Annotated in this window: 50 protein-coding genes and 1 pseudogene (1 of these 51 running past the window's edge); 19 read left to right on the forward strand and 32 right to left on the reverse strand. The window is 61.6% G+C overall.

Features of this window, described 5'->3' with window-relative positions; all coding sequences use genetic code 11:
- Positions 1–693: the 5' portion of a translation elongation factor EF-1 subunit alpha gene (gene tuf, locus NKF25_RS20025; protein WP_253228405.1), read on the reverse strand. Its footprint begins 573 nt before the window's first position; the window shows 693 of its 1,266 coding nt (coding positions 1–693); the start codon lies at positions 691–693; its stop codon lies beyond the left edge, outside the window.
- 170 nt (positions 694–863) lie between these two features.
- Between tuf and NKF25_RS20030 the strand changes: the two genes are divergently transcribed.
- Positions 864–1,301 (forward strand): hypothetical protein, encoded by a 438-nt coding sequence (locus tag NKF25_RS20030; RefSeq protein ID WP_253228406.1) that lies wholly within the window; start codon positions 864–866, stop codon positions 1,299–1,301.
- A gap of 68 nt (positions 1,302–1,369) precedes the next feature.
- Here NKF25_RS20030 and NKF25_RS20035 read toward each other — a convergent pair whose 3' ends face one another.
- Positions 1,370–2,404, reverse strand: a complete 1,035-nt coding sequence (locus NKF25_RS20035; protein WP_253228407.1) for a YihY/virulence factor BrkB family protein — start codon at positions 2,402–2,404, stop codon at positions 1,370–1,372.
- 145 nt (positions 2,405–2,549) lie between these two features.
- Here NKF25_RS20035 and NKF25_RS20040 point away from each other — a divergent pair, with 145 nt between their 5' ends.
- Together NKF25_RS20040 and NKF25_RS20045 are read left to right on the forward strand one after the other, a co-directional pair.
- Positions 2,550–3,605: a zinc-dependent alcohol dehydrogenase family protein gene (locus NKF25_RS20040; RefSeq protein ID WP_253228408.1), complete on the forward strand. Its 1,056-nt coding sequence runs from the start codon at positions 2,550–2,552 to the stop codon at positions 3,603–3,605.
- Positions 3,606–3,658: 53 nt separating this feature from the next.
- On the forward strand, positions 3,659–3,886 hold the full coding sequence (locus NKF25_RS20045; protein WP_253228409.1) for a hypothetical protein: 228 nt from the start codon (positions 3,659–3,661) through the stop codon (positions 3,884–3,886).
- A gap of 22 nt (positions 3,887–3,908) precedes the next feature.
- Here the strand turns inward: NKF25_RS20045 and NKF25_RS20050 are convergent, their stop codons facing one another.
- Positions 3,909–4,184: a helix-turn-helix domain-containing protein gene (locus NKF25_RS20050; RefSeq protein ID WP_066138817.1), complete on the reverse strand. Its 276-nt coding sequence runs from the start codon at positions 4,182–4,184 to the stop codon at positions 3,909–3,911.
- 119 nt (positions 4,185–4,303) lie between these two features.
- Here NKF25_RS20050 and NKF25_RS20055 point away from each other — a divergent pair, with 119 nt between their 5' ends.
- Both NKF25_RS20055 and NKF25_RS20060 read left to right on the forward strand, forming a co-directional pair.
- The gene (locus NKF25_RS20055) at positions 4,304–4,501 is read left to right on the forward strand and encodes an HVO_2901 family zinc finger protein (RefSeq protein WP_066138820.1); all 198 of its coding nucleotides are present in this window, start codon (positions 4,304–4,306) and stop codon (positions 4,499–4,501) included.
- A gap of 92 nt (positions 4,502–4,593) precedes the next feature.
- Positions 4,594–5,034, forward strand: coding sequence for a hypothetical protein (locus NKF25_RS20060; RefSeq protein WP_066138823.1), 441 nt, complete (start codon positions 4,594–4,596; stop codon positions 5,032–5,034).
- Positions 5,035–5,038: 4 nt separating this feature from the next.
- On the opposite strand, the gene NKF25_RS20065 is transcribed toward NKF25_RS20060, so the two are convergent.
- From NKF25_RS20065 to NKF25_RS20095, 7 genes are all read right to left on the reverse strand, one after another.
- Complete coding sequence (locus NKF25_RS20065; RefSeq protein ID WP_253228410.1) at positions 5,039–6,109, reverse strand: glutamate-cysteine ligase family protein; 1,071 nt, start codon at positions 6,107–6,109, stop codon at positions 5,039–5,041.
- A 114-nt stretch (positions 6,110–6,223) separates the two neighbouring features.
- A complete protein-coding gene (locus tag NKF25_RS20070) occupies positions 6,224–8,056 on the reverse strand; it encodes an SLC13 family permease (protein ID WP_253228411.1) in 1,833 nt (610 codons plus the stop codon).
- A 291-nt stretch (positions 8,057–8,347) separates the two neighbouring features.
- Positions 8,348–9,457 (reverse strand): cation diffusion facilitator family transporter, encoded by a 1,110-nt coding sequence (locus tag NKF25_RS20075; protein ID WP_253228412.1) that lies wholly within the window; start codon positions 9,455–9,457, stop codon positions 8,348–8,350.
- A gap of 140 nt (positions 9,458–9,597) precedes the next feature.
- Positions 9,598–11,970 carry an N-6 DNA methylase gene (locus NKF25_RS20080; RefSeq protein WP_253228413.1) on the reverse strand — a complete coding sequence of 791 codons (2,373 nt, stop codon included), beginning with the start codon at positions 11,968–11,970 and terminating at the stop codon, positions 9,598–9,600.
- 31 nt (positions 11,971–12,001) lie between these two features.
- Entirely contained in the window at positions 12,002–12,274 is a 273-nt protein-coding gene (locus NKF25_RS20085) for a hypothetical protein (protein WP_066138829.1), read from the reverse strand.
- Positions 12,271–12,642, reverse strand: a complete 372-nt coding sequence (locus NKF25_RS20090; RefSeq protein WP_066138832.1) for a helix-turn-helix domain-containing protein — start codon at positions 12,640–12,642, stop codon at positions 12,271–12,273. The genes NKF25_RS20085 and NKF25_RS20090 overlap by 4 nt, the downstream gene beginning before the upstream one ends.
- 120 nt (positions 12,643–12,762) lie before the next feature.
- Positions 12,763–15,381, reverse strand: a complete 2,619-nt coding sequence (locus tag NKF25_RS20095) for a heavy metal translocating P-type ATPase (protein ID WP_253228414.1) — start codon at positions 15,379–15,381, stop codon at positions 12,763–12,765.
- 206 nt (positions 15,382–15,587) lie between these two features.
- On the opposite strand from NKF25_RS20095, the gene NKF25_RS20100 reads away from it, so the two are divergent.
- Complete coding sequence (locus tag NKF25_RS20100) at positions 15,588–15,794, forward strand: hypothetical protein (RefSeq protein WP_253228415.1); 207 nt, start codon at positions 15,588–15,590, stop codon at positions 15,792–15,794.
- Here NKF25_RS20100 and NKF25_RS20105 read toward each other — a convergent pair.
- Entirely contained in the window at positions 15,791–16,177 is a 387-nt protein-coding gene (locus NKF25_RS20105; RefSeq protein WP_253228416.1) for a hypothetical protein, read from the reverse strand. The genes NKF25_RS20100 and NKF25_RS20105 overlap by 4 nt on opposite strands.
- A 113-nt stretch (positions 16,178–16,290) precedes the next feature.
- Here NKF25_RS20105 and NKF25_RS20110 point away from each other — a divergent pair, with 113 nt between their 5' ends.
- Positions 16,291–16,767, forward strand: a complete 477-nt coding sequence (locus NKF25_RS20110) for an acyl-CoA thioesterase (RefSeq protein WP_253228417.1) — start codon at positions 16,291–16,293, stop codon at positions 16,765–16,767.
- A gap of 9 nt (positions 16,768–16,776) precedes the next feature.
- Here NKF25_RS20110 and NKF25_RS20115 read toward each other — a convergent pair whose 3' ends face one another.
- The 5 genes from NKF25_RS20115 to NKF25_RS20135 form a co-directional block, all read right to left on the reverse strand.
- Positions 16,777–17,769: a ribonucleotide-diphosphate reductase subunit beta gene (locus tag NKF25_RS20115; RefSeq protein ID WP_253228418.1), complete on the reverse strand. Its 993-nt coding sequence runs from the start codon at positions 17,767–17,769 to the stop codon at positions 16,777–16,779.
- Between the two features lie 31 nt (positions 17,770–17,800).
- The gene (locus tag NKF25_RS20120; RefSeq protein ID WP_253228419.1) at positions 17,801–20,299 is read right to left on the reverse strand and encodes a ribonucleoside-diphosphate reductase subunit alpha; all 2,499 of its coding nucleotides are present in this window, start codon (positions 20,297–20,299) and stop codon (positions 17,801–17,803) included.
- 16 nt (positions 20,300–20,315) lie between these two features.
- Positions 20,316–20,801, reverse strand: a complete 486-nt coding sequence (nrdR, locus tag NKF25_RS20125; RefSeq protein WP_253228420.1) for a transcriptional regulator NrdR — start codon at positions 20,799–20,801, stop codon at positions 20,316–20,318.
- Positions 20,802–21,039: 238 nt separating this feature from the next.
- Positions 21,040–22,803: a Rieske 2Fe-2S domain-containing protein gene (locus NKF25_RS20130; RefSeq protein WP_253228421.1), complete on the reverse strand. Its 1,764-nt coding sequence runs from the start codon at positions 22,801–22,803 to the stop codon at positions 21,040–21,042.
- Between the two features lie 63 nt (positions 22,804–22,866).
- The gene (locus NKF25_RS20135) at positions 22,867–23,463 is read right to left on the reverse strand and encodes an AsnC family transcriptional regulator (protein ID WP_253228422.1); all 597 of its coding nucleotides are present in this window, start codon (positions 23,461–23,463) and stop codon (positions 22,867–22,869) included.
- A gap of 265 nt (positions 23,464–23,728) precedes the next feature.
- Here NKF25_RS20135 and NKF25_RS20140 point away from each other — a divergent pair, with 265 nt between their 5' ends.
- The 3 genes from NKF25_RS20140 to NKF25_RS20150 are packed head-to-tail and all read left to right on the forward strand — an operon-like array spanning position 23,729 to position 25,828.
- Positions 23,729–23,926 carry a heavy metal-associated domain-containing protein gene (locus NKF25_RS20140; protein WP_253228423.1) on the forward strand — a complete coding sequence of 66 codons (198 nt, stop codon included), beginning with the start codon at positions 23,729–23,731 and terminating at the stop codon, positions 23,924–23,926.
- Between the two features lie 41 nt (positions 23,927–23,967).
- Positions 23,968–24,972, forward strand: a complete 1,005-nt coding sequence (gene hemE / locus NKF25_RS20145) for a uroporphyrinogen decarboxylase (protein ID WP_253228424.1) — start codon at positions 23,968–23,970, stop codon at positions 24,970–24,972.
- 34 nt (positions 24,973–25,006) lie between these two features.
- A complete protein-coding gene (locus NKF25_RS20150; RefSeq protein ID WP_253228425.1) occupies positions 25,007–25,828 on the forward strand; it encodes an ABC transporter permease in 822 nt (273 codons plus the stop codon).
- Here NKF25_RS20150 and hemG read toward each other — a convergent pair whose 3' ends face one another.
- The 3 genes from hemG to NKF25_RS20165 form a co-directional block, all read right to left on the reverse strand.
- Complete coding sequence (gene hemG, locus NKF25_RS20155) at positions 25,829–27,109, reverse strand: protoporphyrinogen oxidase (protein ID WP_253228426.1); 1,281 nt, start codon at positions 27,107–27,109, stop codon at positions 25,829–25,831.
- Positions 27,106–28,155, reverse strand: a complete 1,050-nt coding sequence (hemH, locus tag NKF25_RS20160; RefSeq protein ID WP_253228427.1) for a ferrochelatase — start codon at positions 28,153–28,155, stop codon at positions 27,106–27,108. The genes hemG and hemH overlap by 4 nt, the downstream gene beginning before the upstream one ends.
- A gap of 165 nt (positions 28,156–28,320) precedes the next feature.
- Positions 28,321–28,629, reverse strand: a complete 309-nt coding sequence (locus NKF25_RS20165) for a helix-turn-helix domain-containing protein (RefSeq protein ID WP_253228428.1) — start codon at positions 28,627–28,629, stop codon at positions 28,321–28,323.
- A gap of 223 nt (positions 28,630–28,852) precedes the next feature.
- Between NKF25_RS20165 and NKF25_RS20170 the strand changes: the two genes are divergently transcribed.
- Positions 28,853–29,299 (forward strand): universal stress protein, encoded by a 447-nt coding sequence (locus NKF25_RS20170; RefSeq protein ID WP_253228429.1) that lies wholly within the window; start codon positions 28,853–28,855, stop codon positions 29,297–29,299.
- A gap of 184 nt (positions 29,300–29,483) precedes the next feature.
- Positions 29,484–29,726 carry a hypothetical protein gene (locus NKF25_RS20175; RefSeq protein WP_253228430.1) on the forward strand — a complete coding sequence of 81 codons (243 nt, stop codon included), beginning with the start codon at positions 29,484–29,486 and terminating at the stop codon, positions 29,724–29,726.
- A 7-nt stretch (positions 29,727–29,733) separates the two neighbouring features.
- Here NKF25_RS20175 and NKF25_RS20180 read toward each other — a convergent pair whose 3' ends face one another.
- Together NKF25_RS20180 and NKF25_RS20185 are read right to left on the reverse strand one after the other, a co-directional pair.
- Positions 29,734–30,276 (reverse strand): SprT-like domain-containing protein, encoded by a 543-nt coding sequence (locus NKF25_RS20180; protein ID WP_253228431.1) that lies wholly within the window; start codon positions 30,274–30,276, stop codon positions 29,734–29,736.
- A gap of 593 nt (positions 30,277–30,869) precedes the next feature.
- Positions 30,870–31,199, reverse strand: a complete 330-nt coding sequence (locus tag NKF25_RS20185; RefSeq protein WP_253228432.1) for a hypothetical protein — start codon at positions 31,197–31,199, stop codon at positions 30,870–30,872.
- A gap of 164 nt (positions 31,200–31,363) precedes the next feature.
- On the opposite strand from NKF25_RS20185, the gene NKF25_RS20190 reads away from it, so the two are divergent.
- The 3 genes from NKF25_RS20190 (at position 31,364) to NKF25_RS20200 (ending at position 33,219) form a co-directional block, all read left to right on the forward strand.
- The gene (locus tag NKF25_RS20190; protein WP_253228433.1) at positions 31,364–31,930 is read left to right on the forward strand and encodes a HalX domain-containing protein; all 567 of its coding nucleotides are present in this window, start codon (positions 31,364–31,366) and stop codon (positions 31,928–31,930) included.
- Positions 31,931–31,984: 54 nt separating this feature from the next.
- The gene (locus NKF25_RS20195; RefSeq protein ID WP_253228434.1) at positions 31,985–32,779 is read left to right on the forward strand and encodes an alpha/beta hydrolase; all 795 of its coding nucleotides are present in this window, start codon (positions 31,985–31,987) and stop codon (positions 32,777–32,779) included.
- Between the two features lie 77 nt (positions 32,780–32,856).
- Positions 32,857–33,219: a hypothetical protein gene (locus tag NKF25_RS20200; protein ID WP_253228435.1), complete on the forward strand. Its 363-nt coding sequence runs from the start codon at positions 32,857–32,859 to the stop codon at positions 33,217–33,219.
- A gap of 96 nt (positions 33,220–33,315) precedes the next feature.
- On the opposite strand, the gene NKF25_RS20205 is transcribed toward NKF25_RS20200, so the two are convergent.
- The 3 genes from NKF25_RS20205 to NKF25_RS20215 all read right to left on the reverse strand — a co-directional run bounded on the left by NKF25_RS20205 (position 33,316) and on the right by NKF25_RS20215 (position 35,264).
- Positions 33,316–33,801: a GNAT family N-acetyltransferase gene (locus tag NKF25_RS20205; RefSeq protein WP_253228436.1), complete on the reverse strand. Its 486-nt coding sequence runs from the start codon at positions 33,799–33,801 to the stop codon at positions 33,316–33,318.
- Positions 33,802–33,878: 77 nt separating this feature from the next.
- On the reverse strand, positions 33,879–34,406 hold the full coding sequence (locus NKF25_RS20210) for a DUF192 domain-containing protein (RefSeq protein ID WP_253228437.1): 528 nt from the start codon (positions 34,404–34,406) through the stop codon (positions 33,879–33,881).
- Positions 34,407–34,508: 102 nt separating this feature from the next.
- On the reverse strand, positions 34,509–35,264 hold the full coding sequence (locus NKF25_RS20215; RefSeq protein WP_253228438.1) for an EthD domain-containing protein: 756 nt from the start codon (positions 35,262–35,264) through the stop codon (positions 34,509–34,511).
- 249 nt (positions 35,265–35,513) lie between these two features.
- On the opposite strand from NKF25_RS20215, the gene NKF25_RS20220 reads away from it, so the two are divergent.
- Complete coding sequence (locus tag NKF25_RS20220; RefSeq protein ID WP_253228439.1) at positions 35,514–36,788, forward strand: M24 family metallopeptidase; 1,275 nt, start codon at positions 35,514–35,516, stop codon at positions 36,786–36,788.
- 66 nt (positions 36,789–36,854) lie between these two features.
- Here NKF25_RS20220 and NKF25_RS20225 read toward each other — a convergent pair whose 3' ends face one another.
- Positions 36,855–37,886 carry a DMT family transporter gene (locus tag NKF25_RS20225; RefSeq protein WP_253228440.1) on the reverse strand — a complete coding sequence of 344 codons (1,032 nt, stop codon included), beginning with the start codon at positions 37,884–37,886 and terminating at the stop codon, positions 36,855–36,857.
- Positions 37,887–38,516: 630 nt separating this feature from the next.
- Between NKF25_RS20225 and NKF25_RS20230 the strand changes: the two genes are divergently transcribed.
- Positions 38,517–39,110, forward strand: coding sequence for an HD domain-containing protein (locus NKF25_RS20230; RefSeq protein WP_253228441.1), 594 nt, complete (start codon positions 38,517–38,519; stop codon positions 39,108–39,110).
- A 9-nt stretch (positions 39,111–39,119) separates the two neighbouring features.
- On the opposite strand, the gene NKF25_RS20235 is transcribed toward NKF25_RS20230, so the two are convergent.
- The 4 genes and pseudogenes from NKF25_RS20235 to NKF25_RS20255 all read right to left on the reverse strand — a co-directional run bounded on the left by NKF25_RS20235 (position 39,120) and on the right by NKF25_RS20255 (position 43,666).
- The gene (locus NKF25_RS20235) at positions 39,120–39,815 is read right to left on the reverse strand and encodes a DUF2071 domain-containing protein (RefSeq protein WP_253228442.1); all 696 of its coding nucleotides are present in this window, start codon (positions 39,813–39,815) and stop codon (positions 39,120–39,122) included.
- Between the two features lie 396 nt (positions 39,816–40,211).
- On the reverse strand, positions 40,212–41,177 hold the full coding sequence (locus tag NKF25_RS20240) for an NAD(P)-dependent oxidoreductase (RefSeq protein ID WP_253228443.1): 966 nt from the start codon (positions 41,175–41,177) through the stop codon (positions 40,212–40,214).
- 74 nt (positions 41,178–41,251) lie between these two features.
- Positions 41,252–42,972, reverse strand: a pseudogene (locus NKF25_RS20250) (thiamine pyrophosphate-binding protein).
- 154 nt (positions 42,973–43,126) lie between these two features.
- Positions 43,127–43,666 (reverse strand): plastocyanin/azurin family copper-binding protein, encoded by a 540-nt coding sequence (locus NKF25_RS20255; protein ID WP_253228446.1) that lies wholly within the window; start codon positions 43,664–43,666, stop codon positions 43,127–43,129.
- 117 nt (positions 43,667–43,783) lie between these two features.
- Here NKF25_RS20255 and NKF25_RS20260 point away from each other — a divergent pair, with 117 nt between their 5' ends.
- Complete coding sequence (locus tag NKF25_RS20260; RefSeq protein ID WP_253228447.1) at positions 43,784–45,271, forward strand: hypothetical protein; 1,488 nt, start codon at positions 43,784–43,786, stop codon at positions 45,269–45,271.
- A gap of 27 nt (positions 45,272–45,298) precedes the next feature.
- Here the strand turns inward: NKF25_RS20260 and NKF25_RS20265 are convergent, their stop codons facing one another.
- The 3 genes from NKF25_RS20265 to NKF25_RS20275 all read right to left on the reverse strand — a co-directional run bounded on the left by NKF25_RS20265 (position 45,299) and on the right by NKF25_RS20275 (position 47,747).
- A complete protein-coding gene (locus tag NKF25_RS20265; protein ID WP_253228448.1) occupies positions 45,299–46,399 on the reverse strand; it encodes a PQQ-binding-like beta-propeller repeat protein in 1,101 nt (366 codons plus the stop codon).
- A gap of 206 nt (positions 46,400–46,605) precedes the next feature.
- Positions 46,606–47,319: a helix-turn-helix domain-containing protein gene (locus NKF25_RS20270; RefSeq protein WP_253228449.1), complete on the reverse strand. Its 714-nt coding sequence runs from the start codon at positions 47,317–47,319 to the stop codon at positions 46,606–46,608.
- Positions 47,320–47,483: 164 nt separating this feature from the next.
- Positions 47,484–47,747: a hypothetical protein gene (locus NKF25_RS20275; RefSeq protein ID WP_253228450.1), complete on the reverse strand. Its 264-nt coding sequence runs from the start codon at positions 47,745–47,747 to the stop codon at positions 47,484–47,486.
- Between the two features lie 199 nt (positions 47,748–47,946).
- On the opposite strand from NKF25_RS20275, the gene NKF25_RS20280 reads away from it, so the two are divergent.
- Positions 47,947–49,617: a gamma-glutamyltransferase family protein gene (locus NKF25_RS20280; RefSeq protein WP_253228451.1), complete on the forward strand. Its 1,671-nt coding sequence runs from the start codon at positions 47,947–47,949 to the stop codon at positions 49,615–49,617.
- Positions 49,618–49,682: the final 65 nt, after the last annotated feature.

A 49,682-nucleotide genomic window follows, 5' to 3' on the forward strand; every position in this document is an offset into this window, starting at 1 on the left:
CACGTCCTGAATCGGCAGGCGGAGCGGCGCGTCGGTCGGTGCTTCCGGCATCGGAAGGTCGTTCAGCGCTTCGAGGACCGTCGAGCCGTCGTACCACGGCATCTCGTCGCTCTGTTCGACGATGTTGTCGCCCGCGAGCGCCGAAATCGGGATGAACGATGCGTCTTCGGTGTCGAAGCGGACCTGATTCAACAGTTTCGTCACTTCGTCCACGACCTCACGATAGCGGTCCTCGTCGTAATTGACCGAGTCCATCTTGTTGACCGCGACGATGAGTTCGTTGATACCCAAGGTGCGCGCGAGGAAGACGTGTTCCTGCGTCTGCGGTGCAACGCCGTCGTCCGCTGCGACGACGAGGACCGCGTTGTCCGCTTGGCTCGCGCCCGTGATCATGTTCTTCACGAAGTCGCGGTGGCCGGGCGTATCGACGATGGTGAAGTAGTACTCGTCGGTGTCGAACTCCTGATGGGCGATGTCGATGGTGACACCGCGTTCCCGCTCCTCCGCGAGGTTGTCCATCACGTAGGCGAACTCGAATCCGCCTTTGCCTTTCTCCTCGGCTTCGCGCTTGTGCTGTTCGATGACGTGCTCCGGGACGCTTCCCGTTTCGAAGAGCAGTCGGCCGACCAACGTGGATTTCCCGTGGTCGACGTGGCCGATAATCGCTAGGTTCTGGTGTGGTTTGTCTGGCATTCCCCATTCCCCCGTGTAGGGAACGTATCGGTACGAATGAGGAAAACAGTTGTGCCGACTCCATCGAAATCCGTGGGAGGAGATGCGCCGACCGGACGATCCGACGGTTAGATGGAATACACGGTCGATTACGTCGGAAGTTTGATGCGAAACGAATCGAATGCTACCGTATGGAAGCGCCGCGGAGAAGCTTTGAAGCGTTCCTCATCGGTGACGACCTGGGGCTGACCAAACGATGGGGAGCGATTGCAGTGGGTCTCTTCACCCTCGTCCTCGCCATCTCCGTTTCCGGGTACGACCAAACCGTGTATTCCATCGTCCCCGGACGGGTGGTCGTCTACGGTGCGGCGACGCTACTGGTTCTACTGGCGGGGTGGCAGGCGTATCGGAACCGCGGCATCCTCGTCAGTATCTCCCTGTGTCTCGCTCCCGTGAGTGCCCTCTTCATCCGAATCATCGCCGAAGGACAAACCAGCAGTCCGACAGCCGTTGGAATGCTCCTCCTCGGCGTCGGTTGGGGACTGGCGTTCGGCGTGCCCCTCGGTATCCTCGGCTTCCTCCTCGGATACGCAGGGAGAAACGTGACGTCCACGGGAAAATTCGCTTGAGCACCTACTCGTTGGGTTTACACACCGACAGAGAGGAGTGAATGAAACACCATACCACCCGACTTCGGTCAACTCCTCCTCCGTTCCCCCTCTTTCCGGGCGTCGTCCCTATCGCCGCTCCCTCCACTGTTCCCTCTTTCCCTACCGTCTCCGTCCGTCAACGTCAGTTCCTCGCGCAACTGCTCCCGTATCCCGTTCGACGAAACCCCGTTCTCGCGCGCCCGTTCGGTGAGTCGATGGAGCGCCTCGCCGAACCCCTTTTCGTCCTCGACACCGCCGTTCGGTATCACCCTGTTCCCGATTCCTGCGGCCCGGTCGCCCGTCCGTCCGGCGAGGACGGCGTTGACCGCCGCGCCGAACAGGATGACGAAACTGCCGACGTACAGCCAGACGATGACCAACAGGAGGTTTCCGATGGTTCCGTACAGGCTGGTGTTGTACGCCGACACTTGGGCGTACATGTGGAAAATCGCGTGCAGGAGTTGCCACCCCACCGCCGCGATGACGACGCCCGGGAGGACTTCGCGGATGGAAACGTCGATGTTCGGAAAGACGTAGTACATCGGGAAGAACGCGACGCCGAGGGCGAGTATCGACACGATTTCTGTCAGTGAACTGTCGAACGGAACCCGTTGCGGTGTCGGAAGCGTCGCGCTCGTCACGCCGATGGTAACGACGACGAGGACAAGTGCGACGAGGACGACGATACCGTCCTCCAGTTCGTCCACGAACGAGGTCTTCCGTTCCACATCGTAGATGTCGGCGAATGCGGCGTCGAGCGCTCGGAAGATGCGGAACGTCCCCCAGAGAAGCACTCCGACCACGACGATGGAGTCGCCGGGCGAGGGTGCGCCCGTGATCGCGTTTCTGAGGAAGATGTTGGCACTCGCCGGAAGGTAGGAACCGATCTCCTGTACCAATTGTTCCGCGAGTTGCTGACCGCCGACGGTGGAGACGATGACCGTCAACAGCAGGAGGACGGGAAGCAGGGAGACGAACGAGTGATACGCGATGCTCCCCGCCATGAACTTGATGTTCTCCTCCCGCACCTCCTGCACGATGTCCCGACTCAGCGAGACCACACGACGGAGCCGAGGGTTCATACCCGATGTACGGGGAGGGAGCCTAAAAGTTCCACTTGTCATCCCACGAATATCGCTCGTCATTTCTACGAATCCCGCTTGCCCCGTCCCGCCAAATCCTGCTTCCGTCCCGCCGTTTTAAGCCCTTCTCGTCCCACTTTCGTGTATGAAAGCCGCAGTCCTCAGAGAGTACGGCGAACCCCTCGAAATAGAAGCCGTGCCGCGTCCGGACCCCGAAGACCACGGTGTCGTCATCGAAACCGAGGCGTGTGGCATCTGCCGGAGCGACTGGCACGCGTGGCAAGGCCACGGCGAATGGGCCGACGACCAAGTCCCGCTCGGCCAAATCCTCGGTCACGAACCCGCGGGAACGGTGGTCGAGGTCGGCGAGGGGGTAACGGACATCGCGGAGGGAGACCGAATCGCGGTGCCGTTCAACCTCGGACGGGGGCACTGTGAGTACTGTCGGAACGGCCACGGCAACGTCTGTGCGAACGGTATCGCGCTCGGTTTCGAGGAGGCCGCACCCGGCGCGTTCGCCGAGGAAGTGCACGTCCCGTACGCCGACTACAATGCAGTGGGACTTCCCGACGCCGTCTCCCCCGTCGAGATGGCCGGTCTGGGCTGTCGGTTCGTCACGGCGTATCACGCCCTCGCTCACCGTGCCGACCTGACGCCGGGCGATTGGGTGGCGGTTCACGGTTGTGGCGGCGTCGGACTCTCGGCGGTTCACGTCGCGGACGCGTTGGGTGCGAACGTCCTCGCGGTGGATTTGGACGAGGACAAACTCGATACGGCGCGGGAACTCGGCGCGGACGAGACGCTCCGCGCCGACGACGTGGACGTGCCGACGGCGATTCACGCGCGAATCGGCGGGGCACACGTCTCGGTCGATGCACTGGGCATCGCGGAAACCTGCCGCAACTCCATCGACTGTCTCCGTCCGCGAGGGCAACACGTGCAACTCGGGTTGACCACGGACGACGAACGAGGCGAAATTCCGTTCCCGACGGATGCCATGACGATGCGCGAAATCACGTTTCTCGGTTCGCGCGGGATGCCGCCGACTCGCTACCCCGAACTGCTTCGGATGATGGAGCGTGGTTCCATCTCGCCCGGCAAACTGGTGACGAAGACCGTTTCGTTGGCCGACGTCCCCGACCGCCTCGCCGCGATGAACGACTTCGGCACGTCCGGTATCGAGGTCGTCGAGTTTTCGTAGTTTCTGCCCGCTTCTACCGGATATTTTATATATTTGAAAAATTAACTTGATGTATGACTTTCGACGGTCTCTCCCTCCAACGTGCCGTCCTCATCGGTGCCCTTCTCTTGGCAACGCCGTTCGTCGCGTTCTTCCTCATCGCTGGGGCGATGATGACGAATACCGGGCTGGTGGGGTGGCTGTTGCTGGTAACACTCCCGTTATCCTTGTTCGCCGTCGGTCTCTGGCTACTGGCTGGCGAGACGCTGGACTGGACGTACTGGGTTCGAAAATTCGCGTAGAATCGTTTCGCTGGTTTCCGATCTAGACCGGCACTTCGTTCAGACAGTTCACCTGGTCCCAGTCGCCCGTCTCGTCCAACCGATAGAGTCGCTGGCGTGCGTCGGGGATGTACACTTCCTCCGTGACGGCTCCGATTTCCGTCAGGTTTTCCAGCGCGCTCCTGACCGTCCGTGCGGACAACCGTGACCGCTGAACGATTTCCTTCTGCGTATGGGAACCACTGTACTCCAGAACTTTGAAAACGAGCTTCGCACTGGGCGGTAGCTCACATAGGCAGGTCAGGGTCTGCTTCTCCATACGGTTTCCAACGGAACCAACCCACTAAACCGCTCGCTAACCGTATAGTAACCCGGTGGCATCCGTGTCACCGGGGAAAAAACGCAGGTTCTTTCATTGATGCCTGTGAATATAGTGATATGCAGCCTGAACTTGCAAGCAGAACGCGGTCCTCGGACATGGACCGGTTGTTCTGCCAGGAATGTGGGGAACGATTCGACGCCGACGCTGCGACAGACGACGGCTGGCACTATCGATGTCCGAACGAGGACTGCGACGGCGCGGGTATCCGGGAGGACCTTTATCCCGTCGAGGACGTTCTTCCTTCGCGTCGATAACGTTCGACTTCCGATCGAATCGTTCGGTTTCTTTCTTCCCACGTTCGATGGAAACCCTTTAAGTTCCCCGCCCGCGCCACAACGACCATCGAATGCGGTTTGACAGTTTCCTGATTCAGGCGCTCGCAACGCTCATGCTCGTGGCCGGTCTCGTTCTGGCCGGATACGCACTCATTCAGCCGCCGCAAAGTTCGACGACGTACTCCCTCTCGATACAGCAAGCGGACAAGAACGATCCCGGCGTGCGCTCTTCGTCAGTCAGGTACGGCGACCTATCGGACGAGGCCAGAATCGCGTTCGGTCACGCGAAACTGCACGGCTCGTATCATATGTCCAGCAAACCGCCGGACTCGTTGCGGAGTCACTCGTACGTCATCGACCACGAGAGCGTTTACTCGCTCACTATCTCGGAGACCGAACACATCACCGAGCGAATGGCGAACCTGTTCGGCGGGACGATGAGCGCCGTCATCGGGGCGTTCATCTTCGTCTCGTGGTTGGACGTGCTGTCGGGCTTTCGGGCGAACGAGTGACGATTCAGTTCTCGCCCATCAATCCGTCGATGTCCTCGCGGAGGGCGTCGGCGTACTCACGACGGAGGCGAAGCGATTCTTCGTGTGGAAGCGTCCATCCTCCTTCCATCCGTTCCGAGATGGGGTGATAGCGCGTCACGTCGAACCCCATCGTGGTCAGGTAATCCTGCACGCGTAGCGACCCGATTCCCTCGCTGATGGCCGCCGTGCTGAGGCCCCGAAGCTCCGGAAACGGTGGGATTCCGATCTGCTCCGTCCGGATTCCGGTTTCCCCCACGACCACGTCCTTGTAGTCCGCCTGATGCATGAGTTCCGTCACTTCACCCACGAGGCGGATTATCTCGCTCGGCAGGGCGGTGTCCGGGGCGCGCCACTCGACCGTCGGGGAGCGGTGGCGAAGCCGAACCGGCGTCAGTACGGCATCCTCGCGGTCGAAATGTTCGTTGAACGTTTCGGGGTCGATGCCGCGTTCCCGCGCGATGAGCTTGAGGATGTAGTACTGCTCGTCGATTCGGGCTTCCCACTGGTCCTCGTTTTCGACGTAGTCCCAGAGGTCGCGGTAGCGGGCGAACGTCGAGTGCGATTCGTAGCGATACACCGCCGCGCGGGACGAACAGGCCAGTTTGCTCCCGTTGTAGTACGGCGAGGAACAGACCAGCGCTAGCGCGGGGTCGAGCGCCGTCAGCAGGTTCAACTGCCGAACGACGTTTCCCTTATCGAAGTGGACGTGCGTGCCCGCACAGTTCATCGCGTACTCCACGTCGTCGCCGTATATCCGTCCCAGCAGTTGCCCGCGTTCGCTCGTGATGTCGAGCGATTCCCGGGCGAGCGGCGTTCCGAGCGGGACGAGCGCGAGCCCCTGCTCGTCGGCTTTATCCCGGACGGCCTGTAGCACCGTCCCGAACTCGTGGCGCAGTTCCTCCATGCTCGAAACGGGTGGTGTCTGCACCTCTATCAGTGGTGCGACGAACTCCGGGACGACGTAGTCGCTCACTTCGGTGAGATCTCCTGTGTCAGTCGCTAGCTCTCCCGATTCCTCTATGACCCAGTATTCGGCTTCCAATCCTAGTTTCATCTATCCATCCCCCGGTCGGTGACGGATATCTCTCCGCAACAGAATTCGAACGTCACCGAACGATAGTTATGGTACGCCCCTCGCAGTCTAATAAGTTACGCGAATTATTTCACCTCAGAGTCCCCAGAACGCCACGATACCGCCGACCGTGACGACCGACAGGAGCAACTGAAGCGGTGCGCCGATACGGAAGTAGTCCGTGAACTTGTAGCCGCCCGGGCCGTACACGAACAGGTTCGTCTGGTAGCCGACCGGACCGAGGAAACTCGTCGAGGCGGCGAACGTCACCCCGAGGACGAACGCGAACGGGTTCGCGCCGATGCGGGTCGCCGCTTCGACCGCCACGGGAATCATCAGGACGACGCTGGCGTTGTTGCTGATGACCTCGGTGATGAGTCCGGTGGCGATGTAGAATATCCAGAGCACGACGACGATCGGGACGTAGTTCGCACTGGTCGCGACGAGGCCGCCGAGCAGTTCCGCGCCGCCGGAGTTCTCCAGCGCGATTCCCAGCGGGATGACGCCAGCGAGCAGGAAGATGACGTTCCACTCGACCGTTTCGTACAACTCGCTCGCCTTCAGGACGCCGGTCGCAACCATCGCCACCACGCCCGCGAGTGCCGTGACGAGGATCGGGTACACGCCGAGTGCGGCGAGCGCGACGACGCCGACGACGATGGCGAGTGCGACTGGAATCTTTTCCGTGCGATAATCGGGGTCGCTCACCTGATGGGCGACGATGAAGTCCCGGTTCGCCGCGAGTCGGTCGATGCTGTCGGCCGACGCCTGCACGAGGAGCGTATCGCCGACGCGAATCGTCACCTCCTCGGGACGCTCGTGGATGAGTTCGCCGCGACTCCGGAACGCGAGGACCGCGGCGTTGTACCGCTCCCGAAACGCCGAACTCGACAGCGTGTCGCCGACGAGTTCGGATCCGGAGGGAATCACGACCTCCACGAGCGTCTGTTCCGTACCGGGGTCGATTTCGGCCTCCGTCGGCGTCCCGACGAGCGCCACGTGTTCGAGCGTCGTGAGCGTTTCCAGCGTTCGCCTGTCGATTCTGAGCGTGAGGTGATCGCCCGCCCGGATCGTCTTCTGGCCGATGGGTTCGATGAACGTCTCGTCGCCCCGGACGAGTTGGATGATTTCGGCGTCGAAGGCGGCTTCGTCGATAGCGTCCTCGACGGTCTCCCCGACGAACGGTGACCCCTCGGCGACTTCGATTTCCGTGAGATAGTCGCCCATCTCGTACTCCTCGATGTAGTCCTCCTCGGGCGGGACGCGTTCCGGAAGGAGTCGATGGCCGACGAACAGCAGGTAGAGGCCACCGGTGACGAGGACGACGAGTCCGAGTCCGGTGAACTCGAACATGGAGAAGGTGTGGAGCGAGGGATTGCCGGTTCTCGTCGCGAGTCGCCCCGCCACGTTGCTGGCCAGGATGTTGGTCGAGGTGCCGATGAGCGTGAGCATTCCACCGAGCATCGAGGCGTAGGAGAGCGGAATGAGCAATTTCGACGGCGAGGTCTTCCCCTCGTGTGCGAGGTCGGTGATGACCGGAACCAAAATCGCCACGACGGGCGTGTTGTTCACGAACCCGGACGCCGGTCCGGCGACGCTGATGGTGGCGAACAGTTGTTTTCTGAGGTCCGTACCCGCGAAATCCGCGAGTCGACTGCCGAGCAATTGGACGACGCCGGTTCGACTGACGCCCGCACTCAGGATGAGCATCGCCAGCACCGTGATGGTCGCCTCGTTGGAGAACCCGGAAATCCCCTCCGTCGTGCTGATTCCCGTCCACGGTTCGAGCACCATGAGCGTCACCATCACCAGAATCGCGGTCACGTCGACGGGGAGCAGTTCGGTCGCAAAGAGCACCAATGCGAGGATAACCACCGCAAACACGACCAACATATCCGGCGTCACGCCCACCAACCCAGTCTGCATCATACCGTCGTATACGGATTTCCATGTAAAAAAGGTTGCTGATAACTTATGAGGAACCACTAAGTAGCCACTAAAAATTATTTTAGTGTCATCTCTGTTGTTTGTTCCATGGCGTTTTCAGTGCTCCCCACGCTCGGTCTCGCCGTCGCCGTCTTCGTCGTGTTTTCCACCGTTGGCGGGATTCTCCGAACTTCGCGTCGGCGACGCCGTCGGTGGTCGGTAGAATGCATCGAAAAACACCCCCGTTCGATTTTTCGCTTCGGAACCGCCCGTTCTCCGATCCAGACCGCGTGTTCAGACCGCGTGGCCGGTTTCGCCCGCGGGATAACAGTCGAAGTCGGCGGTTTCACAGTCGCCGCTCTCGGATTCGATCTGGATGGTGGCGTGGCCGATGTCGTGTCGTTCGTTGAGTTGATGGCGGGCCTCGTCGAGAACGTTGTCGCGGTCGGCGTCGTCGGCGACGACGATGTGAGCGCTACAGGCGAGACTGCGGTTGGTGAGAGCCCAGACGTGCACGTCGTGCACGTCGAGTGCGCCGTCGAGACCGCGGAGCGTCTCGGAAATGTCGTCCACGTCCACGCTGGACGGCGTCCCCTGAAGGAGGATGTTGACGCTCTCGATGAGGAGGTCCTTCGCGGAGTAGAGCACCAGTGCGGCGATGACGAGGCTGAAGATGGGGTCGAGGATGTAGGCGTCGGAGACGTACAGCCCGATACCGAGGGCGACGGCGGCGAGGCTCCCGGCGGCGTCGGTCAGCAGGTGCAGATAGACGCCTTCGATGTTGAGGCTGTCGCGGCCGCCGTGGAGGACGTACGCACCGGCGAGGTTGGCGAAGAGGCCGACGATACCCACGGCGATGGTCGGGAGCGGTTTGACGGCTTGTGGGTCTTGGAACCGCATAATCGCCTCGTAGGCGACGTAGATGACGATGACGACGAGGAAGATACCGTTCGCCAGCGCGGCGAGAATTTCGGCGCGCTGATAACCGTAGGTCCGCTTCGAGTCGGCGTCGAGGGTCGCGATCCACGCGGCGAACAGCGCGAGAAAGATGCTCGCCGAATCCGTGAGCATGTGCGCGGCGTCCGCGAACAGCGTCAGCGAGTTGGCGTACAGCGCGCCTGCGATTTCCACCACGAAGAACGCGGTGTTGATGACGAGCGCGATTTTCAGCGCCGTCCGTCGTCCCTCCGAACTGCTCCCGTGTGCGTGAGCGTGGCCGTGTCCATGATCGTGACTGTGGTCGTGTCCGTGTCCGTCACCTTCTTCGTCGCTCTCGTGACCACCGTGACTATGATCGTGGTCGTGGCCACTATCGTGGCTATGTCCGTCATCCTCGTGGTCGTGGCTGTGACCGTGGTCCTCCCGCCCATGGTCGTGCCCGTGACCGTGCGAGTGATCGCTCATGTACAAGCGGAGTCACCTCTCAAATATTAATGCCCCTGTCATCAAACGGGGTTTGAATGGTTGTCTCTAGTAATTATGCGATCTTCAGTTAATAATTCTTTGCGTAACAAACGGGAGAAACATCAGCGTGTATCGGCGATTCAGTCCACGAGTCGCTCGATCAGCGCGATTTCGTCGTCCGAGAGTCCGTACGCTCGTGCGACGAGGCGGTCGATTTCCGCGTCCGTTCGTTCGATTTTCGCGTCCAGTTGCGCCGCCGACCGACACGTCTCCGCGAACGCCGTTGCCACGTCGAACGACGGCAATCGAACGGCTTCGAGTCGGTCGAGCGGCGAAATGGTCTTCATCGCTTCCTCGGTAAACGCCTCGCTTTCCACGAATTGCGGGACGTACCACCTGAGGACGTCGCGCCACTCGTTACGCTCTAATCCGCCGTCGTTCGCACCGTCGAAGACGAGTGCTCGGATCGGTTCGGTCTCCACGAATCCCCACGAATCGGTCTCACACTCCTCGGCGGGGCGGTAGCGCGCCGTGGCCCAGAACACGAGTTCACCTCCCTCGTCTTCGACCGACACCGATCCGACCCGAAGTCGTTCCCGTGTTTCCGTCGTCTCGGTAAGTATCGAGCCGTCATCGATCCGCCGAACGAAGTTCCCGAGTCGCGGACCGTCGAGCGATTTCGGCAGTCGTGTCTCCATCTCCGCCCGTGTCTCCGTAAGCTCCTCCAGTCGCTCCGCCAACTCGACCAGTTCGTCGCGCTCACCCTCCCCGGTGGGTATCGGAAGCTGCGTCGTGAACATCGGTTTGAACCTGAGATATCCCCCACTGACGTGAGTGCCGCCGTACACCTGCTGGAACCAGCATCCGGAGACGGCGGAGTTGACGACCGAAAGGAGGTACCGAAGCGGGAGTTCAGGACGGGAATCGACCGATGGATCGGCGCGTGAGCGAACGCTGTAGAGCGTGTTGAGCGCGTACATCCCGCTCCCGTCGTAGGTCGCAACGGGACGCTCGCTGATGTCCCGTAGCAGTAGCTTTTCGGATTCGAAGACGGAACGGTCGCGCAGCGACCCGTACTCCCCGTCGCCGATGAGCGACGGATCGAACCGAATCCAGTCCCCGTCCCACTCCAACCCGTACCGTGACACGTCTCCCCCGCCGACGAGTGGCTCACAGTCCGGTCCGGGTTCATCGACGACGAGTTTCTCGCGGACGTTTCCGGTGTGGATACCCTCGGTCATCGTGACGTACGTTCCGAGCTTTTCGAACTCCCGACAGAGTTGCTCCGCGAGCGACGCGAATTCGGGGTCGATGCCGACCGGAATCACCCGACCACCGAGGCAGTTCACGAACGACTGCGAGAGGGTTGCCTGCGGCGATTCGTCCGGGATTATGTTTGTATCAGCCTGCCGAACCGAAATCGTCTCGGTCGGTCCCGAATCGGCATCGAACGTGAGGACCACCGGGTAGACGCTCGCGTCGGCGAACACCGACGCGTTCGACACGTCGAGCAGTTCCACGATTCGATGCCGGTCGAGCAGGTGGTCACGCAGCGTGCGCCCGTATCGCGCCGTCGTCCACTTGTTCGGGACGATACAGGACACCCGTTCGCCGAGTTCCGCCATGCGTTCGACGAACGCTACGTACAGGTCGAACGCCCCGGTTACGGTGTCGAACCGCTTTCGAAGGTCCGCTTTCCTCCCCGTCGAAACGTGGCGACTTCGAACGTACGGTGGATTTCCCACGACGGCTTCGAACGTTCGACCTTCGAACCATTCGGGGTCGGCGGCGAGCGCGTCGCCGACCCGTAAGGTTTCGTCCGGCCAGACGCCCGTCTCGAACCAGACGGCGGTTCGGGCGAGTTCGACCGCCAGCGGGTCCAGATCCATCCCGAAAATGCGGTTCTCGGCGACGAACCGTCGCGCTTGCGCTCGCGGTTCGTCACGCCCTCGTGCCAACCGGTCGATGGCACAGGTAAGGAAGTTCCCGCTCCCCATCGCCGGGTCGATGAGCCGGGCGTCCTCCGTCCCGTCGAGCGCCTGCGAAACCGTGTACTCGACCACGGCGTCCGGCGTGTAGTACGCACCGACGGTGGCCCGTCGTGTCGCGTCACCAGAGAGCCGAATTCCATCACCGGTGTGTTCGGGTTCGTAATCGAGCGACCGTTCGTACAGACCGCTCACCTGCCGAAACGACAACGAGTCGAACGCCAGCGACCCGATGGTTTCGTCGAGTCGTTCGCTCGCCCCCGCCGATAGGGCTTCGAACCGCGCTCGCTCCGTTCGGAGTTCGTCGCTGGTTGCGAACGGCGGTCGGTCGACCCCTCGTATGTCCGAAAATTCGTCCACGAGACGGCCGAACACGCCGACGAGGGCCGCGTCGAATGCGGATCGTAAACTCGTCGCTGTCGCTTCGGAATCAGTAACCAAATCGTCGGTGACGAGTTCGAGGGCCTGCCGGACGGTTTCGCCCGGGAGTTCGGGGACGGATGGTTCGCTCCTGCGCGGAGCCATTAGTTTCACAACTCCCCGCAGTAGGATAAGTCTATTCCGCGTACAGTGAGTACGCTATCGAAGCGAACCCGAGCACGGTTAGCGTGCTTTCGATGACGAGCGCGAAGTCCTGATTGACGCTGAACGCTTGGTCGGCCACGCCCGCGGCGAAGGCTCCGAGAGTGACGACACCGAACCCGATTGCGAGCGACCTGAGCGCTGGCAGTTCGGTTCGGCGGTACGCTTTGAACGCGAAAAACGTGATTATACCGCCGAGCAGGAGCGTGAGCGTTTTGAGGGTGATGATGAGTATCGTGAGGTTCATGTTTCCTTCCGTATCTCCGTCCACAGCCGTTCGAGGCGTTCGTCGGTGGTCTTCGGCGGCCGGTCGATGGTGACCTGAAAGCCGCCGTCCTCGGTTATGGAGATGTTCACCGACTCGACAGTGATCCGGTAGCGAGACGTGTGATGGCCGTCCTCTCGAATCTCGGTCTCTTCGGCCACGAGTGCGGCTTCGCTCAGCAGGTCGAGCTTTCGGTAGAGGGTCGAAAGCGGGATATCCGTGGCGTCGGCGACCTCTCGTGCCGTCATCGGTTCACGTAGTTCCATGATTATCCGTCGACATGCGGGGTCATCGAGGGCGTCGAGAACGTCCTGTAAATCGGGCGTGTCGTCTGCCAAATCCCGCACCATTCAATCGAACCTTTCGTTGCTCGGCACATAATTCGTTCGACTGCTGAAACGGTTCTCAGCTGTTGAGAATCATCGAAAATCGACGGACGATACCGCGACGAACACCACCTTTTCCGCTGTTCAGCGCAGGAAGCCCAGGAATCGATAGTCGTGGTCCGGAACGTACCGCCGGAACGATAAGCTGTTCGTCAGGACGCTCACGCTGGAGAATGCCATCGCCCCCGCCGCGAGCGCGGGTTGCAGGAGGCCGAGCGAGGCCAGCGGGATCATCGCGGTGTTGTAACCGAGCGCCCAGAAGAGGTTCTGCTTGATCTTCGACAGGGTGCCCGCCGAGATTCGAATCGCCTTCACCACGTCGCGCGGGTCGTCGCGCATCAGCGTCACGTCGGCCGCCTCGATGGCCACGTCCGTACCGCTTCCGATGGCAGTGCCGACGAACGCCGCCGCGAGCGCCGGGGCGTCGTTCACGCCGTCCCCGACCATCATCGCGTTTCGACCGCCGTCCTGCACGTCCTCGACGACGTCGGCCTTTTCGTCGGGGAGCACTTCGGCGCGAACGTTCGCGGGGTCGATGCCGACCTGCTCGGCGACAGCACGGGCGGTCCGTTCGTTGTCGCCGGTGAGCATGTGCACATCCAACCCGCGCTCCCGGAGGTCGGAGACGGCTTCCTTCGCGCTCTCTTTCACCTCGTCGGCGTTGGCGCCAACGCCGACGAGCGAGTCGTCAACCGCGACCAACATCGCCGTCTTCCCCTCGCGTTCGAGTTGCTCCATCGCCTCTTCGGCCGGTTCGACCTCGATTCCGGCGTCGCGCAGGAGTTTCCGGTTGCCGACAAGGACGTTTCCGTGACTCGTCTCGGCGCGAATCCCGTGACCGGGAACGTTCTCGAACGAACTCGGGTCTTCGAGTTCGACGTCACGTTCCTCCGCACCCGCCACGATGGCCTGTGCGAGCGGGTGTTCGCTCCCGCGTTCCGCGCTGGCCGCCGCGGAGAGGACGAACGCCTCGGTCCTCGATTCGGCGGCACTCCCCGCCGAATCGGCTACCTGTGCCCCGCCGTCTGCCATCGTCGCCCCGTCCCCGTCTTCGCTCGGAATCGCTATCACGTCTGTCAGGCGCATCTCTCCTTTCGTCAGCGTCCCCGTCTTGTCGAAGACGAGCGTCTCGACGTCCTTCACGCGCTCCAGCACGTCGCCGCCCTTGAACAGGACGCCGGTGCGCGCGCCGATAGCGGTCCCGACCATCGTGGCCGTCGGGGTCGCCAGACCGAGCGCACACGGACAGGCGATGAGCACCGCGCTGGCGAAGACGACGACGGCGAACTCGAAGGTCGTGACGCCGCCGGTCGCGCCTGCGGCACCGGCCACGCTCGGACCGCCAGCGACCAGTCCCCAGAGCGGCAGGGCGTTCACGAACCCGGCCAGCGTTTCGGGGAAGAGGAACCAGAGGACGCCCCAGACCAGCGCGTTCGTGATGACCGCCGGGACGAAGTACGCGCTGATGCGGTCGGCGAGGTTCTGGATTTCGGGCTGGCGGGCCTGTGCCTCCTTCACCATGCCGACGATTTGTTGCAGTGCGGTCTCCTCGCCGACCTTCGTCGCGCGAACCGTCAGCACGCCGTTTTCGTTGATGGTCGCGCCGATGACCTCGTCGCCTTCGGTCTTCTCTACAGGGACGGACTCGCCCGTTACCATCGACTCGTCGGCGGCGCTTTCGCCCTCGACCACCACCCCGTCGGTCGGGATTTTCTCGCCGGGGCGCACGCGCAGGAGGTCACCCTCCTCGACTTCTTCGAGGGGGATTTCGTTCTCCTCGCCATCGTTCCCAATGACCGTCGCCGTATCGGCTTCCAGTTCGAGCAGTTCGCGGAGCGCGTCGCTGGCTTGGCCTTTCGACCGGGCTTCGAGCCAGTTGCCGAGCGTGATGAACACGAGGATGAGCACCGCGCTGTCGAAGTAGGTTCCACCCGGGATGAGCGACAGCATCACGGCGACGCTGTAGACGTAGGCCGTAGTCGAACCCAATGCGATGAGCACGTCCATGTTCGCCGTCCGGTTCTTCACGAGCGCATTGTAGGCGTTCCCGTAGAACTCCTTGCCCAGCCAGATTTGGACGGGCGTGGCGAAGACGAACTGCACCACCGCGACGTCGATTCCGAAGAGCGTCTCCCCGATCAGATCCGGGAAGAACAGGTGCTCGAACATGAAGAAGACGAGCGGTATCGCGAAAACCACCCCAAAAATCAGCAGACGAAATTGCTTTCGAATCTCGTCGTGGCGGGCGACCTGCCGGGCGTCCTCCGCTTCTTCCTCCGCGCCCTCCTCTCGAACCGGGTCGTAGCCCGCGTCCTCCACGGCGTCGTAGAGGTCCGAGAGGCTCACCTGCGCGGGGTTGTACTGGACGCTCGCCTCGTCGGTGGCGTAGTTGACGTCGGCGTTCACCACGCCAGGCACCGATTCGAGGGCCGTCTCGTTCGTCTCCGCGCAGTTCGAACAGGACATCCCCGTGATGCCGATGGTCGTGCTCGCGCGAACTGGGTCGTATCCGGCGTCCTCGATGGCCGCATAGATGTCAGCCAGCGAGACGACCTCGGGGTCGTACTCGACGGTTCCCTCGTCCGTGGCGAAGTTGACGTTCGCCTCCCGGACGCCGTCGAGCGCGTTCAACGCCTCGCTGACCGTCCCTGAACAGTTCGCGCAACTCATTCCTCTGATTTCGAGTTGCGTTTTTTCCGTCATTGTGGCTCTTGTTCATTCATACGGGATCCGGGTTCATTCACGTTGCCGTTTAGAAAGTGGGAATTGTGGGGATGGAAACCTTCGATAGTAATGTCGAATCGGGAATGGACACCGCCGCAGAAACTCTATCCGGAAATATCCTTTCTTGCTGTCTCCGTCTCGGCTGTTCCGTATCTTTTTACATCATATAGATTTCATTTCCCTTGATGCGTCGTGCCGTCATCGACATGTGGGGCGTCGTCCATCATTACCGATTCGAGGTATCCGGGACGAACGACGGCGAGACGATTCACCGAACCGAGACGTTCGACGTCGCTGACATCGGGACGGCGAGAATTCGCCGACCGCCGTGGTACGCGGCCGCGGTGAACGCCACGTCACGTCGTGGCAATTCGACGGCCCGATTCTCCTAGTCCCCGCCGACTTCGCTTCGCGTCGGTTGATCGATTCGCATCGAACGACGCGCCTCCCGAATGACGCGGCCGCCAAGGAAACAGAGGAGGACGCCGATGGCCGCGTCGCCCCACCGGGGAACCGGCCCGGTGGTTGCGACGAGGAACGGACGCGTCACCTGCCACAACCCGAGCAAGGCGAGGAGTATTCCCGCAGCGATGCTGACTCGTTTTTCGCGCCAGATACAGATCATCCCGTACAAAGCGAGAATCAGCACGGCCGTGCCGACGATGATGTCGTTCCAGAAGTTCGGCGCGAGCATTTCTCCGTACACCGCGAACGGCGCGACGAGCAACCAAGCGCCGAGCGGTGCCCCCGCGATGATGGTCTTATCTCCCCACATCCGTCCACCCGCACGATGTGGGGGTGAATAAGTGAGACGGCCGCGAAAGCAAATGAACTTTCAATAACGCAAGTACAGATGGTTTATCTGTGGGCATCGTGTACATCCGCTCGATGAACGAAACGGAGACCCTCTCGGAATCCCACACGGTCATGAGCGAAATCCTGATGCCGAACGATACGAACAACCTCGGGCGGGCGCTCGGCGGGTCGGTACTCCACTGGATGGACATCTGCGCCGCGATTTCGTCCCGCCGATTCTCACGGCGGCAGGTCGTGACGGCGTCGATGGATCACGTCGATTTCCTCGGCCCCATCGACCTCGGGGACATCGTGACCGTGGAAGGGTACGTGTTCGAAACCGGGAAGACGAGCATGGACGTCGTCGTCACGGTCCGCGCCGAACGGCCAAGTCGGAACGAGAAGCGGGACACCGCGACGTCGTTTTTCACCATGGTCGCGCTCGACGAGGACGAGCGACCGGCGTCGGTCCCGGACCTCGACTGCCCGACCGACGACCAGAAAACCCTGCGCGACGACGCGCTTCGTCGCCGCGAAAAGCGCCGAACGTCGCTTAGCGCGCCCCAATAAGAACAGCAGCTACCAGTCGAGTGATCCGCCGCTCTGATACTCGGTGACCTGCGTCTCGAAGAAGTTCTTCTCCTTGTTCAGATCCACCTGTTCGGACATCCACGGGAACGGGTTGTCGGTGCCGTACTGTTCCGGGAGGTCCAACTGTCCGAGCCTACGGTCGGCGACGTGTTCGACGTACTCGGCGAACTGCTCGGCGCTCATGCCGAGGATTTCGTCGGGGCACGCCTCGTAGGCGTAAATCTTCTCCAATTCGACGGCCTCGATGATGAGTTCGGTCACCTCGTCGCCGAACTCGTCGGTCCACACGCCGGGGTTCTCGGCCCGAATCTCGTTGATGAGGTCCACGCCGAAGCCGACGTGGAGCGACTCGTCGCGCATGATGTACTCGAACTGTTGGCCGATGCCGACCATCTTGTTCTGGCGTTTCAGCCCGAGCATCATGGCGAACCCAGCGTAGAAGAAGACGCCTTCCATGATGACGTAGAAGCCGACCAGGTCGCGCAGGAATTCGCGGACGTCGTCTTCGGTGTCGATGGTGAAATCCGGGCGGTTGATGGCCCGCGTCAGGTCCACCACGAACTCGTCTTTCTCCTCGATGGAGGGAACCCGCTCGTACATCCCGTACAGGTAGTCCGGGTCGAAGCCGAGCGAGTCACAGCAGTAGATGAACGTGTCCGTGTGAATCGCCTCCTCGTACGCCTGTCGGAGGAGATACTGACGGCACTCGGGCGCGGTCACGTACTCGTACAGCGCGAGGACGATGTTGTTCGCGGTGAGCGATTCGGCCGTCGAGAAGAAGCCGAGGTTCCACTCCACGAGTTGGCGCTCGGCATCCGAGAGGGCGTTTCCGTTCCACTGGGAGATGTCGTCCTGCATCGGAATCTCCTCGGGAACCCAGTTGTTGTTGACGCCCGCTTGGTAGTAGTCGCGAGCCCAGTCGTAGTCCAGCGGGAGTATCCTGTTCGGGTCGTGTTCGGCGTCGTTGTTGATGAGTGGCATGGATGGGTTGAAATGGTGTTCGTGTGGTCGATTACTGACAGGCGTCGCACGTCGGATCTTCGACGGTACAGAGGTCCTTCCCGTCCGTTTCGTCCGCCGGTTGTCCGCCGTCGGTTTCGGCTTCGTCGGCTCCGAACTCGTCCCGGTGCTGGCTCTTGCCGTACTCGGCCATGTCGAGCGTGGATTTCTCGATGCCCGACGCGCCGAGCGTCCGCAGGTAGTAGGTCGTCTTCAGGCCCAACCTCCACGCGGTCTTGTACACGTCGTCGAGGAGCGTACCGTCCGTGGACGGGAAGAAGACGTTGTGCGAGACCGATTGGTCGATCCACGTCTGCCGGTGGGCGGTCAGTTCGAGTTGGTGACGTGGGTCGATCTCGAACGCGCCGCGATACAGTTCCTTCAGGTCGTCCGGAACGGCGTCTATCTCCTGAATCGAACCGTCGTGGTACTTGATCCGGTCCACCATCTCCTCGTCCCACTCGCCGATTTCCTGCAGGTCGTCAACGAGGTGGTCGTTGATGACAGTGAACTCGCCGGACATGTTCGATTTCACGTAGAGGTTCGAGTACTGCGGTTCGATGGACGGCGTGGTTCCGTTGATGGTCGAAACCGTGGCCGTCGGCGCGATGGCCATCGTGTTCGAATTTCTCATTCCGTGCTCTTCGACGTGTTCGCGGACGACGTACCAGTCGAGGGTCTCCTCGCGATTGGTCGGAATCTCCCTCCCTCGTTCCGCTTCGAGCGAATCGACGGTGTCCTGCGGGAGCAGGCCTCGGTCCCACTTCGAACCGTCGTAGGACGGGTAGGGTTCCCGCTCGGCGGCGAGTTTCGAGGAGTTCAGGATGGCGTGGTAGGAGACGAACTCCTGCCAGCGGTTCGCGGCCTCGATACCCTCTTCGGAGTCCATCGGGATTCCGAGTTCCATCAGCGCGTCGTGGAATCCCATCGTTCCGAGTCCGACCGGCCGGTGTCGCATGTTCGACTCCTCGGCCTCGTCGGTGGGGTAGAAACAGAGGTCAACGACGTTGTCCAACATCCGCATGGCGGTCTCGATGGTGTCAGCGAGGTGTTCGCGATCGAGCCTCGCGGTCGACTCCGACCGCTCGGTCTCCGCGGAACGCTGTTCCGCGCTCTCGCCATCCGAAACGTGCGTAACGAAGTTCACGCTGCCGAGGTTGCAGACGGCGTGTTCGTCCTCGCTCGTGTTCAGCGTGATTTCGGTGCAGAGGTTCGAGGAGTGAACCGTCCCGACGTGGTCCTGCGGCGAGCGGACGTTACACGGGTCCTTGAACGTCAGCCACGGGTGGCCCGTCTCGAACAATCGTGTGAGGGTTTTGCGCCACAGTTCCTCGGCATCGACGCGCTCGTACTGCCGGAACTCGCCCTCGTCCGCCATCGCTTCGTACTCCAGATATTTCTCCTCGAAGGCGGCACCGGACAGGTCGTGGAGGTCGGGGACCTCGTCGGGGCTGAACAGCGTCCATTTCTCCCCCTGTTCGACGCGCTTCATGAACAGGTCTGGAATCCACGCCGCCGTGTTCATATCCGGCGTGCGTCGGCGCTCGTCGCCCGTGTTCCGTTTCAGGTCGATGAACGCGGGGAAGTCCAGATGCCAACAGGCGAGGTAGCCACAGGCCGCCCCGCGCCGCTTTCCGGAGCGGTTTATCGCCGCCGTCACGTCGTTGCTGATGCGGAGGAACGGCACGACGCCGGTGGATTCCACGCCCGTCGATTCGATGAGCGCGCCGCCCGCGCGGAGGTTGGTCCAGTCGTTGCCGAGGCCGCCGCTCCACTTCGAAAGCTGTGCGTGGCCTTTGTACGACTCGAAGATGTGTTCGAGGTCGTCCGAGACCGTCGTCAGGTAACACGACGACAGTTGCGGGTGGGTCGTCCCGCTGTGGAACAGCGTCGGCGTCGATGGGGTGAACTCCAGTTTCGAGAGGACGTCGTAGAACTCCTCGGCCCGGCGCTGCGGTTCGTCCTCTTCGACCGCCAATCCCATCGCGACGCGCATCCAGAACGCCTGCGGCAGTTCGAGGTGCTCGCCGTTCTCCTCGGTTTTGAGGAAGTACCGCTGAATCAGCGTGTCCATCGCCATGTGCTCGAACCGCTCGTCGCGGCTCAGTTCGAGGTAGTCGGCCAGCGATTCGAGGTCGAAGGTTTCTGTCAGTCGCGGATCCAGACGGCCGATTTCGACGCCGCGTTCGAGGTTGTCGATGAACGTCGAGCGGTACTCCTTGTCCAGTTCGTACCCTTCCAAATCCTCGCCGATAACCTCGCGGTAGTACCGTTGGCGCGCCGCGGCCGCGGCGATTCTCTTGAACGTCGGGTCGCGTTCGACGCGCGCGGAGAGCGCGTCGACGACGGCTTGATACAGTTCGTCGGTGCTCGCGCCGTCGTAGGAGTTCCGCTCGATTTCGGTGACGATGTCGTCCCAGTCGTCCGCCGAAAGTATCGTTTCGTGGCCCGTTCGTGCTCGGTCCAGAATCGACCGAGCGTCCGTCGTCGTCGCTGTTGATTGGTGGCTCATAAATCGTTGACTCGTTTTACTTGTCGGTCGGATGAGGAGGGTCGTCGTCCAGTTCCGCGTCGAGAACCGCGTCGAGTTCGCGGAGGAACTCCTCCGGTTCGGAGAACGCCTTGTACACGGAGACGAACCGGATGTACGCGACCTGGTCCAGTTCGCGCAGGCGCTCGGAGACGAGGTCACCGACGAGGCTGGACGAGACGATGCGCGTGTCCCGGTTCTGGAGGTCGGACTCCACTTCCTGGACCAGACTCGTCACCGCTTCCTCGCTCACGTGGCGTTTTTCGACGGCTCGATCGATCCCCGCACGGAGCTTCCGGCGGTTGTACGACTCGATGTTCCCGTCGCGTTTCTTCACCTGGAGGGAGTCCCATTCCGGACGCTCGTACGTCGTGAATCGAAACGAGCACCGTTGGCACTCGCGCCGCCGTCGTACCGACGTTCCGTCGGCGCTCGTGGTGTCGATGACTCGCGTCCGTTCGTTCCCGCAATCCGGGCAGTTCATGGTTGTCACTCCTTGCACCTCCTGTTGCTTAAGCCCACATATGGGGTCTCGCTTCTTCCAACCGCTATATGTGGTGTCCAGTCACTACGGCATAAACGTTTCCCAATCGAGTTTCAATAATACAAATCAACTTGATTTGTGTTCGGCACGGCAATGCGTACTCCGATGGACGGCCCTTCCACTACGAGTCCAAACCACCGAAAAACTGTCCACCCGCCCGTTCGTAGGTATCGTCCGCTCAGTCCATCTCGTGGATCTTCTCGCCACGGTTGAGTCGTTCGGCGATTCGGAACGTCTGTTCGCCCGCCCGCCGCGTCGGCGTGTGCGCCGAGAGGTAACGAGCGGTCCCGATGAGGTGAATCCGCGCCCTTCGTTCGCTCTTCTCGGTTCCTTCGCCCGCGAGCGTGTCGTACTGGTCGAACGCCGCCTCAACGTTCTGCCTGGTGTGGAACCCGACGTCCTCTCTCAGGAGCGCCTCGCCGAGTTTCCGTTTCAGCAGGTCCGTGTCTCCGTCGGCTTCGAGATACTCCGCCGTCAGCCTTCCTGCTCTGTCCACTTCCGCATTGGACTCCACCTCGAAGGTTTCCATCAGTTCGTCCAGCACGGTGTCGGGCAAGCGGTTTCCGTCCGGTTCCGGAATCGGCGTCGGCGGCGTGTTGAGGAACCTGTCGAGGTAGACGCTCATCGCCGCGTCGAAGACGCCGCGATAGGCTTCCGACGCGTCCGTCCGCCCCGCGAGTCCGTACACCGCGTTCGCGTAGGTGTAGGTGTGGTGGACGGTGTTCCAGTCGCGGAACTCGTTCGACGTTCCGAACTGGGCGACGCGTCGCGCGGCGGCGAACGTCACGACTTGCGCGAGTTCCGCCGCCGTCGCGCCGTCCTCGATTGCGCCCGTGACCGCGTCCATGATGGCGTGCGGGTCCTCGCCGAGGAGAATTTCGACGAAGTCGTCGGGTTCCGTCCACGTCTCTCCCTTCCCCGCTTCGAGCAACTCCGGCAGTTCGTCGGCGGCGTCGAAACACAATTCCGCCACGTCGATGGGTTGCCGCCACGAGGAGTTTTCCTCCGCCCGGTTCGCCGACGCTAGCCCCGGAACGAGGCTGGGGAGCACGTCGTCCGCGTGCTCCCACCCGACGTGGTCCAGCGTCTCGAACGCCTTGTTGATGAAGTCCAGTCGGTGACCGGTATCGAGGTAGAGGTGGTCGGTGACGGCGGCGACGAGCATTCCCGCGATTTTCGACTCGTCCAGTCCTTCGCCGATTGCGGCCCTGAGTACGCGTTCCGCTCCGTCCGAGTCCCGCACCTCGATGTTATCGCGGAACCACTCGGTCAGTCGCTCTGCCGAAATGTCCTCGGTCGAAAGCGACTCCTGAACGAAGAACGGCGGTTCGCCCGAACACTCGTCGGCGACTTCGGTCAGTCCGACGTAGAGCGCCCGCCGACGGTCCTCCACCCGCACGTCGTCCAACAGGTTCGCCATCACGCCGAGCGTCGTCAACCCCCGTCCCCATCCGGCCTGTCGATAGTGGGTGCCGAACTCCGCCCCGAGTTCCACCGGGACGGTGGACGGGACGCCTTCGGACTCCAACCCGATGACGGCTTTGGCGACCACGAGGTCGATGTTCTCCTGCAATCCGTGTTCGAGACGGTTGCGCCAGTGCTCCTCGGGCGGTTCCGTCCGCGGCGGGTTCGGTTGGACGTACACTTCGCCATCCCGGACCTCGACGGGGTAGGTCTGCACGTCGTCGGCGAACGGATCGAAGGTATCGCCACAGGACATCTCGAATCGCGCGTGATGCCAGTGGCAGGTCAGGACGCCGTCGTCCACCGATCCTTTCGTCAGTGGGAAACCCATGTGGGGGCAGCGGTTATCTATCGCGTAGAACTCGTCCTCGTGGAAAAATAGCCCGATGGAGTGGCCGTTCGCCTGTACGATCTGCGGGGTGTCCTCTCGGAGTTCGTCCGCGTCAGCGACTCGGACGAACGAACCTTTCGTTGCCATGGTTGGTATATTGTCACATGGCATCAAAACCCTTCCCTGAAACGGATTTATGTAACCGTCCCGTCAGTCGGCCACGCCCTCCTGCAGGCGTTCGTACCGCTCGGCGAACTGGGACTTACACGACGAACAGCAGAAGTGATACAGTTCGTCCTCGATGCGCGTCGATTCGCCCTCGTTCGTGACGGTGTTGCCACATTCCACGCAGTCGGGGGCGAACTCGATGGTTCCCGGTTGCGGGTTCCACTCCTCGTCCACGAGTAACTGGACGTCGTAATCGCGGACGGCGTCCCCTTCGACGGCGTCCGAGAGCAGCGTTTCGACCGCCCGTTCGTGGAGGTTCGCCTTACAAACGACGTGCGAGTCGGCGGTGACGAAGATGTGTTCGACCCCGTCGAACGACCCGAGCGACCCCTTGATGGCATCGACGTGGCCCGGTTTGGCGTTGATCGTGATGAGCAGCGCGAGTCCGTCGATGAGGATTCCCTGATCCAAATCCGTGGTGAATCGGCGGATGATTCCGATCTCTTGGAGGCGGTCCACGCGGTCGGAGACCGTCGGCGGGGAGAGACCGACCGTGTCGGCGATTTCGTTGTAAGGGCGGCGTGCGTCCTCTACGAGCAACCGGATGATCTCCCGGTCAGTGTCGTCGAGTTGTCGCATAATGCTGATATTCGTGTTATAGGTGGAAAACAGTTTTTATCATCACGAATCTCTGCCGGTGACTTCGAATATATATTCGGGTGAATACAAAATTTCACTTGTTTAAAAAATGAATTATCTGTTCTATCTGGCATTCGTCCGGCATCTATTCGACGTCAGTTCGGTATCGAACGGAAACGGCGGCTATCCCCCCTTACCTCTTTCCGTTGGCTACCTTCGGATTTTTCCCGCAATCGCAAAAAGTAAGCGGTGAGTATACTGGTGTATGGTCGAAACCATCGACGTTGACGGAATGAGTTGTGGCGGTTGTGAACAGAATGTCGTCGAAGCGCTCGAAGACGTCTCGGGTGTCTCCGACGCCAACGCCGACCACGAGGCCGGGACTGCGACCGTCGAGGGCGACGCGAACACTGACGATCTCGTCGCCGCGGTTCAGGACGCTGGCTACGACGCCTCGGCCTGAAGAGTCGAAACGCTTAGACGCTATCCGGCCAATTTCGAGCCATGAGCGACCTGTTGGTTCGTGCCGCGCGCGGCGAACGTACCGAACGCCCGCCGGTCTGGTTGATGCGGCAGGCCGGACGATACATCCCGGAGTACCGCGACATCCGAAGCGACTACTCCTTCAAAGAGGCCATCAAGACGCCCGAAGTGGCCGAACGAATCACCCTTCTGCCGTGGGAGTTGTTCGAACCGGACGGTCTCGTCATGTTTTCGGACATCCTCACCGTCCTCGAACCCCTCGGCTTCGAGTACCACATCGAGAGCGGCGTCGGTCCGGTCGTCTCGAACCCCGTCGCCAGTCCGGACGACGTTCCGACGGCGTTCACCGACGTCGCCACCGAAATCGACTACGTCGGGAAACTGCTCACCAGACTCCAGAACAGCATCGGCGATCAAACGAGCATCATCGGTTTCTCCGGTGGGCCGTACACGCTCGCCTCGTACGTCGTCGGCGACGAACCCACGTCGCGGAAACCGATCCGTCGGTTCCGGACGAACCACCCCGAAGCGTTCCGCGACCTCCTCGAAATCTTCACCGACGCGGTGGTGGAGTACGTCAAGTACCAACAAGCACAGGGTGCTGACGTGATACAGGTGTTCGACACGTGGTCGGGCGTGTTGACTCCCGACGACTACCGGGAGTTCGTCCTGCCGCTCCACCAACGCATTTTCGACGCCATCGACGTGCCCTCCATCGTCTTCGCGCGCCACCCCGGCGGCAAACTCGACCTGCTCGCCGAATCGGGCGCGGACGTGGTCGGCCTCGACTGGACCATCGACATGGCCGACGCCCGCGAACAGTTGGGCGACACGCCCGTTCAGGGCAACCTCGACCCGTCCTACTTGCTCGGCAGTCCGGAGTTCGTCAAGGAGAAGACACACGAGGTCATCGAGAAGGCGGGCGACTCGGGCCACATCCTCAACCTCGGCCACGGCATCGACCGGACAACGCCGGTCGAAAACGCGCAGGCGTTCGTCGAGGCGGCGAAGGAAGTCGAACGATAGGAAATTTCATTTCTACTTGACGACACGACCTTGTATGTCCCTCCGATTGGTGGCCCGCAAGGATTTTCTCTATTTTGCTCGGAAAAAGTCGTTCTGGGCCGTTTCGGCCGTCCTCACCCTGCTCGTCGTTCTGTGGTCGTACTTCTACACGATTCACTCCTACAGCACTGGAACCGCGGTGGACGTAGTGCAGTACGTTTACTCCGCGGCACAGGTGCTCGTTCCACTGATCGGACTGTTCGTCGGGTACAGTGCAGTCGCGGCCGAACGCGAGTCGGGAACGATGAAACTCCTGCTCGGACTGCCACACTCCCGACGGGACGTGTTCGGCGGCAAGTTCATCTCCCGCTGCGGTGTCGCCCTCATCCCCTCGTTAGCGAGTTTCCTCCTCGCCGTCGTCTTCATCGTCTCGCAGTTCGGCCGGTTTTCGCTCGGACCGTACGCGCTGTTCACGGCGGCGACGGTTCTCCTCGGTGCCGTGTACGTTGCAATCGGCGTCGGACTGTCGGGACTGGCGAAATCGAACCGCTGCGCCGGAATCCTCGCGGTCGGCGCGTTCGCCCTCTTTCAGTTGTTCTGGGGCATGCTGGTCAATATCGTCGCGTACCTCAAAACGGGTTCTTCGATGAAGGTCGCCCCCTATCCGGCGTGGACCTACCTCGTGAAATGGCTGAGTCCGTCCGGTGCCTACGAAGGACTGCTTCATCTGTCCTTGCTCCCGCCCCTCCGAATCGCCTCGGGCGGCCAATCCCCGGCGTATCTCTCCCCGTGGCTATTCCTCGTCGTCCTGCTCGTCTGGGGAATCGTCCCGCTCGCGGTCGGTTACTGGCGGTTCGAAAATGCCGAACTGGACTGATTACTCCGCCAACTGTCCCGCCAACGCCTTCGCCTCCCGAATTCGACTCGGGACGCCCATCCTCGCGGTGTAGTTCGTGGCGAGGTGGACTCCGTCCGGCGTTTCGAATTCATCCAGCGCGTCCCACGATTCGTCGTAGGCCGGGAATCCCCGGTGGAGTTTGTGAACGCTCAGCACCTCGGCGTCGCTTCCCATCACGTTCGCGAACTCCGTGGCTGCAATTTCGCCGAGCGTCCCGTCGCTCTCTTCGAGCAGTCCCGGGTTCTTCATCCCGCCGAGGAAGACGGTGTACACTCCACTTTCACCGTTTTCCGCCTTCCCGGTCCGTCCGAACATGCTCGCGTTCCACGAGACGCCGAGCGTATCGAGTCCTTCGTCGTGGCGCACTTGATAGCCGAAGCCGTCCCGGTCGGAATCGGCCCGGAGGTGCACGAACGCGAGCGGGTTGTAGTTCAGCCTTCGGAGCGATTCTGCCGTGTCGGTGAGATTCGACAGGAGGTCGGCGCTCACCTCGGCGGGCGTGGTGACGACCACGTCGTCCACGTCGAACGACCCGTCGTCGGTTTCGAGGACGAATCCCTCTCCCTGCTCCCGAATTTCGGTGACTGGGGTTTCCAGATGGACGTTCTCCTCGTGGGCGTCGTAGAGCGCCTCCGGAAGCCGTTGGACGCCCTCCTCGAAGGTCATCGCGGGGGCGGAACTGCCGTCGGCCATCGCGCGTTTGAGGACGGGCGTCAGCAGGTCGCCGTACGTCTCCTCCATTCGCATGACGCCGGAGAGCGAATGCTTGACCGGCATTCGATGGGGGAGTGAGCCGTACGTCCCACCGAAAAGCGGGCCGATGAGGTTCTCGTACGCTTCCTCGCCGAACTTCCGCGTGAACATCTCCGCGGCGGTTTCCTCGGGGTCCACCGGATCGGTTTGTGGCTCCTCCAGCACGTCCAGTTTGCCGCGCCAGGACAGCAGGTCGGTGGTGCCGAACTCCTCGATGGAGAACGGCGCGCGACGGAGCGCGCCGTTCGCGTAGACGAACAGTTTCGTGTCCCCGGCTTCAATGACTTCGTCTTCTAGACCGAGGTCGGCGATGAGTTCGTCCACCGGTCCCGTGCGTCGCAGACGCTGTGGTCCCCACTCCAGCAGGTAGCCGTCGACGCGGCCGCTCCGAATCACGCCGCCCGGTTCGTCGTCGGCCTCGAGGACGACGTAGTCGATTCCCGCCTCGTCGAGGTTGTGGGCGAGCGCGAGGCCGGTGATGCCCGCGCCGACGATTCCGACCGTCATTCGTCGAGGGGGGCGTTGAGACACATCGTTCCCGGCGTGTCCTTACACTGACACTGGCGGAACTGGTAGTACGACGGGTCGAATCCGGCGACGAACGGTTCCACGAGGTCGGCGAGAACGTCGGAAAATCGCTCGTCGTCGTGCGGAACCGGCACGCGGTAGAAGTCGAGACCCGCTTCTTCGGCCTCCTCGTGGAGTTCGTCGTCCAGTTCGGACAGCGTCTCGCTCTGTTCGTGCATGAAGCTGATGGGGTCCACGACCACGCGCTCCGTATCGAGGTCGGCGACGACCTCCTCGACTTCGGGTTCCGTCCACGGAATCTCGCGGTTACCGTGGTTCTGGAAGCCGAGCGCATACGATTCGAGGCCGAGTTCGCTCGCCATCACGTCGCAGAACTCGTTCACGTACACGTCGTAGCGACTGCCCTCGTCCAGATAGTGGCTCGGCGTTCCGTGTGCCGAAAAAAGCAGTTCGGTGTCGTCGTCGGTCAGGTCGAGGTCTTCCTCGTCGGCGTACTCGCGGATGTTCTCCGCGCGGATCCGGTTGTACGTCGGGTGTCTGTGCCACCCCGTCACCTCGTGGACCGGCACGTCCCAGCCTTGCTCTTCTACCGCGTTCGTGAGCTCTTCGAGCGAGGCGACGGTGGTCGAGGCTCCACAGAGCGGGTAGGCGGGAAGCCCGATGAGTTCGTCGACACCGTCCTCGCGGGCCTGCTCGACTGCGTCCCCGATGTACGGTTCGGTGAACTGGAACCCGACGTAAGTCGTCGCGTCGAATCCCCGTTCGTCGAGTTCAGCCTCCAGCGCGTCGGCTTGCGCTTTCGCCTGCGGGTCGAGCGGCGATCCGCCGATCTCCTCGTACTCCTCGATGAGTCCGGGGGCACGTCGCTCGGCCAACTGCCGGGACCGTTGGCGCGCTTCCTCCTCGGTGGTATCACCTTCGAGGTCGGCGTTGTTCATGAAGATGCGCTCGAGATAGCCGAGCACGTTCTCCCGCGTCGGTTCGTCCGGCTCGCCGAAATTGAGTACCACGACGCCAGTCGTCATAGTCGATGTTCGGGGCGGATACGCCGAATAGTTGTCGTTTGCCGCGTCGTCGAGGATTTTATCACGGGTCAGACGACGTCCAGTTTGGAAAACGAATCGCTCTCGAAATGGAACTGTATCTCACGAACGATTCCCAGTTGATGGCCCTCAGAGAGTTCCTTTCGGCTAGAGCCACTCGGCGGCCCACAGTTCTAGCTCCTCGAAGATCGGACAGAGTGAGCGACCTTTCTCGTTGAGGCTGTAATAGGTCGCTATCGGCGCGTCTTCCTCGGTACGGCGACTGACGAAACCCATCTCGCCGAGGTCGTCCAACACGCGCGAGAGCGTCCGCGAACTCGCACCCGTCGAGCGTTTGAGTTCGTTGAAGCGCTTCTCGCCGTCCTGTAGATCGTGGAGGACGACCAATCGCCATTGGGACCCGATTTGCTCGACCGATTTTACGACCGGGCAGACGTCAAGAGATTCCGAAGACATTCGTGTTCTCGTTGCACCCAACTCCGCGAAGGTATATATCGGTTCGTATTCCAACCACGTAACAAAGTGATACCGAATATGGTCGGCAGGCCGAGCACGGAATCGTGAGGCTTCGTCGCCGACCTGTCGAAACGTTTCGAGCTAGTAACTCACAGACTGACTCGCCCGATAGCGTCAACCTATAACCTAAATTATTTATCCTCTGGGTTTGGCAATATTTGGTATGAAACGGGCACTCGCCGTCATCGAGGCATCCGAGTCGGCAAAAGCATTGGTTCGGGAAGCGGGCGAACTCGCCGCGGGCGTCGGGGCGGAACTCGTCTTGCTCCACGTCACGACCAACGAGGAGTACGAGGAGACGAGAACGTCCCTGGAACGAATTCCGAACCTCGAAAGCTCCTACACCGCAGGGCAGGCACTCGAAGGTGCTCGACAGTTCGCCGCTGACCTCGGGCGTGAGGTACTCGACGGCGTCGACGTCGAACACGAGTCGGTGGGTCGCATCGGCGACGAGCGCGACGAAATTCTCGCCACCGCAACCGACCTCGGTTGTGACCACGTCTTCCTCGCGGGCCGGAAGCGTTCCCCAACGGGGAAAGCGCTGTTCGGCGACCGAACGCAGTCGGTCATTCTCGATTTCGACGGTGCCGTCACCGTCGTCACGGAATAATCCCCACCCATCGTTTCCTCCGAACCACAACACGTAAGTTGATGCTCCGCTGACAATCGTATCAATGTTGGGACGATTGTTCGGTAGTGAACCTGTTTCTTCACCGATAGATCTGTCCCACGACGACCTGTTCAACCTGTGTCGCGTCGAACGTCGCCGACACGCTATCTCCATTATGGCGAACGTGTCAGACGTAATCCCGATGCGGACGCTCGTGGACGAAGTCACCGCTCGGGAGTTCGGCTCCGATTGGACGACGGACAACCGAACGACCGTCTACACGACGTTTTACCAACAACACATCTCGGTCCTGGAAGACGCCGACGTGTTGTCCGCGCCCGACGGTCCCAGTGGCACGCTGTATCCGGAAGGAAACGCGGAACCGCTCGCGGAGTTGCTCACGTTCATCGGGACGATTACCGACTGACTCGTCGTTACCAATCGCCATCGAGCTTCCGTCGTGCGACCAGATATCCGGCGTGCGTTCGCCACCGTCTCCCGCTCTCGACGTGCTCCACCCGGTACCGCGAACCACAGCTTCCGCACCGTCGTTTTGCCGGTCGCTTGACCGCTTCGGATGCACGAAACCGCCGTGCCTCCCAGTCACAGGACGAACAGACTAGGCGGAGACGCGCGTCCGCGAACGAACGACAGTGGCGTGGCGCGTCGAGTTCGCGCGCCTTCGTTTTGAACCGTCGTCCGTGTCCGGACTCACCGAACTGTTGAAACTCCCACGCGTGAACCAGTTCGTGTCGAATCGTCCCCGTGAACTCGTCCCACCCGAACGAGCGATAGGCCTCCCACGTCAATCGAATCGTTACCTGCTCGGTTCGGTGATCGTAGAGACAGGCACCTGCACGGCGGACTGCGCGGTCCGAACACTCCCATTCGACCCGCTCGAAATCCACCGGGATCGGAACCACTCTGGCGTAGCGTTCCGCTGCGTCGAGCAACTCATCGCGGGTTTCCGGCCCCATCGGACGATGGTTCGAATCGACGGATTATAGCGTTGCCCGTCTCCCCCAGCCCCGACTACAGTCGATGGAGCCGACCGGTCTGGCAGTAGGGACATCTATCGTCGGGTTCCGGCCGAGTGCTGACTCGTCCACACATCGAACACGCCCGAAGGACACGTTTCCATCGCTCCCGTTCCGCTTCGAGCGTTGCCACTCTTCGCTGGGTTTCCGCAAGGCGTCGATGGAGGGACGCGATTTCGGCGTGTAACCGCTCGTAAAGTCGATGTTCCGTTTCGTGTTGTGGGTCCGAAGCTTCGATTCGTGGCCGGCGAGAACCCATTCCACCGTGATTGTCCGACGTCATGCTTCTCGATAAACGAACGTGACGAACGACCATGAATGGGACGGCGGCCGTTCGACTGGCCCTTGCTATATAATGCACTTGTAATAGAAAGCCGAACCGCGAATAGCCGGGGGCTATTTGTTTCCACTGGGGACGGTGGCGGAACGTGTTGACGACTACCAGTCAGGGTACGCACCTTCCCGGTGCGTTTACCTATACTTTACATTCACGAGACAATTTTTTCTATCTTCCACAAAAATGGGAGGTTCAGCTACTCCGTCACATCGTCGGGTCGCACGACTTCGAGTGGTGCGTAGAGTCGCTTTCGAGCGTCGGGAAGATACAACCGTTCCTCGATGAGGTTTTCCTCTTTGAGTTTCATCAATGCATCACGTGTCGTGCGTGCCGGTAGCAAGGCGTCCGTCCGAACCTGCTGTTGTGTCATCGGCGATTCGTCCGTGAGAACCCGATAGACGAGTTTCGCACTCGGTGGTAGTTCGATGAGCCGTTCGAATCGGTCTTGGGGGGTAGTGTTACTGCCGGAGGGTCCGGCAAAATCGACCACTGGTGTTCGGCATACCAGTCCTTCCTTCGGAGTCATCCCTGTTATTTATTCCGGTACTGGTGAATGTATGCTAGACCGGATGCTTGAGCACATCTTTAACTATTCTTGGATTTCATAACCACAAGATATAAAGATGCTTTAGCGAATGGTTCATTAACAAATTCCGTTCGGTGGAAAAACCGGCACACTCGAATCCAATCATGGCTGTTGAAGAACCAACGATACTCGTCGTCGATGACGAGGCAGACGTAACCGACCTCTATGCGACGTGGTTAGAGGACTCCTACGACGTTCGGCGAGCGTACGAAGGCCGTGAGGCGCTGGACATGCTCGACGACGGGGTCGATGTCGTCTTACTCGACCGACGAATGCCCGGTCTCTCCGGCGACGAGGTGCTCGCGGAACTTCGAAACCGCGAACTTCACTCCCGAGTCGTGATGGTGACTGCCGTCAAACCCGATTACGACATCATCGATATGGGGTTCGACGACTATCTCGTCAAACCCGTCTCGAAGGACGACCTGTACACGACCGTCGGTGGAATGCTGACACGGGTCGAATACGACGCGAAGATGCAGGAGTACTTCTCGCTCGCCTCCAAGAAGGCCGTCCTCGAAACGGAGAAGGACGAAGACGAACTCCACCGGAACGAGCAGTATCAGGAACTGGAGGCGGAAGTCGAGCACCTTCGTGAGTCCGTCGACGACTCCCGAGACGACCTCGAGAGCCACGACGACTTCGTCGGCGCGTTTCGCGACCTCGACTGAATCGACTGATTTTCCGGTCGACACGTTTTTGGGTTCGTTCCAACCTGTTCTCGTATGAATCTTCCCGACGACTGGACGACGGACTCCTGTCCCGTGAACGGCGTCGATTTACAGTACTACCGCACCGGCGAGGGACCGTCGTTGGTCATGGCACACGGCTTCTACGCCAACGGTCGATGTTGGGAACCGTTGGTGGCCGATTTGGCGGACGAGTACGACATCGTGACGTACGACGCCCGCGGTCACGGTCGGTCCGAGGCCCCCGAATCGGGGTACGAAATCGAGGACCGCGTCGCCGACCTCGTCGGACTCGTCGAAGCGCTCTCCCTCGACGACCCGATCCTGCTCGGCCATTCGATGGGTGGATCGACGGCGGCGTGGACGGCCGCGACGCACCCCGACCTCCCGCGTGCGATCGCTCTCGAAGACCCTGCGGGGATGTACGGACCGCCCGATATGGGTCCGGACGAGCGGGCGGAGACGGTTCGTAAGAACGTCCGCGAGTGGTCGAACAGTTCGCTTGAGGAACTCGAACGCGACCATCCGAACTGTGACCCCGGGTTGGCCCGTCGCCTCGCCGTTGCGAACACGGAATGTCGCCCGCAGATCGCCGAAATACCGCGTGAAGGCTATCCCCGTCTGGAACGGGCGTTCGCGGATATCACCTGTCCGACGCTCGTGCTCAAGGCGGACGCCGATACGGAAACGCGGGCCGAAGATCTCGACATCGCCGAAAACCTATCCGACGGACGACTGGTTCACATTCCCGACGCCGGTCACTGCATCTTCCGCGAGCGATACGACCCCGCATACGCCGAGCTACGGACGTTTCTTCATCGGCTATCGTGACGAATGCCGCACCACCTGACGAATATATGATGTGATTATCCAAAATGGTAAAGTAGCTGAGTTCACAGCTTTCGGACATGGGTGACGAGAAGGAAGCAAAGATACGGAGCGCCCTCGGGTTGGACGACGGAGCGGCCGAATCACCGGAACGACGGTTCGAACGGCGATTGTGCGCCGCCTTGGTGGATGCACGCCGTGCCGGTGTGGATTACTGGCGACTGTTCGAACTCCTCGAAGGACAGCAGCGTGCGGCAGTTCGAGCGTCGTTTTCGCAGGGTGAGTTCGGGTCCGATCATTCGACGGTGTCCGAGGAAACGATCCAATACTCCGAGGTGGTTCACGCCACCGCGAGTGCGCTCGATGCGGGCGGATCGAAGCGCCAACTGCTGTTCAACCTCGCCAGCGCGTATCAGTTGTTCGAGGACGATTGGTCGAAATAGCCGCCGCTCCACGTGTAGATAAAGAAATACCTCGTGTACCCCTACCCGAGGTACGCCAAAATTGACGGGGATATGGTAAATGCTTTGTGTTCTTACTCAGAGTGCGACCGTGTACACCGATTCTCCGTACTCCCCGTCGCCGATTTCCACCGTCGCCTCATCGCTCTTCTCGAACCCTAACCGCCGGTAAAATCCGGTTCCCCTCGTGTTCTCCGAGAGCACCATCGCCCGGATTCGTTTCATGTTGATGTCGCGCAAGTCGCTCCGTAACCGCTCGTACAGCGCGCTTCCGATGCCATCTCCCCAGTGGTCCGGATCGACGTACAGTCGGAGCAGATCACCTTCATCCTCGTGACATATCGCGTGACAGAATCCGAGCACGTCGTCGTCCCTGGTCGCAACGAGAAACAGCGTTCCCGGCCGCTCGACCGCATCCGTTAGCGAGTCGTCGGAGTACCACGAGGCTATCGTACCGTCGATACTCTCGCCGTCCATGATTTCGGCGTAGGCGTCGCTCCACGCACGGCGTGCGACATCCCGAACCGATTCGAAATCGTCCTCGTTCGCTGGCCGAATCTTCATTTGTCTCCCCCTAATTGCCGTTCGCCGTGCTCCGTGGTAACGATGATGAATCACAACTCGTGTTGCGGAACGAAAAGTCAGCTTTGTTCGGTCGTCGGCGTTCCATCCTCGAACACGAGTTTCGTCCCCGATTCGATGCCTGCCCGCTTTGCGAATCCCTGTCGCATCTCGACGACGTACTTCGCGTTCCCATCGCTCCGATACTCCCGAAGTTTCCAATCGCTCGCGTTCGGTTGCGTGTCTGCGTGGGCGACGTTGAGGACGGTGCCGTCCGGACCGACGAAGATCATATCGAGCGGGATCAGCGTGTTCTTCATCCAGAACGACTGTACCTGCGGGTTGCCGAACACGAACACCATCCCGTGGTTTTTCGGCAGCGATTTTCGGTACATCAGTCCGTGTTCGCGCTCGCTCGGCGAGTTCGCGACTTCGAGCGTCACCGCCGTCCGGTTCCCACCTGTGACGAACGCGGCGCTGACGGTCTCTTCGACCTTCGTCGTCCGATGTTCGCCCCCGTTTCCAGGCTCCTGCCCGAGTCCGATGCCCCCGGTACACCCGGCCAGCACGACGAGACAGACGACCAACAGGGTCGCGCTCACACGCATGCGCCTGAAAACGGGAGCAACTGACAAAAATACGTGGTGCGATTCGACTGGCCGTCCCCCGTTCACAATTGCCGAAAACGAAACTCGCTCCGTCTCTCCGCCTTACTCCTGGGTAACGTCCTTCTGGACCGTCTCCTCGCCGATGAAACGGGGACGCTTTTCGAGCGCGAGGAAGTTGTTCACGTCCTCGCGGGCCTCCTTCGCCTTGCCCTTCTCGGGGTCGTAGTCGCGGCTTCCCTCGCTGCCGAGGGCGTCGTGGAGCGCGTCCAGGTCCTCGAAGTACAACTCCGCGATGCCGTCGAACTCGGCGTTCTCGGGGTCCGTCGGGAGGACGGTGTCGTACTTGACGACGCCTTCGATTTCGCGGGCGATGGGCGTGTGGTTGTTCTGCCAGTGGTCCACGAACTCCTCGTGGCTCATGCCGTCCTTGCGGACGAGGAACGCGCTGTGTTTGTACAGGCCGTCGGTATCGCCGTCCACGTCGTCCTCGCGGTCGGTGCCTCGCGCTGCGGTTTCGTCCTTTTGGGTGACGATTTCGCCGATGAAGCGGGGACGCTTTTCGAGCGCGAGGAAGTTGTTCACGTCCTCGCGGGCCTCCTTCGCTTTGCCCTTCTCGGGGTCGTAATCGCGGCTCCCCTCGCTGCCCAGGGCGTCGTGGAGCGCGTCCAAGTCCTCGAAGTACAGTTCCGCGAGTCCGTCGAACTCCGCGGCGTCGGGCGTCACCGGGAGGACGGTGCTGTACTTGACGACGCCCTCGATATCACGTGCGATCTTCGTGTGATTGTTCTGCCAGTACTCCACGAACTCCTCGTGGCTCATATCGTCCTTTCGAACCAGCAGGGCAACGTGTTTGTACATTTCATTCGAGGACACAATCCGTGGTATGATAAAGCACTCGAAGCCGACCCCGTCCCCTTTTTTCGAACGTGAATTCGTTCCGAGCAACTCCTCCGTTAACACCACTGTTTCCGGTGTCACACCACCGTTTCCGATGTTCACAAGGGGGTTTCGAAACGGCGATACGCTCACCCGATATGGCAGTGCGTTCCACGAGCATCGGCGGGTAAGTCACCTACTTTCAATACAAACCTCGGAGTAACGAGTATCATGGGGTTCTATCAACGCGATTTCATGGAAGGGACGCGCGGAACGATGGGCGTCGATTGGGAGGAACGGATCGACATGAAGCGGATGCGCGAGGAGCGAAAGGAGCGCGCTCTCGAACGAATGCGCGAGGCGGGACTGGGGAGCATGCTCCTCATCAACGACCCGAACGTCCGCTACGTGACGGGGCTCGCCATGACCGGCGGGTCGGGTGCCGACCACTACACCCTGCTCACCGAGAACGGCGACATCATTCACTGGGATACGGCGGATCACGCGAGCAACCAGAAGTTCAACTGCCCGTGGATTTCGGACATCCGCTACGCCTGCCCCGGACTCGGAAACGTCCCGCGAGCGTCCGGCCGGGATTCGGCCCGAAACTGGTTGAAGGACAAGATGGCCGGACTCGTCTACGAGGCGATGGAGGAGTACGGCGTCGCCAAGGAACCGATGGGCATCGACATCGGCAACGCTCCGCTCATCTCGAAGTTCGAGGACCGCGGCGTTGACGTGCGCACCGACGACTGTGCGAAGGTGATGGAGGACGCCCGGAAGGTCAAGACGCGCGACGAAATCGAGTGTCTGCGAATGGTCGCCGCGCTCTGTGAGGCCGGATTCCAGCGCATCACGGAAACCGCGAAACCCGGCGTCCGCGAGTCGGAAGTGTGGGGCGAAGCCAGCAGCGAACTCTGGCGTCTCGGCGCGATGGTGCAGGGTGGCTACGTCACCTCCGGGCCGAACACGTGGCCGAAACACCAAGCCAACACCACCGACCGGATCATGCGCCCCGGCGACATCGTCTACGCCGACTTCTACAACATCGGCTTCATGGGCTACCGCTCCTGTTACTACCGAACGTTCAGCATGGGCGAACCCACCCAAGCCCAGAAGGACGCCTACGAAATCGCCCGCGACAACCTCTACGACGTGCTCGAACGCATCGAACCCGGCGCGACGACGGACGAGATTTGCGAGGGCTTCCCCGACATGGAGGGAGAACACGCCGACTGGTACGACGCCACCGACCATTGGCAGATGACGACCAACCACTGGGCGCACGGCCTCGGCCTGCAACTGTACGAAGTGCCGCTCATCTGGCGCGGTATCTCGCCCGACCACCCCATCGAAATCGAGGAGGGCATGACGATGGCCGTCGAGACGATGGAACCCGCCGACCGGCAGGGTGTCCGTGTGGAAGAGATGGTCGTCGTCCGCGAGAACGGCGTCGAGATATTGAGTCAGTGGCCCGTCGAGGAGATTACACAGATAGAGTACTGATCGATTCGGTCGCGTCTGACCGGTGCGGTCGCGTACGGATTTTCTCAACGGCCCGTTATCGATCCATCAGTCCGCTCTCGAAGACTCGGCGTTCCCGGCGGCACCCTCGTCGAAGTAGCCACGTACCGAACCGACGACCCGCGGCCACTTCACGAGCAGGAATCCACCGAGGATGGCGAGAAACCCCCCGCCGGTCGTCGGGGTGAGTCCCTCGCCAAGGACGAACCAGCCGAAGATGGCGGCGAAGGGCGGGATGACGTACTCGATGAGTCCCATCTCGATGGGTCCGAGGCGGTGGAGGAGACGGAAGTAGATGAGGAACCCGGCGGCACCGGGAACGACGGCGAGATAGCCCACCCACGCGAGCGAGGTGGTCGTCGGCGTGGTGGCGGCGAACCCTTGGCCGGGGACGACGAACGTCGCGATATCAAGGCCTAGCGCACCGACGGCGAGCATCCACGCTTGGAGGCTGAGACCCGGGAGTCCGGCGTCGTTTTCGTCGGTGAAGACGGCACCGACGACCCACGCGACGGCGGCACCGAGGACGAACCAGACGCCGATGTCGCTCAGCAGGTGTCCACCGCTCGGGTTCGCTATGAGGACGACGCCGACGAACCCGAGGACGACACCGACGACCCCTCGTGCGGAGATGGACTCGTCCGGGCGGAACACCGAGGTGACGACGGGCGTGAGGACCGGAACGAGACCCAACAGGGTCGATGCGACGGCGCTCGTGACGTACTGCTGTCCGGCGAAGAGGAGCGCGTGGTGGAGGCCGATGTTGAAGAGGCCGCCGACGAGGATGGGCGTCCAGTCTCCCCGCCCTCGGGGAATGAGGGAGCGCCCGGACGCGGCGGCGACGGCGAGGAGTACGAGTGCGGCCAAGTCGAAGCGGACGGCGGCGAGGGCGACCGGGCGAAATCCTTCGAGTGCCGCCTCCGTGGCGGGGAACGCGGTTCCCCAGATGGCGGCGAGCGCGAGATAGAGGACGACGTCGCGGCGACTGGCCATTACCTCCATCTTGCTGTCGCGGTTTAGGTGGGTTTCGATACGAAACGCGAGGACGAGAAAACTCCGACCTTGAGTTAGAGGCGTCATCACAGTAGCTTAGACTAAAATCGCTACGAACGACCGTCGCGGTTTTATCGTGATTTCCCGTACCGGGCCGCGTGAAGATTGCCTCCGCACTGCGAAAGACACTCCACCCAATTCCTCGCTATCCTCCTCACTTCGTCAGCGCGCGCCGTGCAGTTAGATGGGCTAACCGATTATGACCCAACCGCACGGCGCGCGAAGGCGATACGCTAGTGCGCCCGCGCGAGGGATGACCGAAGGTGTGACCAGCGGGAGCACTGTAGGGAATCGGCTGGGGAGGGTGTGGTGCGTTGCGGGTGCGTTGTTTGGGTAGAATGAAAGGGGCCGCCCGCTCGCGCTTGTTTTAGTCGCTGTGGAGGCCACTATTTTGCCCGAGCGGCGTGAGGCCAAAATATCCTGCAACAGCGGCCGCGAGCGGGCGGGGGCTTTCTGGGACTTCCTCGTAGCAGCTGAAATCGCAACCCCACTAAACGCGTCTCGTCGGAGCGAACGAGCGGGGAGGTTTTGACTCTTCATCGTAATTACTGTGTTCACAAGAAAACCAGAACCAAATACCTCTCTTCACCGCAAACGTCCCCCTCGCGCTATCCTCATCACGAACCATTACGTTCTCGCAATCATAATCTATCCCGCATGAGCGAACCGGAGTACCGCGAACAGGTCGAGGCCGCGTATCCCGAACTCCAGTCGATCGAGGACGACGAACTGCGCGAGAAGGTCATCGAGGCGTGGGTGTTGGCCCTGGACCGCGGCGGGTGGAAGGACATCGAGGACATCCCGTACGCGTGGAACATCCACGAGAAGACTAACGTCGAACACGTGCGGGGAGTAACCCGAATCGCCATGCGCTCGGCGGAGGAACAGCGCGAGTTCCACGGTGCCGACCCGGACGACGACGCCATCATCGCGGCGTGTCTGCTCCACGACGTGGGGAAATGCTACGAGTACGTGGACTTCGCCGACGTGGACCAACTGCTCGACCCCGACCCGACGTACGCCACCGAGGAAATTCCCCACTCCCTGTCGGGGTACGCGCTGGCTCACGAGGTCGGCTGTCCGATTTCCGTCCAGCGGGCGATTCCGCACTTCCTCGGCGAGATTCCGACCCGGACGCTCGAAGCCGAACTCGTCAAGAGCGCGAACTCGGCGAGTTCGAACGCCATCACCCAGTCCGCGATGGGAATCACGCTCCAGGAGTGGGTCGAGAAGTACAGTCAGACGCAGTAACTCTCGATTTTATTTCAACCACTTACGGCCCGACGACGTGATTTCCACGCCGGAACTGTAGTAACAGATCGGCTCCCCGTCCGGTTCGGCGAAGTTGTTCGCCCGGAAGACCTCGTTCTTCCGGAATTCCACCGTCGCCGGGCGGAGCGACCACACGTCGTGATCGACGTTCGCGTACGCGATCGTTCCGCCCGGGCCGCCGACGTAGAACCGATAGCGCTCGGTGAGAAAGGCCGCCAGCGACCCCGGTTCGGCGTCGAGTCGGTCGCCGGTCGGCTCGTACCGCGCGTCGAACCGCAGCGGTTGGTCACCCGGATGTGCGCGCCGACTGCGGTAGCGGATCGCCCCGTCCCGTTCCACCATTTTTATCTCCGCGTTGTAGTACGGCAGCCCGAACGCCAACCGAGCGCCGAGGACCGAGAGCCATCCATCGGCGTCGAGGCTGTAGAAGAAGACGGCCGGTCTGTCCTCTCCGGGCACCGTGACGTAGGTTCGAAGGTTGAGTTCGGGGAGGTCTACCCCGATGCCCTCGGGGAGCCCTCGGGGACGAACCGCGACGTTCGTGAACGGGACGACGCTCAGCCACGCTCGTCCGTCGTACGTGTCTACCTCCAACCCTTCGGGTAGCCCTCGCTCCACGACTTCCGGTTCGACCGGCCAATTGGCGAACAGCAGTTGTCGCCATCCCATCTCGACACCAATCATCGTCCGAAACTTGTGACGGATCGCTCAAAGGGGTTCCGTCGGAGGGATATTCGGCGCGAAGTGGTGTCTCGCTCGGTTCGTTCTCGTGAACACGAGTGGATTTACAGATATCTATCCAGAAATCTTTCTATAAATCTATCTTTCATCGAGAGCTCACCACCCTATTTGGCGCTCGTCACAATGATGGACCATCCCGTCGAACCGTCATCATTCGCTGCTGCGTCATCCGCCGCTAATTCGTCGCCGTCATGTGGATTTTCACAAAGCTATCTAGAAAGCTATCCGAATAGCTATCTAAATCGATGCTCGAATGATTTCGCCGTTGGCTCGGGATGGTCACTCTCGATGCGAAACTTCTCCAAAAACGTCAACGACCGCGGCGAAAACAGAGAGTCCTCAGACCGTTTCCAGCCCGTTCTCCTGGCGGAGGACATTGATGTACGAGCGGAAGCCGCTATCCAGGTCGTAGCGCGGTTCGTAGCCCATGTCCTCCTGAATCGCGGTCATGTCGAGCATCTGGGTCCACGGGAGTTCTCCCTCGTCGGAAACGTCGAGGTCGGCGTCGGGCATGATTTCTTCGACCGTCTCGGCGGCTTCCCGAATCGTCGCCACGGTGCCGCGGACGTTGTAGACGCGCTGGCTCAGGTCCTCGTCGGGCGTGAACGCCGCGCGGCGGAACGCCTGCGCGATGTCCTCGACGTGTTGCCAGTCGATGACCTGATCGCCGTACTCCACCGAGAACGGTTCGCCGAGTGCGGGCTTTTCGATGATGTTCGCGAGGAACGCGGAGCCACCGGTTTCGCGGTACGGGCCGTACGCGACGGTCGGGCGGAGCGCGACGTGCGAGACGTCGTGGTCCTCGAAATAGACTTTCGCTTGGTGTTCGTTGAACTCCTTGGCCGCGCCGTACAGCGTGTCGGGGTAGACGAGGTCGTCCTCGGTCACCCACTCGGTGTCGTAGTTCGTCGGTGGCGCGAACACCGCCGCCGAGGACGCCCACGCCACGCGCTCGACTTGGTCGGAGAGCGTTCGAGCGGCCTCCATGACGTTGTTCGTCCCCAGCACGTTCACTTCGATTCCGGCCCGCGGGTTTTCGCGGGCCGTCGTCGTCAGCAGTCCCGCGAGGTGAACGATGCGGGTCGCACCCGACTCCTTCACCGCGCGAATCACGTCCGTCGAGTCGGTGATGTCGCCGCGTCGGATTTCCACATCGTCGGCGATGCCGAGTTTCTCCAGAATGCGCGGGTCGGTCGAAAGGTCGTAGGCGACCACGTCGTGTCCCTGTTCGAGGAGTTCTTTCGCGGTGTACGACCCGATGAAACCTGTTCCGCCAGTGACGAGCACCGTCTCGCTTTGCGCCATGTTTTTTTACTCGCTGGATGGGAGGAAAAGGTTTCCTTCCTGTTTTTTCGTGATGTGTTTCGACTCGGTCGTTGTCACTCGTGCAGTCCGCCGGTTTCGGCGTAGAACGACGACGCCAACTGGTCGGCCATGTCCTCCTCGCGGTCGATTCGCGCGTCGATGACGAACGGCAGGTCGCTCTCCTTTCCTTCCCGAAGTGCGTCGGCCAGTTCGTCCGGCGTCGTGACTCGCGTTCCCTCTGCGCCGAAGCCTTCGGCCACTTTCACGAAGTCGGTGTCGTGGAACTCGACGCCCGCGATGTCGCCGTCTTCTTTCTGCATCTGGCGAACCATGCCGAGGCTGGTGTCGTTCAGCACGACGAACGTCGGCGCGACGCCGTTCTCGACGGCGATTTCGACGCTGGTCATCGTCATCGTAAAGCCGCCGTCGCCCGCGACACCGATGACGTCCTTGTCCGTGGTGATGGCGGCGCTGACGGCGGCCGGGGCGGACCACCCCATCCCGCCGACGCCGCCCGACCCGAAGTACGTCCGGACGGCGGGCGTCTGGAGGTAGTTCAGCAGCCAGAATCGGTTGTTGCCCGAGTCGGCCGTCACGATGGTGTCCTCGTCCACCATCGCCTCTATTTCCTTCACCGCGCGCTGGGGTTTGATGGGAGAGGCGTCGCTCTCGCACTTCTCGGTGAAAAACGACTCCCGGGCCGTTTCCGCCCGTTCGCGTGCCCAATCGTTTTCGGCGCTCCCGGCATCGGAAAGCGCCCGGAGGCTCTCCTTCGCGTCGCCGATGAGGCCCACGTCGGCGGGGTACACCCACCCGGCGTTTCGCGTGTCGATGTCGGCGTGGATGATGGTCTGTTCGTCCGGCCGGATGACGACGGTGCCTGCCAGTTCGTGTCCATCGGGTTCATTCGACACCCGACGACGAGCAGGGCGTCGGCCTCGCTGACGACCTGATTCGCGCCTTCGTGGCCGAACGACCCGATGACGCCCGCCGCGAGGTCGTGGGTCTCCGGAATCACCGACTTGCCCAGATACGAGGTCGTTACGACCGCGTCGTAGTTCTCCGCAACGCCCTGGAGTTCGTCGTAGGCCCCCGCGGAGTGAACGCCGTTCCCGGCGACGATGACCGGGCGCTCCGCCGATTCGAGCGCCTCGACCGCCGCGGACACGTCTTCGTCCGTCGGCTTCGACTCCCAGTTTCGAACCTGTTCGTCGCTGTCCCAGACGGGAGGAACGGGGTTCTCCGGAACGTCCTGTGTGATCGCGTTTCCGTCGAGGATGACGGCGGTCGGTCCCGACCGTCCCGCAGTCGCGTGTTTGAACGCCAGTTGGACGCTTCGCAGGGTTTCGGTCGGCGTGCGCGGGAACCAGTGTTCCTTCGTCACACCGTCCAGAATCTTCGGCAGCGAGAGGCCGCCGTAGTCGCCGCGGGACTGCTGATACGGGGCGAGCGTCGAGTAGTCGCCGCGCTCGCTCGCCTCCGTCAGGACGACCATCGGCGAGGACGCGAGTCGTGCTTCCATCTGCCCGATGACGCCGAGGCTGCCGATCCACGGCCCTTGCCCGGCCAGCACTGCGGGCTTCCCGTGAATCCTGCCGTACATCTCGGCCATCACGCTCCCCTCACGTTCGTCGCGCGGTCGAACCACGTCCACGCTCGATTCCGGGAGGTCGTCGAGCAGTTCGATGACGCGCCCGCCCGGATAGCCGAACACGTACTCCACGCCCAGCGATTCGAGGACGGAAACCAACGCCTCGCTCGTCGTCTCTCCCCCGCTGTCGTCAGCGCCTGTCATGGTAGTCGAAGCAACCCGCTCCCGTCCCTTCGTTCTGTCGATTATCACGGTCGTTCCTTTACGTTCCGCATCGGTGGAACGGTGGCACGGCTACAGTTCGGTGCGCCGAGTTATCCCGGAAAATAGGCCGAGTCGGATTCGAGAGCTATCCGTCTCATCCCGTGAACTCTTCGTACGAAATCGCGCCGCTATTTACGATTCGCTGACTCGTTGGTACCTTCCCGTCGGGCGGCATACTCCCTTCGGCCGGTCCTCCCGGACTACCGACGACGATGCGTCCGACCATTCCGAGGCTCTTGTGTGGGATACAGAAGTAGTCGTACGTCCCCGGAACGTCGAACGTGTGCTTGAACTGCTGTCCTCCCCCGGAGATCATGCCGCTGTTCCATCCGCTCGCGTCGTTCGGAATGCGGGTCACCGTCGCGGGACCGGTCCCGTCGACGTAGGCGGTCGAGGTGTGGGCACCGACTTTGCTCTTCCACGTGACCGTCTCCCCCTTCTCGACGAACAACCCGATGGGGTCGAAGTAGTAGCTCGTGCTCCCGCTAACCATCTGCACGGTGTTGGTCTCGGTCGGGGACTTCGTCCGCGTCGAATCCGCTCCTCCGCCCGTGTCGTTGGCACAACCGGCGAGGATGGCGACGCTTCCCGTCGCGATTGCCTCCGTCGCTTTGAGAAATCTGCGCCGATTCATTTGTCGGGAGTACCGAGTCACATCGCAAGGCGGTTCTGGTACGCGCGTCGAATCGGTACCCGAGGGATCGAACGAGAATCGGTGTTGTTTTTCTCGTCCGAACACGAGCGATACACGATGAATCGTCGTCGGATCGGAAGCGGGATTTCACTGGTGACGATTGGCGTGTTCGCGCTCCGATTCGGCCTCGGACTCGCGAGTGCCCACTCGATTCCCTCCAGTAAATTCGCCTCCCCGCTTCCACTCCCGCTGCTGTTTCTCGGTGCCGGTGCGACCGTCGCGCTTACGGCCGGATGGCTCGCGCTCACCGAGCGAACCCCTTCGGCGGCGACCCGACGAATGTGCGTTCTTCGCCTTCCGTCCTCGATTTCGATGCCGTTTCGACTGGGCGCTCGACTCGTCTTCTTCGCCGGATTCGCGGCCGCACTCTCGATCGGAATCGTCGGCCGACAAAACCAGTACCAGAACTTCGCGACCGTTTTCACATGGCCGGTCTGGTTCCACGGCGTCGCCCTTCTCTCCATCCTCGTCGGCACGCTGTGGCCCGTCCTATCCCCGTGGCGAGCGCTGTACCGTGTGTTCGTGTGGCTCGAAGGGGAGGAGTTAGCGGTCCTCGGGTCCTACCCCGAGCGCCTCGGCAGTTGGCCAGCGCTGGCGAGCTACATCGTCGTGATCGGGATACTGGAGAACCTCACGTATATCCCGAAGAAGGGCCCGCTGTTGACGACGGCCGTCCTCGCGGTGTATACGCTCGTCATGGTCGCCGGGAGCCTCCTCTACGGGACGGAGTGGTTCCGACGTGCTGACCCCCTCGGCGTTCTCTACCGACTGTTCGGCCGGGTGGCATCCATAACCATCACTCGACGCGACGACGGCGGTACCGACGTCGCCCTCCGACCGCCGTGGCAGGGAACCCTCACCCCTGTTCGGAATACGTCCCTCGTTCTGTTCGCCATCACCGCGGTGTACACCGTGAGTTTCGACGGGTTCACCAACACCCGGACGTACCAAGACCTCCTCGTCGGTGTGCAGAACTCCTTGGGGACCGGACCGGCGATCAGCATCCTGCTGTACGCGATTGGCCTCTCGGTTTTCGTCGTCTCGTTCGGCCTCTGCAGTCACCTCGTCGAACGTCTCGGCGGTGGCAGTACCGACCAGCGACCATCGGAGGGTTCCGAGGTGAACACCGACGGCGGCTACGTCGTCGGTTCCGACGAACGGACGCGTGACTCCGATTGGCACGGTTCGGCGCGGCACTTCGCACCGACGGTCCTCCCCATCGCGGCGGCGTACGAAGTCGCCCACAACTACCCCTACGTGTTTCGAAACCTCGCCCAACTCGCCACCGTCGCCGTTCATCCCCTCTCCCCGAGCGCACAGACCGCGAACCCGCTCGCTTGGCTCCCGGTTCCGGTGTTCTGGGGTTCGCAGGTCGTCCTCATCGTCCTCGGCCACGTCATCGCCGTCGTCGCCGCTCATTACGTCGCGGTCGAACGGTTCGAAACCAATGCGGCGGCACGACGCGGTCACCTCCCGCTGGTCGCGCTGATGGTCGGCTATACGGTGCTCTCGCTCTGGATAATCTCTCAGCCGGTCGTCTCGTGAGCCCGTCTTCCGAATCGTGAAAACGGTTCAGTCGTGATACGAGAGTTCGACGACTCGACCGTCGCCGTACATCACGAGGATTTCGTCCGCGCCGTCCCCATCGATATCGCACACCGTCGGGTGCACCCAGACCTTTACCTTCCGCTCGTGGGAGGCGAGCACCTCCCCGGAACTTGCATCGAGGACTTGCACCGTCCCGTGGTTCGTCACCGCGACGACTTCGGGGTCGCCGTCGCCGTTAACGTCCCCCGTAACCGGGGCGGGGAGCAACTTCGCGTCGGTCGAAAGCGTCGTCTTCCACTCGGTTTTGCCGGTCCGTGCGTTCAACGCGGCGACCGTGTCCCCGCCGCTTCCGACGTAGACCTCCGGCGTTCCGTCGCCGTCCCCGTCGGTGACCTGATCGATCGCTGGACGGTCGATTCCCGTGCGTTGCCAGAGCTTCGTTCCGTCCGCGGCAAAGGCAGTCACTTCGTTCCCACCTGACGCAACGAGTATGTCCCGCTGGCCGACCCGACCCTTCGCGAGCCACGTCGCCAGTGCGGAACGCTGCCATTCGAGCGTCCCGTTCGGTCGAAGGACGCTGACTTTCGCGGTAGAGCCGACGGCGATATCCGGATTCGGTGAACCGGGAACGTGAACGACGTGCGTTTCCGCGTAGACGGTGTCGTTCAAGTCGTACTTCCACTGGAGCGTCCCGTCCGCGGAATCGGCGAAGACGACGCCATCGAACGCGGGTTGAACGACGAGACGGCGTGGCTTCGTGAGCACGACGGGACCGGCGTAGCCGAACGACGTGAGGTTCTGTGTCCATTCGACGCTCCCGTTTTTGGCGTCAAAGACGTACAGACGCTTTTCGGTCGTCGGGGCGACGGCGTTCGGACGGTGGTCGCCGGTCGCATCCGCGATGAGCGTATCGCCGATGCCGTGGACCGCACACGCCGATTCGTTGATCTCGTACTGCCACCGCGTGGTGCCGTTCGAATCCAACATCGTCACCTTACACCGCGCGTTCTCCCCCGCGACTGCGCTCACCGGTGCGAGGATATACGATTCACCGTCGATCCGATCCGCGACGATCGGATGATGGTTCAACTGGTTCGGTCGCGGCGTGTCCGAAGTCCAATCCACCGAGAGGGACCCGGACGGTTTGTTCGTTAAACTATAGAAAGAGGCACTAGCAAGCGCACAAAACACCAGGACGACGACGATTGCGGTCCGCGCTCGCATTCGACCTCATCTCGGATAATCGGTAACTAAACGCTGCCGGTATCGCCGACACATTCGACTCGCATACTAGACCGCGAAGGAACAGATTCTCGGCCCCTCCGGACGCGTTACTTCGAATCGTTGGCGTCGAACGCGTTCGAATTGACGTGCTTTCCGACCTCCTCCATCACTTTCGTCTCCGCGCGGGCGAGGTGTTCCCACGCCGTCGTGGAGGCGATACCCACGGCATCGGCGATGTCCTCGATGCTGGTCTCCTTTTTCGGCCGGTAGTAACCGAGTTCGATGGCGGTCCCCAACACCTCGCGCTGTCGCTGGGTGAGTTCGTTGATGACGCGCGAGAATTCCAACTGTTCCTGTTCGGCGACCACTCCGAGTTCGACGTTCCGGACGAGGTCGGTTTCGTTTCCGGGACGTTCGATCGATTCGACGATCTCGTTTAGGTCGTCGTCCTCCGCCAGATACAGCGTCCAGCGTTCCCAACCGGCCGATATGACTGCTCCGGTTCGATAGTGGACGCCCAGGTCGGTCAACCGCTGTGCGATGCTGTCCCACTGGTAGCTGTCGATGGTGACTGCGACGAGAACTCGTGGGACGTCCAGCGGCGTCAACGTATCCACATCGATCACGGGATCGGCGGCCTCGAATTCCTCCAGAAATCCCGCTATCGAGGCTTCCGGTCCGGTTATCTCGATGATTCGCTTTCGCTCGGCGGCACTTCCCGTCATCGACGAGACGGAGCGGATCGTTATCGCCGGGTAGTCGGCACTGATGTCGCTCTCAGGTTCGCCGTGGTGACGTATCTGGAGCGTCACTTCTCGCATATTTAAATCGAGGAAACCAACCGAGTTGAAACTTTGTATCCGATTCTGTCAGCCTTCCGAATCAAATTTCGATGTTTCTAACGTCTTCGTCCCTGGGTTTTCGTTCGATCGGTTCCGTCCGTCGACCACGAAATACCGGGTACCTCCATCGAGAAGTCGCGTCGTTATTCCTCGGTTGTGTCCGCCGATTCGGGTTCCGTCCCTGCTGAATCCACGTCGCCGGCCGACTTCGCTTTCTCTTCGGCGGTGGCGGCCGCTTTTTCCTCCCGCACTCCCACGGTTCCGCCGCATTCCGGGCACTCGTCGTGGTTCGTGTAGAGGAGTTCCCCGCACTCGGAGCATTCGTACTCCGCTCCCTCGGACGCGACCTCCTCGGAGGTCTTTTTGAACTCCTCGAACTTTCGGCCCATGTTCTTGAACAATCCCATCGTCTTTTACTGAGGGGTATCGGAAGGATAAGTCTTGGTAAGGTGAGAACTCCTGCCGGAAGTATCAGAAAATTTTTGAATACGGATGATTTAACTGCGGACGGAACACGAACATTGTGATATATTCTCATACTTGGCTGTACCTCACACCGGACCTATTTGGCGTGTACTTTAGGACCACTTCTGAGTATGGCATGGTATGACGAAACCCGATTTGGACCGGTTTACTTCGCGACGTTCGACCGTTTATGCACCGAACGGCGTCGTCGCTACCAGCCAACCGCTCGCCTCGCAGGCAGGCGTCTCGATTCTACAGCAGGGGGGAAACGCGTTCGACGCTGCCGTCGCAACCGCCGCCGCGCTCAACGTGGTGGAGCCGACGAGCACCGGTCTCGGTGGGGACGTGTTCGCGCTCTATCGCACCGCCGACGGGGAAGTCGGCGCGATGCGGAGTTGCGGCGGCGCGCCCGCCGAGGCGACCATCGAGAACGTTCGCTCGTCCCTGCGGAACCACGACGACCCTTCGGACTGGTATCCCGAAAACCGTGGCTACGCCGTCGATGGCTCGGAAGACACGGACGACCTCGAAATGCCGTTTCTCGGACCGCACGCCGTCACCGTCCCCGGAACCGCCCGCGGGTGGGAAACGACGGTCCAGCGGTTCGGCAACCTGTCGCTCGGCGACGCGCTCCAACCCGCCATCGACTACGCCATCGGCGGCTATCCCGTCTCGGAAGTCATCGCCTCGCACTGGGTGGGCGCAGAAACCCTCTTCAAAACTGATCACGCGCGCGAGGCGTATCTGAACGACGGGACGGCACCGAAAGCAGGCGAGACGATGGCGCTCCCGCGTCTCGGCGAGAGTCTCCGCCGAATCGCCGAGGAGGGTGCGGACGTGTTGTACGAGGGCGAAATCGGCGAGAAAATCGTCGAAGAGGTCCAGTCACAGGGTGGGTTCCTCACCGTCGAGGACCTCGCCGACTTCGAACCCGAGTTCCCGGACCCCGTCTCGACGACCTACAACGGAACGGAGATTTACGAACTGCCGCCGAACAATCAGGGTCTCATCGCGCTCGAAGCGCTCAACATCGCCGAACAGGTCGGGGCGGGCGAGCACCCCATCGATTCCCCCGAACGGGTTCACTACTTCGCGGAGGCGATGAAACTCGCGTTCCACGACGGCCACCGCTACATCACCGACCCCGAATACGAGGAAATCCCACCCCTCGAATCCGATTCGTGGGCGAAAAAGCGCGCGAACCACGTCGGCGAGACGGCGAACCACGACGTCTCCTTCGGCGTCCCCGACGCGAACGCCGAGGACGCGGATACCGTCCTGCTCTGTGTCGCGGACGGCGAGGGGAACGTCGTTTCGTTCATCAACTCCCGCTTTGCCGGGTTCGGGTCCGGACTGGTCGCCGGGGATACGGGTATCGCGCTCCAGAACCGCGGCGCGTCGTTCTCGCTCGACCCGGATCACCCGAACAGCCTCGAACCGGGGAAACGCCCGTTCCACACCCTGATTCCCGCGCTGGCGAAGTTCGGGGAGGACGACTGGGCCGCCTTCGGCGTGATGGGCGGCTACATGCAACCGCAAGGTCACGTCCAAGTCATCTCGAATATCGTGGACCACGGTTTGCCCCTTCAGGCCGCGCTCGACCTTCCACGCTGGCGGTATCGTGAGGACGGAACGCTCGCCGTCGAGGGTCGGATGGACGGCAACCTCAGCACGAAACTCACCCGAAAAGGCCACGACGTGCGCGTCCTCGCACCGGTGCTCTTCGGCGGCGCACAGATCGTGAGAAACGAAAACGGCGTCCTCTCCGGCGCGACCGAACCGCGAAAGGACGGCAACGCCGCCGGATACTGAGTTACTCTTCCTCTTCCTCTTCCTCTTCCTCTTCCTCTTCCTCTTCCTCTTCCTCTTCCTCTTCC

The organism is Haladaptatus sp. AB643 (assembly GCF_024136975.1).
In the GTDB taxonomy this organism is placed as follows: domain Archaea; phylum Halobacteriota; class Halobacteria; order Halobacteriales; family Haladaptataceae; genus Haladaptatus.

Bases quoted from the DNA above. Each gene is read 5' to 3' on its own strand.
- NKF25_RS20210 (WP_253228437.1), bottom strand. From the start codon at position 34,406: ATGCGTGTGAGCGCGACCCTGTTGGTCGTCTGTCTCGTCGTGCTGGCC.
- NKF25_RS20090 (WP_066138832.1), bottom strand. From the start codon at position 12,642: ATGGTGCGGGATTTGGCAGACGACACGCCCGATTTACAGGACGTTCTC.
- NKF25_RS20215 (WP_253228438.1), bottom strand. From the start codon at position 35,264: ATGTACAAACACGTTGCCCTGCTGGTTCGAAAGGACGATATGAGCCAC.
- NKF25_RS20240 (WP_253228443.1), bottom strand. From the start codon at position 41,177: ATGGCGCAAAGCGAGACGGTGCTCGTCACTGGCGGAACAGGTTTCATC.
- NKF25_RS20225 (WP_253228440.1), bottom strand. From the start codon at position 37,886: ATGACGCCTCTAACTCAAGGTCGGAGTTTTCTCGTCCTCGCGTTTCGT.
- NKF25_RS20030 (WP_253228406.1), top strand. From the start codon at position 864: ATGGAAGCGCCGCGGAGAAGCTTTGAAGCGTTCCTCATCGGTGACGAC.
- NKF25_RS20110 (WP_253228417.1), top strand. From the start codon at position 16,291: ATGAACGAAACGGAGACCCTCTCGGAATCCCACACGGTCATGAGCGAA.
- NKF25_RS20235 (WP_253228442.1), bottom strand. From the start codon at position 39,815: ATGATTGGTGTCGAGATGGGATGGCGACAACTGCTGTTCGCCAATTGG.
- NKF25_RS20150 (WP_253228425.1), top strand. From the start codon at position 25,007: ATGTCCCTCCGATTGGTGGCCCGCAAGGATTTTCTCTATTTTGCTCGG.
- NKF25_RS20070 (WP_253228411.1), bottom strand. From the start codon at position 8,056: ATGATGCAGACTGGGTTGGTGGGCGTGACGCCGGATATGTTGGTCGTG.
- NKF25_RS20115 (WP_253228418.1), bottom strand. From the start codon at position 17,769: ATGCCACTCATCAACAACGACGCCGAACACGACCCGAACAGGATACTC.
- NKF25_RS20130 (WP_253228421.1), bottom strand. From the start codon at position 22,803: ATGGCAACGAAAGGTTCGTTCGTCCGAGTCGCTGACGCGGACGAACTC.
- hemH (WP_253228427.1), bottom strand. From the start codon at position 28,155: ATGACGACTGGCGTCGTGGTACTCAATTTCGGCGAGCCGGACGAACCG.
- NKF25_RS20205 (WP_253228436.1), bottom strand. From the start codon at position 33,801: ATGAAGATTCGGCCAGCGAACGAGGACGATTTCGAATCGGTTCGGGAT.
- NKF25_RS20180 (WP_253228431.1), bottom strand. From the start codon at position 30,276: ATGGGGCCGGAAACCCGCGATGAGTTGCTCGACGCAGCGGAACGCTAC.
- NKF25_RS20085 (WP_066138829.1), bottom strand. From the start codon at position 12,274: ATGAACCTCACGATACTCATCATCACCCTCAAAACGCTCACGCTCCTG.
- NKF25_RS20170 (WP_253228429.1), top strand. From the start codon at position 28,853: ATGAAACGGGCACTCGCCGTCATCGAGGCATCCGAGTCGGCAAAAGCA.
- NKF25_RS20065 (WP_253228410.1), bottom strand. From the start codon at position 6,109: ATGAAACTAGGATTGGAAGCCGAATACTGGGTCATAGAGGAATCGGGA.
- NKF25_RS20195 (WP_253228434.1), top strand. From the start codon at position 31,985: ATGAATCTTCCCGACGACTGGACGACGGACTCCTGTCCCGTGAACGGC.
- NKF25_RS20100 (WP_253228415.1), top strand. From the start codon at position 15,588: ATGCGTCGTGCCGTCATCGACATGTGGGGCGTCGTCCATCATTACCGA.
- NKF25_RS20200 (WP_253228435.1), top strand. From the start codon at position 32,857: ATGGGTGACGAGAAGGAAGCAAAGATACGGAGCGCCCTCGGGTTGGAC.
- NKF25_RS20275 (WP_253228450.1), bottom strand. From the start codon at position 47,747: ATGGGATTGTTCAAGAACATGGGCCGAAAGTTCGAGGAGTTCAAAAAG.
- NKF25_RS20050 (WP_066138817.1), bottom strand. From the start codon at position 4,184: ATGGAGAAGCAGACCCTGACCTGCCTATGTGAGCTACCGCCCAGTGCG.
- NKF25_RS20280 (WP_253228451.1), top strand. From the start codon at position 47,947: ATGACGAAACCCGATTTGGACCGGTTTACTTCGCGACGTTCGACCGTT.
- NKF25_RS20255 (WP_253228446.1), bottom strand. From the start codon at position 43,666: ATGAATCGGCGCAGATTTCTCAAAGCGACGGAGGCAATCGCGACGGGA.
- NKF25_RS20105 (WP_253228416.1), bottom strand. From the start codon at position 16,177: ATGTGGGGAGATAAGACCATCATCGCGGGGGCACCGCTCGGCGCTTGG.
- NKF25_RS20120 (WP_253228419.1), bottom strand. From the start codon at position 20,299: ATGAGCCACCAATCAACAGCGACGACGACGGACGCTCGGTCGATTCTG.
- NKF25_RS20075 (WP_253228412.1), bottom strand. From the start codon at position 9,457: ATGAGCGATCACTCGCACGGTCACGGGCACGACCATGGGCGGGAGGAC.
- NKF25_RS20140 (WP_253228423.1), top strand. From the start codon at position 23,729: ATGGTCGAAACCATCGACGTTGACGGAATGAGTTGTGGCGGTTGTGAA.
- NKF25_RS20035 (WP_253228407.1), bottom strand. From the start codon at position 2,404: ATGAACCCTCGGCTCCGTCGTGTGGTCTCGCTGAGTCGGGACATCGTG.
- NKF25_RS20080 (WP_253228413.1), bottom strand. From the start codon at position 11,970: ATGGCTCCGCGCAGGAGCGAACCATCCGTCCCCGAACTCCCGGGCGAA.
- NKF25_RS20045 (WP_253228409.1), top strand. From the start codon at position 3,659: ATGACTTTCGACGGTCTCTCCCTCCAACGTGCCGTCCTCATCGGTGCC.
- NKF25_RS20135 (WP_253228422.1), bottom strand. From the start codon at position 23,463: ATGCGACAACTCGACGACACTGACCGGGAGATCATCCGGTTGCTCGTA.
- NKF25_RS20190 (WP_253228433.1), top strand. From the start codon at position 31,364: ATGGCTGTTGAAGAACCAACGATACTCGTCGTCGATGACGAGGCAGAC.
- nrdR (WP_253228420.1), bottom strand. From the start codon at position 20,801: ATGAACTGCCCGGATTGCGGGAACGAACGGACGCGAGTCATCGACACC.
- NKF25_RS20060 (WP_066138823.1), top strand. From the start codon at position 4,594: ATGCGGTTTGACAGTTTCCTGATTCAGGCGCTCGCAACGCTCATGCTC.
- NKF25_RS20040 (WP_253228408.1), top strand. From the start codon at position 2,550: ATGAAAGCCGCAGTCCTCAGAGAGTACGGCGAACCCCTCGAAATAGAA.
- hemG (WP_253228426.1), bottom strand. From the start codon at position 27,109: ATGACGGTCGGAATCGTCGGCGCGGGCATCACCGGCCTCGCGCTCGCC.
- NKF25_RS20230 (WP_253228441.1), top strand. From the start codon at position 38,517: ATGAGCGAACCGGAGTACCGCGAACAGGTCGAGGCCGCGTATCCCGAA.
- NKF25_RS20220 (WP_253228439.1), top strand. From the start codon at position 35,514: ATGGGGTTCTATCAACGCGATTTCATGGAAGGGACGCGCGGAACGATG.
- NKF25_RS20185 (WP_253228432.1), bottom strand. From the start codon at position 31,199: ATGACTCCGAAGGAAGGACTGGTATGCCGAACACCAGTGGTCGATTTT.
- NKF25_RS20095 (WP_253228414.1), bottom strand. From the start codon at position 15,381: ATGACGGAAAAAACGCAACTCGAAATCAGAGGAATGAGTTGCGCGAAC.
- NKF25_RS20165 (WP_253228428.1), bottom strand. From the start codon at position 28,629: ATGTCTTCGGAATCTCTTGACGTCTGCCCGGTCGTAAAATCGGTCGAG.
- NKF25_RS20055 (WP_066138820.1), top strand. From the start codon at position 4,304: ATGCAGCCTGAACTTGCAAGCAGAACGCGGTCCTCGGACATGGACCGG.
- NKF25_RS20270 (WP_253228449.1), bottom strand. From the start codon at position 47,319: ATGCGAGAAGTGACGCTCCAGATACGTCACCACGGCGAACCTGAGAGC.
- hemE (WP_253228424.1), top strand. From the start codon at position 23,968: ATGAGCGACCTGTTGGTTCGTGCCGCGCGCGGCGAACGTACCGAACGC.
- NKF25_RS20260 (WP_253228447.1), top strand. From the start codon at position 43,784: ATGAATCGTCGTCGGATCGGAAGCGGGATTTCACTGGTGACGATTGGC.